Annotated in this window: 59 protein-coding genes and 1 pseudogene (2 of these 60 only partly in view); 18 read left to right on the forward strand and 42 right to left on the reverse strand. The window is 70.9% G+C overall.

The genetic code is table 11. The features are described from left to right. From NR792_RS26600 to NR792_RS26610, 3 genes and pseudogenes are all read left to right on the forward strand, one after another. On the forward strand, window positions 1-567 hold the 3' portion of the coding sequence (locus tag NR792_RS26600) for a DUF5953 family protein (RefSeq protein ID WP_375755499.1). Its footprint begins 189 nt before the window's first position; only the last 567 of its 756 coding nucleotides appear in the window; its start codon lies off the left edge, out of view; the stop codon is at window positions 565-567. 101 nt (window positions 568-668) lie between these two features. Beyond that, window positions 669-1,537: pseudogene (locus NR792_RS26605) on the forward strand (DUF2381 family protein). Continuing rightward, a complete protein-coding gene (locus NR792_RS26610; RefSeq protein WP_375755500.1) occupies window positions 1,534-3,342 on the forward strand; it encodes a serine/threonine protein kinase in 1,809 nt (602 codons plus the stop codon). The pseudogene NR792_RS26605 and the gene NR792_RS26610 overlap by 4 nt, the downstream one beginning before the upstream one ends. A 191-nt stretch (window positions 3,343-3,533) precedes the next feature. Here NR792_RS26610 and NR792_RS26615 read toward each other — a convergent pair whose 3' ends face one another. Further along, entirely contained in the window at window positions 3,534-3,911 is a 378-nt protein-coding gene (locus NR792_RS26615) for a helix-turn-helix domain-containing protein (protein WP_375755501.1), read from the reverse strand. A gap of 231 nt (window positions 3,912-4,142) precedes the next feature. Here NR792_RS26615 and NR792_RS26620 point away from each other — a divergent pair, with 231 nt between their 5' ends. The 3 genes from NR792_RS26620 to NR792_RS26630 all read left to right on the forward strand — a co-directional run bounded on the left by NR792_RS26620 (window position 4,143) and on the right by NR792_RS26630 (window position 7,559). Continuing rightward, the gene (locus NR792_RS26620) at window positions 4,143-5,357 is read left to right on the forward strand and encodes a serine/threonine-protein kinase (protein WP_375755502.1); all 1,215 of its coding nucleotides are present in this window, start codon (window positions 4,143-4,145) and stop codon (window positions 5,355-5,357) included. 115 nt (window positions 5,358-5,472) lie between these two features. Continuing rightward, window positions 5,473-6,804, forward strand: coding sequence for a serine/threonine-protein kinase (locus tag NR792_RS26625; protein WP_375755503.1), 1,332 nt, complete (start codon window positions 5,473-5,475; stop codon window positions 6,802-6,804). A gap of 350 nt (window positions 6,805-7,154) precedes the next feature. Continuing rightward, window positions 7,155-7,559: a hypothetical protein gene (locus NR792_RS26630; RefSeq protein ID WP_375755504.1), complete on the forward strand. Its 405-nt coding sequence runs from the start codon at window positions 7,155-7,157 to the stop codon at window positions 7,557-7,559. Window positions 7,560-7,671: 112 nt separating this feature from the next. Here NR792_RS26630 and NR792_RS26635 read toward each other — a convergent pair whose 3' ends face one another. Then, a complete protein-coding gene (locus tag NR792_RS26635) occupies window positions 7,672-8,094 on the reverse strand; it encodes an STAS/SEC14 domain-containing protein (protein WP_375755505.1) in 423 nt (140 codons plus the stop codon). A 166-nt stretch (window positions 8,095-8,260) separates the two neighbouring features. Here NR792_RS26635 and NR792_RS26640 point away from each other — a divergent pair, with 166 nt between their 5' ends. Next, on the forward strand, window positions 8,261-8,944 hold the full coding sequence (locus NR792_RS26640; RefSeq protein WP_120523879.1) for a hypothetical protein: 684 nt from the start codon (window positions 8,261-8,263) through the stop codon (window positions 8,942-8,944). A gap of 4 nt (window positions 8,945-8,948) precedes the next feature. Here NR792_RS26640 and NR792_RS26645 read toward each other — a convergent pair whose 3' ends face one another. Beyond that, entirely contained in the window at window positions 8,949-9,371 is a 423-nt protein-coding gene (locus tag NR792_RS26645; protein ID WP_375755506.1) for an STAS/SEC14 domain-containing protein, read from the reverse strand. Between the two features lie 389 nt (window positions 9,372-9,760). Between NR792_RS26645 and NR792_RS26650 the strand changes: the two genes are divergently transcribed. The 3 genes from NR792_RS26650 to NR792_RS26660 all read left to right on the forward strand — a co-directional run bounded on the left by NR792_RS26650 (window position 9,761) and on the right by NR792_RS26660 (window position 12,995). Next, a complete protein-coding gene (locus NR792_RS26650) occupies window positions 9,761-10,714 on the forward strand; it encodes an ArsA family ATPase (RefSeq protein ID WP_375761697.1) in 954 nt (317 codons plus the stop codon). Further along, window positions 10,711-11,820 (forward strand): ArsA family ATPase, encoded by a 1,110-nt coding sequence (locus tag NR792_RS26655; protein ID WP_375755507.1) that lies wholly within the window; start codon window positions 10,711-10,713, stop codon window positions 11,818-11,820. Before NR792_RS26650 ends, NR792_RS26655 begins: the two co-directional genes overlap by 4 nt. A gap of 119 nt (window positions 11,821-11,939) precedes the next feature. Then, complete coding sequence (locus NR792_RS26660) at window positions 11,940-12,995, forward strand: CBS domain-containing protein (RefSeq protein WP_375755508.1); 1,056 nt, start codon at window positions 11,940-11,942, stop codon at window positions 12,993-12,995. A 54-nt stretch (window positions 12,996-13,049) separates the two neighbouring features. Here NR792_RS26660 and NR792_RS26665 read toward each other — a convergent pair whose 3' ends face one another. The 4 genes from NR792_RS26665 to NR792_RS26680 form a co-directional block, all read right to left on the reverse strand. Then, window positions 13,050-13,853, reverse strand: coding sequence for a Rieske 2Fe-2S domain-containing protein (locus NR792_RS26665; RefSeq protein WP_375755509.1), 804 nt, complete (start codon window positions 13,851-13,853; stop codon window positions 13,050-13,052). Continuing rightward, window positions 13,850-14,422 carry a YceI family protein gene (locus NR792_RS26670; protein WP_375755510.1) on the reverse strand — a complete coding sequence of 191 codons (573 nt, stop codon included), beginning with the start codon at window positions 14,420-14,422 and terminating at the stop codon, window positions 13,850-13,852. The genes NR792_RS26665 and NR792_RS26670 overlap by 4 nt, the downstream gene beginning before the upstream one ends. A gap of 78 nt (window positions 14,423-14,500) precedes the next feature. Continuing rightward, window positions 14,501-15,310, reverse strand: a complete 810-nt coding sequence (locus NR792_RS26675) for a hypothetical protein (RefSeq protein WP_375755512.1) — start codon at window positions 15,308-15,310, stop codon at window positions 14,501-14,503. A gap of 187 nt (window positions 15,311-15,497) precedes the next feature. After that, window positions 15,498-15,923, reverse strand: a complete 426-nt coding sequence (locus NR792_RS26680) for a nuclear transport factor 2 family protein (RefSeq protein ID WP_375755513.1) — start codon at window positions 15,921-15,923, stop codon at window positions 15,498-15,500. A gap of 255 nt (window positions 15,924-16,178) precedes the next feature. Here NR792_RS26680 and NR792_RS26685 point away from each other — a divergent pair, with 255 nt between their 5' ends. Both NR792_RS26685 and NR792_RS26690 read left to right on the forward strand, forming a co-directional pair. Next, complete coding sequence (locus tag NR792_RS26685; RefSeq protein WP_375755514.1) at window positions 16,179-16,955, forward strand: hypothetical protein; 777 nt, start codon at window positions 16,179-16,181, stop codon at window positions 16,953-16,955. Beyond that, the gene (locus NR792_RS26690; protein WP_375755515.1) at window positions 16,952-17,455 is read left to right on the forward strand and encodes an arsinothricin resistance N-acetyltransferase ArsN1 family A; all 504 of its coding nucleotides are present in this window, start codon (window positions 16,952-16,954) and stop codon (window positions 17,453-17,455) included. The genes NR792_RS26685 and NR792_RS26690 overlap by 4 nt, the downstream gene beginning before the upstream one ends. Here NR792_RS26690 and NR792_RS26695 read toward each other — a convergent pair whose 3' ends face one another. From NR792_RS26695 to NR792_RS26725, 7 genes are all read right to left on the reverse strand, one after another. Then, a complete protein-coding gene (locus NR792_RS26695; protein WP_375755516.1) occupies window positions 17,456-18,931 on the reverse strand; it encodes a hypothetical protein in 1,476 nt (491 codons plus the stop codon). 132 nt (window positions 18,932-19,063) lie between these two features. After that, window positions 19,064-19,630, reverse strand: coding sequence for a hypothetical protein (locus NR792_RS26700; protein ID WP_375755517.1), 567 nt, complete (start codon window positions 19,628-19,630; stop codon window positions 19,064-19,066). Next, window positions 19,627-20,832: an AAA family ATPase gene (locus NR792_RS26705; RefSeq protein WP_375761698.1), complete on the reverse strand. Its 1,206-nt coding sequence runs from the start codon at window positions 20,830-20,832 to the stop codon at window positions 19,627-19,629. Before NR792_RS26705 ends, NR792_RS26700 begins: the two co-directional genes overlap by 4 nt. A gap of 130 nt (window positions 20,833-20,962) precedes the next feature. Further along, window positions 20,963-22,075 carry a LysM peptidoglycan-binding domain-containing protein gene (locus NR792_RS26710; RefSeq protein ID WP_375755518.1) on the reverse strand — a complete coding sequence of 371 codons (1,113 nt, stop codon included), beginning with the start codon at window positions 22,073-22,075 and terminating at the stop codon, window positions 20,963-20,965. Window positions 22,076-22,178: 103 nt separating this feature from the next. After that, window positions 22,179-23,171: a c-type cytochrome gene (locus NR792_RS26715; RefSeq protein WP_375755519.1), complete on the reverse strand. Its 993-nt coding sequence runs from the start codon at window positions 23,169-23,171 to the stop codon at window positions 22,179-22,181. Continuing rightward, window positions 23,168-23,752 (reverse strand): hypothetical protein, encoded by a 585-nt coding sequence (locus NR792_RS26720; protein ID WP_375755520.1) that lies wholly within the window; start codon window positions 23,750-23,752, stop codon window positions 23,168-23,170. Before NR792_RS26720 ends, NR792_RS26715 begins: the two co-directional genes overlap by 4 nt. Window positions 23,753-23,832: 80 nt before the next feature. Then, on the reverse strand, window positions 23,833-24,699 hold the full coding sequence (locus NR792_RS26725; RefSeq protein ID WP_375755521.1) for a hypothetical protein: 867 nt from the start codon (window positions 24,697-24,699) through the stop codon (window positions 23,833-23,835). Window positions 24,700-24,771: 72 nt separating this feature from the next. Between NR792_RS26725 and NR792_RS26730 the strand changes: the two genes are divergently transcribed. Then, window positions 24,772-26,289 carry a glycosyltransferase 87 family protein gene (locus tag NR792_RS26730; protein ID WP_375755522.1) on the forward strand — a complete coding sequence of 506 codons (1,518 nt, stop codon included), beginning with the start codon at window positions 24,772-24,774 and terminating at the stop codon, window positions 26,287-26,289. On the opposite strand, the gene NR792_RS26735 is transcribed toward NR792_RS26730, so the two are convergent. The 3 genes from NR792_RS26735 to NR792_RS26745 are packed head-to-tail and all read right to left on the reverse strand — an operon-like array spanning window position 26,286 to window position 29,250. After that, window positions 26,286-28,019 (reverse strand): cbb3-type cytochrome c oxidase subunit I, encoded by a 1,734-nt coding sequence (locus tag NR792_RS26735; protein WP_375755523.1) that lies wholly within the window; start codon window positions 28,017-28,019, stop codon window positions 26,286-26,288. The two genes, NR792_RS26730 and NR792_RS26735, sit on opposite strands and share 4 nt — an antisense overlap. Next, window positions 28,016-28,852, reverse strand: a complete 837-nt coding sequence (locus NR792_RS26740) for a cytochrome c oxidase subunit II (protein ID WP_375755524.1) — start codon at window positions 28,850-28,852, stop codon at window positions 28,016-28,018. The genes NR792_RS26735 and NR792_RS26740 overlap by 4 nt, the downstream gene beginning before the upstream one ends. Beyond that, window positions 28,852-29,250, reverse strand: coding sequence for a hypothetical protein (locus NR792_RS26745; RefSeq protein ID WP_375755525.1), 399 nt, complete (start codon window positions 29,248-29,250; stop codon window positions 28,852-28,854). Before NR792_RS26745 ends, NR792_RS26740 begins: the two co-directional genes overlap by 1 nt. A gap of 232 nt (window positions 29,251-29,482) precedes the next feature. On the opposite strand from NR792_RS26745, the gene NR792_RS26750 reads away from it, so the two are divergent. Further along, window positions 29,483-30,067: an SCO family protein gene (locus NR792_RS26750; RefSeq protein ID WP_375755526.1), complete on the forward strand. Its 585-nt coding sequence runs from the start codon at window positions 29,483-29,485 to the stop codon at window positions 30,065-30,067. A gap of 252 nt (window positions 30,068-30,319) precedes the next feature. Here the strand turns inward: NR792_RS26750 and NR792_RS26755 are convergent, their stop codons facing one another. The 12 genes from NR792_RS26755 to NR792_RS26810 all read right to left on the reverse strand — a co-directional run bounded on the left by NR792_RS26755 (window position 30,320) and on the right by NR792_RS26810 (window position 40,075). Next, window positions 30,320-30,736: a hypothetical protein gene (locus NR792_RS26755; RefSeq protein ID WP_375755527.1), complete on the reverse strand. Its 417-nt coding sequence runs from the start codon at window positions 30,734-30,736 to the stop codon at window positions 30,320-30,322. A gap of 131 nt (window positions 30,737-30,867) precedes the next feature. Next, the gene (locus NR792_RS26760; protein WP_375755528.1) at window positions 30,868-31,323 is read right to left on the reverse strand and encodes a hypothetical protein; all 456 of its coding nucleotides are present in this window, start codon (window positions 31,321-31,323) and stop codon (window positions 30,868-30,870) included. Between the two features lie 222 nt (window positions 31,324-31,545). Beyond that, window positions 31,546-32,127, reverse strand: a complete 582-nt coding sequence (locus NR792_RS26765; RefSeq protein WP_375755529.1) for a sigma 54-interacting transcriptional regulator — start codon at window positions 32,125-32,127, stop codon at window positions 31,546-31,548. A gap of 140 nt (window positions 32,128-32,267) precedes the next feature. Beyond that, window positions 32,268-33,626, reverse strand: coding sequence for a universal stress protein (locus NR792_RS26770; RefSeq protein ID WP_375755530.1), 1,359 nt, complete (start codon window positions 33,624-33,626; stop codon window positions 32,268-32,270). 150 nt (window positions 33,627-33,776) lie between these two features. After that, window positions 33,777-34,196 carry a type II secretion system protein GspG gene (locus tag NR792_RS26775; RefSeq protein ID WP_375755531.1) on the reverse strand — a complete coding sequence of 140 codons (420 nt, stop codon included), beginning with the start codon at window positions 34,194-34,196 and terminating at the stop codon, window positions 33,777-33,779. 20 nt (window positions 34,197-34,216) lie between these two features. Beyond that, window positions 34,217-35,677, reverse strand: a complete 1,461-nt coding sequence (locus tag NR792_RS26780) for a response regulator (protein ID WP_375755532.1) — start codon at window positions 35,675-35,677, stop codon at window positions 34,217-34,219. Window positions 35,678-35,748: 71 nt separating this feature from the next. After that, on the reverse strand, window positions 35,749-36,879 hold the full coding sequence (locus tag NR792_RS26785; RefSeq protein ID WP_375755533.1) for a hypothetical protein: 1,131 nt from the start codon (window positions 36,877-36,879) through the stop codon (window positions 35,749-35,751). A gap of 13 nt (window positions 36,880-36,892) precedes the next feature. Continuing rightward, on the reverse strand, window positions 36,893-37,453 hold the full coding sequence (locus NR792_RS26790; RefSeq protein WP_375755534.1) for a Uma2 family endonuclease: 561 nt from the start codon (window positions 37,451-37,453) through the stop codon (window positions 36,893-36,895). Between the two features lie 126 nt (window positions 37,454-37,579). Then, window positions 37,580-37,756 carry a hypothetical protein gene (locus NR792_RS26795; protein ID WP_375755535.1) on the reverse strand — a complete coding sequence of 59 codons (177 nt, stop codon included), beginning with the start codon at window positions 37,754-37,756 and terminating at the stop codon, window positions 37,580-37,582. A gap of 122 nt (window positions 37,757-37,878) precedes the next feature. After that, window positions 37,879-38,742, reverse strand: coding sequence for a tryptophan 2,3-dioxygenase (locus tag NR792_RS26800; protein ID WP_375755536.1), 864 nt, complete (start codon window positions 38,740-38,742; stop codon window positions 37,879-37,881). Between the two features lie 130 nt (window positions 38,743-38,872). Then, on the reverse strand, window positions 38,873-39,397 hold the full coding sequence (locus tag NR792_RS26805; protein WP_375755537.1) for a cell wall protein: 525 nt from the start codon (window positions 39,395-39,397) through the stop codon (window positions 38,873-38,875). A 180-nt stretch (window positions 39,398-39,577) separates the two neighbouring features. Next, the gene (locus tag NR792_RS26810) at window positions 39,578-40,075 is read right to left on the reverse strand and encodes a hemerythrin domain-containing protein (RefSeq protein ID WP_375755538.1); all 498 of its coding nucleotides are present in this window, start codon (window positions 40,073-40,075) and stop codon (window positions 39,578-39,580) included. Window positions 40,076-40,261: 186 nt separating this feature from the next. On the opposite strand from NR792_RS26810, the gene NR792_RS26815 reads away from it, so the two are divergent. Genes NR792_RS26815 through NR792_RS26830 form a run of 4 tightly spaced genes read left to right on the forward strand, consistent with a single transcriptional unit; the run spans window position 40,262 to window position 43,309 of the window. Beyond that, the gene (locus NR792_RS26815; RefSeq protein ID WP_375755539.1) at window positions 40,262-40,984 is read left to right on the forward strand and encodes a lysophospholipid acyltransferase family protein; all 723 of its coding nucleotides are present in this window, start codon (window positions 40,262-40,264) and stop codon (window positions 40,982-40,984) included. Continuing rightward, the gene (locus NR792_RS26820; RefSeq protein WP_375755540.1) at window positions 40,977-41,861 is read left to right on the forward strand and encodes an alpha/beta fold hydrolase; all 885 of its coding nucleotides are present in this window, start codon (window positions 40,977-40,979) and stop codon (window positions 41,859-41,861) included. The genes NR792_RS26815 and NR792_RS26820 overlap by 8 nt, the downstream gene beginning before the upstream one ends. A 35-nt stretch (window positions 41,862-41,896) precedes the next feature. Continuing rightward, a complete protein-coding gene (locus NR792_RS26825; RefSeq protein ID WP_375755541.1) occupies window positions 41,897-42,835 on the forward strand; it encodes a proline dehydrogenase family protein in 939 nt (312 codons plus the stop codon). A 3-nt stretch (window positions 42,836-42,838) separates the two neighbouring features. After that, window positions 42,839-43,309: a hypothetical protein gene (locus NR792_RS26830; protein ID WP_375755542.1), complete on the forward strand. Its 471-nt coding sequence runs from the start codon at window positions 42,839-42,841 to the stop codon at window positions 43,307-43,309. Here NR792_RS26830 and NR792_RS26835 read toward each other — a convergent pair whose 3' ends face one another. The 13 genes from NR792_RS26835 to NR792_RS26895 all read right to left on the reverse strand — a co-directional run. Then, window positions 43,310-43,663, reverse strand: a complete 354-nt coding sequence (locus NR792_RS26835) for a cation:proton antiporter (protein WP_375755543.1) — start codon at window positions 43,661-43,663, stop codon at window positions 43,310-43,312. Beyond that, window positions 43,660-43,947 carry a monovalent cation/H+ antiporter complex subunit F gene (locus tag NR792_RS26840; protein ID WP_375755544.1) on the reverse strand — a complete coding sequence of 96 codons (288 nt, stop codon included), beginning with the start codon at window positions 43,945-43,947 and terminating at the stop codon, window positions 43,660-43,662. The genes NR792_RS26835 and NR792_RS26840 overlap by 4 nt, the downstream gene beginning before the upstream one ends. Before the next feature lie 13 nt (window positions 43,948-43,960). Further along, window positions 43,961-44,458: a Na+/H+ antiporter subunit E gene (locus NR792_RS26845; RefSeq protein WP_375755545.1), complete on the reverse strand. Its 498-nt coding sequence runs from the start codon at window positions 44,456-44,458 to the stop codon at window positions 43,961-43,963. Next, complete coding sequence (locus NR792_RS26850) at window positions 44,455-45,822, reverse strand: complex I subunit 5 family protein (RefSeq protein ID WP_375755546.1); 1,368 nt, start codon at window positions 45,820-45,822, stop codon at window positions 44,455-44,457. Before NR792_RS26850 ends, NR792_RS26845 begins: the two co-directional genes overlap by 4 nt. Next, entirely contained in the window at window positions 45,822-46,190 is a 369-nt protein-coding gene (locus NR792_RS26855) for a sodium:proton antiporter (RefSeq protein WP_375755547.1), read from the reverse strand. Before NR792_RS26855 ends, NR792_RS26850 begins: the two co-directional genes overlap by 1 nt. Continuing rightward, entirely contained in the window at window positions 46,187-46,636 is a 450-nt protein-coding gene (locus NR792_RS26860) for an MnhB domain-containing protein (RefSeq protein WP_375755548.1), read from the reverse strand. The genes NR792_RS26855 and NR792_RS26860 overlap by 4 nt, the downstream gene beginning before the upstream one ends. Before the next feature lie 6 nt (window positions 46,637-46,642). After that, window positions 46,643-48,922 carry a hydrogen gas-evolving membrane-bound hydrogenase subunit E gene (gene mbhE / locus NR792_RS26865; RefSeq protein ID WP_375755549.1) on the reverse strand — a complete coding sequence of 760 codons (2,280 nt, stop codon included), beginning with the start codon at window positions 48,920-48,922 and terminating at the stop codon, window positions 46,643-46,645. Window positions 48,923-49,059: 137 nt separating this feature from the next. Then, window positions 49,060-49,671, reverse strand: a complete 612-nt coding sequence (locus NR792_RS26870; RefSeq protein WP_375761699.1) for a DUF4276 family protein — start codon at window positions 49,669-49,671, stop codon at window positions 49,060-49,062. Next, window positions 49,668-50,873 (reverse strand): AAA family ATPase, encoded by a 1,206-nt coding sequence (locus tag NR792_RS26875; RefSeq protein WP_375755550.1) that lies wholly within the window; start codon window positions 50,871-50,873, stop codon window positions 49,668-49,670. Before NR792_RS26875 ends, NR792_RS26870 begins: the two co-directional genes overlap by 4 nt. Window positions 50,874-50,917: 44 nt before the next feature. Continuing rightward, the gene (locus NR792_RS26880) at window positions 50,918-51,799 is read right to left on the reverse strand and encodes an AAA family ATPase (RefSeq protein WP_375755551.1); all 882 of its coding nucleotides are present in this window, start codon (window positions 51,797-51,799) and stop codon (window positions 50,918-50,920) included. A gap of 175 nt (window positions 51,800-51,974) precedes the next feature. After that, window positions 51,975-52,937, reverse strand: a complete 963-nt coding sequence (locus NR792_RS26885; protein ID WP_375755552.1) for a protein kinase — start codon at window positions 52,935-52,937, stop codon at window positions 51,975-51,977. Window positions 52,938-53,055: 118 nt separating this feature from the next. Further along, on the reverse strand, window positions 53,056-53,655 hold the full coding sequence (locus NR792_RS26890) for a hypothetical protein (RefSeq protein ID WP_375755553.1): 600 nt from the start codon (window positions 53,653-53,655) through the stop codon (window positions 53,056-53,058). 286 nt (window positions 53,656-53,941) lie between these two features. After that, window positions 53,942-54,184 carry the final stretch of an SDR family NAD(P)-dependent oxidoreductase gene (locus tag NR792_RS26895; protein WP_375755554.1) on the reverse strand. 756 nt of this gene lie beyond the right edge of the window, so only the last 243 of its 999 coding nucleotides appear in the window; its start codon lies beyond the right edge, outside the window; it ends in the stop codon at window positions 53,942-53,944.

A 54,184-nucleotide genomic window follows, 5' to 3' on the forward strand; every position in this document is an offset into this window, starting at 1 on the left:
GAGGATGGAGGATTCCCGCTCGTGTGCAACGGGGACCAGGGCTTTCCCGTGACGGTCTGGGGAAGGGAAAGATCAGGGCTCTTCAGCCCAGGTGGTCAAGACCTGTTCGAAGTGCACGCGAAGCTGCCATTGGACAAGCCCGTGATCGAATCAGCGGCGGCTGTGCTTGAGGGCGTAGCGGAAGGGGCACGCGCGTTGTGGGGCGAGGCGACGCCAGACGACGCTGCCGTGGACATCGCGTATCAGACCGCCCCCACGCTGGCAGGCCCCCCCTCCCCACGCCGGGGCCTGCCAGCCCTGAGGTGCTTCGAGCACATCCGCGCGCCCGAGATTCCCTATTACCTTGGGTGGCTGAACTACTGGTCGGCTGCCGCCGCGCAGGCCATCGGGTTCCCGGACCCGGCCCGCGACGCCGAGCTGCTCACACGGGCGCGGCGCACGGCATCGGGCGGCTGGGTCGTGCAACTCACCGACGCGCCGCTCGACCTGGACAACCCCGCCCACCTGGACGCGCTCCTACGGGCCTATGAGCGCTTCCCGGAGATCGGCGGACGCGCAGCGCCTTGACCTCAATCAAGGGGCCTGGGACGTGGCTCCGGCTGTAGGAAGGAGCCCCACTGCGCGGACATCCGCGATGGTAGCCTTCCCATCCGGGAGGTCATGCACCATTGCTCCAACCGTTCAGATTGGCCCTCGTGCTCGCGCTCATTTGCGGAGCAGCCGTGAGGGCTGAGCCGGCACCGGGTGCGCGCGTCAGGCGGGAACGTTCCGTCGCCATCGCCAGCACGCCCACCGGCCCGCTTCCCGTTGTCCATGTCGCGGCGGACACGCCGACGGTGTTCCTCTTCTCTTCCCCGATTCAGCGGAAGACCCTCACCTTCGACGAGTCCCGGATTCGCGTGCTGGACGCGGGCGAGCGCTCCGTCATCGTTCAGCCCGTGGCCAACCTCGGTGCGGGCGAGCGTCAGGAGCTCGGGGTCTTCTTCGCTGACAACCGAGCGCCGACACGGGCCGCGTTCGTGCTCGTGACCGACCCGTCCGAAGTGGACTCTCGGATCGACGTGCAACGCCCGGAGCCGCCGGACACGGCCTGCCAGCCCACGACCAAGCCCCGGCGCCGAAGCCGGAAGACTTCGTGCTCCTTGGCTACGTGGACGAGAAGGGGGTCACGACGTCCAGCCGCAAAGGCACGGTCGATGCGGTGCAGGGGTTTATCTTGAACAAGCTCGTCGCCTTTCGGGGCGCGGGGTGGATTCTGGCGGACGTGACGATGGTGAACCGCCCTGACCACCCCGCCTGGACACCACGAGAAGCGATGTTCGTGGGGCGAGTCGGCATGCCCCTGCGGGCGCGGCTCGTAGCGAAGAAGCCGGGAGCAATCCTTCCGGGGGAGGACGGGCGCGTTTTGGCGGTCGTGGAAGTGCCAGAGACGAAAGCCGACCTCGTCTTCACCCTGGAGGTGCGTGGGGAGGAGGGGCGTCGGCTCACGATTCCAGACGTGCGCTTCCTGAAGCCCGCCGCGGAGGACTCCCAATGAGCGCGACGCTGCCCCGCGTTCCGCCCGGTTCGTTGATTGACGGGTGGAAGGTTTCCAAACCACTCGGTGACGGAGGCTTCGCGTTCGTCTTCCTGGGCGAGAAGAACGGCAGCCACCGGGCCATCAAGGTGGCCCAGCATCGGGAGTCCAGCGGTGACCCCAAGCAGACCCATGCCCGGACGCTGCGGGAGTTGACGGCGCTGCTCATGCTGGACCATCCGAACATCGTCCGGCCACAAGGGTATGGACTCGCGGAGAGTGGGAACCTCTACCTCGCGCTCGACTACGTGGACGGCTGGACGCTCGCGGAGTGGGCGGAGCGCAAGCACCCGACCGTTCGCGAAGTCCTCGAGGTCTTCGCGAAGCTCGCGGGTGCGCTGTCGTACATGCACGGCCGGGGCATCCTGCATCGGGACCTGAAGCTGTCCAACGTGCTCATCCGCAAGAGCGACGGCGAGCCCGTCATCATCGACTTCAGTTGCGCGACCTACACCCTCGCCGAAGACCTGACGGACGGGGGCCTGCCTCCGGGGACGGACCGCTATCGCGCGCCCGAGCAGTTCAAGTTCCTGCGCGAGCACAAGGACAAGCACCGGGCTCGCTACGCCTTCCAGGTGGCCGACGAAATCTTCGCGGTCGGCGTCATGCTCCATGAACTGCTGACCGACCCACGCCCGACGGAGTTTCGTCCGCGCTTCGACTTGAACAGCCCTGCCCTCCCACCGCCGCCACCCCGCCTGGCGAATGCGCGGGTGCCAGCGGAGCTGAGCGACCTCGTCGAGAACATCCTGGCCCGAGACCCCAAGAAGCGTCCGGTCGATACCGAGGCGCTGCGCCGCGAGCTGGCGGAGCTCCGGGCCGGGCGCTCCGCCGAGTATGACGTGCCGGTCCATCCGCCCGCTGAACAGCGTCACGGCGGGCCGACACCCGCGGCGCTGGCAATGCCCTCCACGCCGCAATCCCTCAAGCGGCATGTGGCCCTGATGGGACGACCGCTTCGCGCGGGAAGGTGGCTCGCAGGCCTCGTTTGTATCGTCGCGCTCGTCATGGTCGCGGCCCTCTGGCGCTCGTCAGGGAGCGTCCCCGGCGGGCCTGCCGGGTCGCGCGACGCCGCGGCCCCACGCCCTCCTCCCGCCGCCCCCCATTCCGCGCCGCCCAGGACAACCCCTCCTGCTATGACACCTGCTGGCCCTTCGCCCGTGACAGTCCCTGGGCCAGCCATCGCCGCTGCCCCGAAGGAAGGATCCGCCTTGAAGACGCCAGCACCCGAAGCCTCGCCCCCAGGACGTGCGCCCCGAATGCCGAAGAAGTCCGTTGCCGCCGTCGAGTGCGCGTCGTTGTCGCTCATCGCGGCGCTGGCGGCGGGTTGTCCGGGGGCACAGATCCGGCCCGAGGCCTTCACCTGCCCGGCTGGGGCGGAGGAGGCCATGCGGGATCAACTTCACTGGAGGGACAGAGAGTATTTCTCCATCCAACTCGACGACCGCCAATCAGGTTGGGATGAAGTGTGGTTCACCGCTGGCGCGGAGGTGGTGGGGGTGGTCCCCAAAGGCATCTCCAGCGACCGGCAACGTGCAGTCGCCCCCGTGGGGACGCGCTTCTACGGAAAGGCCTACTACCTCTCCGACAAGATGGGGCGTGTGGATGGGCCGGCACTCATCGTCCGGTACGACCGCGTGAAGCTCCCGGGGCAGGAGGAGTATCCCATTTGCGGCGTGGTGGAGAACGAAGCCGTGGCGTTCAAGGACGGCAGGGTGAAGGGATCCAATCGGGGTGCCGTGACCGTGGTGGACCGCTGGCCCTGAGCAGGCCCGGGGCGACGTGTTGGGTAGGGGCTTGATTGCGCGCCCCGCCTCCTCGAACGCGACATGAACGTCCAGGGTCGTCCCGCGACGGCCCATCCCACGGGTGACGTCGCCCACGACGCGTGGGCCTTCGGAGGCCTGCGCGAAGAGCTTGAACGACTGGCGCTCCCGCGGCGCGAGCGCGCCCGGGGTCAGCGCTCCCGCAGCGCGAGCGCGCCCTGGATGATGAGCCCCATGGCCTTCAAGGCCTCTTCATCCAGGGGCCGGAGCGCGCGCACCAGCCGGCGCAGGGTGGGCGGATCCTCCTCGCGGTCCGCGAGCGCCAGCGTGCGCGCCTCCTCTGGAAGCGTGGGCCCGTCCAGCCCCAGGAGGGTGTCCGCGCGGATGCGCAGCACCATGCACAGCCTGCGCAGGGTGGTGGAGCTGGGCAGCACCCGCCCGCGCTCCATGCGGCTGTAGACCTCCATGGCGATGCCCACCTGGCTGGCGACGTCGCCCTGGGTCAGGCCCTGCCGCTCGCGGGCCTCGCGCGCCGCGGTGCCCACCGTGATGGCCAGCTCCTCGTTCATTGCCGCTCACCCACCCCTGGCCGGACCGTGTCTCCCATGAAGTCAGGTGTCCGGCATCCTACCTGACACGGCACCAACACTACCCCAAGGGGCATCCGCCATGCTATGGACCTGAGAGGTCCAATTGGGCCTCTCCCGCATGCATCCTCCCAGCCACGTTCTCCCTCTCCGATTGAACCCCCCACATCCTGAGAAAGCCCGGCCTCCCTCGGGCGAAGGAGGCTTCCCGCAATGAACCTGGAGGGAGGACATCCGCTGCTCCTTCAGCCGCAGGAGGTGGTGGGCAGCTTCCGGCTCTTGAAGCGCCTGGCCACCGGCGGCTACGGCACCGTGTTCCTGGCGGAGACCGGAGGCTTCCACGTGGCGCTGAAGTTCGCGCTCCAGGGGCCGCAGGACTCCGAGGAGGGCTCGCAGGTGGACGCGCGCACCCTCAAGGAGGTGAGCGTGCTGCACCGCATGACCCACCCCAACGTGGTGGCGCTGCGCGGCTACCACCGCTGGCCGCACCCGCGCACGGGCTACCTGTTCCTGGTCATGGACTACGTGGAGGGTCCCACGCTGTCGGACTGGGCGGTGGGGTCGAAGCCCACGGCGCGGCAGGTGGCGCGGCTGTTCGCGGAGCTGGCGCTGACCTTGGACTTCATCCACCGCGCGGGCGTGCGCCACCGCGACATCAAGGGCAGCAACATCATCGTGCGCGCGTCGGACGAGCGGCCGGTGCTGGTGGACTTCGGCTCCAGCGACCACGCCTGCGCCCCGGCCATCACCGACGGCCGGCCCCCGCCGGGCACGCCCAGCTACCGCAGCCCGGAGCTGTTGCGCTACTGGCTGAACAACCCCAAGGGCATGGCCCGCTACGTCTACCAGCCCACGGACGACCTCTATTCGCTGGGGCTCACGCTCTTCCAGGTGCTCACCGGGGACTTCCCCTACCCCCCGGACCTGCCGGCCGCGGCGCTGCTGGGGGGAATCCAGACCATCAAGGGGAGGTCCGCGCGGTCGCTCAACCCGCGGGTGCCCCGCGCCCTCAATGACATCTGCGAGCGGCTGCTCCGCCAGGACGCCAGCCAGCGCTACCAGATGGGCGCGGACCTCTACACCGACCTGAGCGCCGCGCTGGAGCGCGCCCCCGTCAGCTGGGACCGGCCGCTGTTCAACGCGCCGCCGCCCCACGAGGCCGTCACGCAGGAGTCCGACGCGTACTTCGACGGCAACGAGGAGGCCCGCGAGCTGCGCCGCTGGGCCCGCGCCTACGAGCGGCGCGTCCCGGGCGCCCCGCCGCACTCCAGCGCGCCCACGCCTCCCGTGCCGGCGCCGCCCGGACCGTCACCGGGGCTGGCCGCGCCCCTGCCCCCGCCGATGCCCTGGTGGCTGGCCCGGCGGCTGGCGTGGCGGCGGCGGTGGGAGCAGTGGCTGCGGCGTCTGGGATTGCGCCGGGACGAATGAACCCCACGCGTCCTGCGCTCTTCGCACAACCCTGGAGGTTTTCCCCACGACAGGGTTTGTGCTACCTGCGGGGTTGAGCGATTCCCGCTCGACCCCAGAGGTTGAAAGGCAGGACATGAAGACGCCCGATACGACGACGGAGGAGATTCCCGGCGTGCCCCGCCGGCCGCGCGTGCTGTTCACGGTGGGAGGCACGGCCTTCGAGTTCGTGCGCAAGCTGGAGGTGCGCTCCACCGGGGAGCTGCTGATGCTGGCGCGGCGGCGCTACCGGGGCGGGATGGGCGGCCCGGTGGTCATCAAGCGGCTGCGCAACCCGTCCGGCTTCGTGGAGCGCCGCCGGCTGGTGGAGGAGGTGGAGCTGACGTTCCGGCTCAACCACCCGGGCATCGCGAAGGTCTACCACCTGAAGGCGTACCGGGGCGTCCCGCACGTGGTGATGGAGTACGTGGAGGGCCGGTCGCTGGACACGGTGCTCAACCTGGTGGCCATGCGGCGCAAGCCCATGTCACCGGCCTTCGGCGCGTGGGTCGTGTCGGAGGTGGCGGAGGCGCTGCACCACGCGCACACGCTGCGGGATGAGTGGAACCGGCCGCTGGGCATCGTGCACCGGGACGTGAGCCCCCGGAACCTGCGCCTGGGCGTGCATGGCGAGGTGAAGCTCACGAACTTCACCGCCGCCTTCTCCACGCTGCCGGGCCGGGAGATCACCAGCCGCCCGCTGGTGAAGGGGGACGTGGCGTACGCCTCCCCGGAGGCCTTGCGGCGCGAGCCGGTGGACGCGCGAAGCGACCTGTTCTCTCTGGGGCTGGTGCTGCTGGAGGTGCTGACGGGGACGCACCCGCTGGCGCAAGAGGGGGACGTGGCGCTCCCGCCGCCGCCGGACCTGCCGCTGGTGCAGGCCCAGGGCCCCACGTGGATGCCCCTCACGGAGGTGGCGGCGCGCATGGCGCTGGTGGGGCCCGCACAGGTGGAGCAGCTGGCGCGCGACGTGCCGGAGGGGCTTCGCGCGGTGGTGGTGCGGGCGCTGCGGCAGTCCCCGGCGGACCGCTTCGGCACGGCGGCGGAGCTGGCCGCCGCGCTGCGGGAGTGGCTGCGCGACCACGCGCCCGCGTACGGACGGCAGGCCGCGGCGGAGGAGGTGGAGGCGGCGGCGAGGGAGGCCACGGGAAGGCGCAACCAGGCGGAGCTGCTGGAGGGCGGGCTGCACCCGGCGGAGCTGACCGCCGAGGAGGCGGCGATGACGTCCGAGGGCACCGGAGCTCCCGGGGCCACCGGACTGGAAGGCCCGCCGCCGTTCCTCCGGGGCGACGACGTGACGCCGGACCTGAACGACGAGCCCCTGCCCATGCAGGACCTGGTCGAGGACGTGGACGAGCTGGCCGGGCCGGAGGAAGCGGCCCCCGGAGACGACCTCGAGGACGACGACGACGGCCACCAGCCGGTGTGAGCCCGCGCGGGCTCCACCGCGCAAAGCCAGACATCCCCACGGCTTCGTGCCACCCCCCTGGAAGGCGCGACAGCCTTTCAGCCAGACGCCGTCCGCTCCAACCCCGGCTGGAGCCCTCACGCGCGGCATTGCCGCCTTCCTGCGCTCCGCGGCCCGCGCCACCTGCGCGCCATCGGCGATGACGAGGCACCCGCGCTCGCCGGGGGCATCCTCCTCGTGTCGCCCTGACACCGCGCACGGGAGGGCCTTGATGCCTGGCTGCCTGCCCTCCAGGCCCATGCGCGCGCTCCGGGAGCAGGTTGCCGCACATGGGAGGGATGAAGAACCTCGTCCGAGGGAGGTACCTCTTCATGGCCGACAACGATCCGCGCCCCGCAGCCCCGCAGCCCGCCGAGGACTTCTACGGACGTCCGCTGTCACGACAAGGCGGCGAAACCCTCCACGAGGAACCCCAGCGCTCCGGCGCCGGCGAAGAGGACGACGAGCGCAAGCCCCGCCGCGAGCGGACCGAGGCCGATGAGAAGGGCGTCCGCCCCCGCACCGAGGAGGACGAGGACGACACCGACGACCGCGACCGCAACCTCAACACCGCCAGCGGCCTGCACCCGTATGACCCGCGCGAGCGCGCGCCGGGGTCCTCGCTCGACGACATGCCGGACGGCGACGGCCCCCGCAGCGACGCGGGCACCAACCCGGTGTCCGACGTCTACCGCTACGGCCATCCGGACCGCATGCCGCCGGACCTCGAGCGCTGAGCGGCCCCGCCCGCGCACCGGTTGGGATTGAAAACACCACGGGCCAGGACCCGGGCTTTTCGCCCCGTCCTGGCCCTTCGTCACGTCCGGACTCCGCAAGCCCCGGGGGCGCTCAGCCCACGCGGCGCGGGGCGTGATCCAGGCGGTGCGCGTCCACCCAGGCATCCGCCTGCGCCATCGTGTCCACGAACACCGTGTCGAAGCTGGCCGCGTGGCCGGTGAGGAGCATGGCCACGGACATGGCCTTGCCCACCACCCGCTGCGACAGGTCCGAGCCCACGTACACCACCGAGCGCATCCACTCCGCGCGCACGTTGTTGGCCAGGAACTTGCGCGACTCGGCGGGCAGCTCCGACCCCGGCACCTCGGCCACCAGGTAGAACGGCCCGTTCGCCGCCATCTCCTCGTAGACCCGCAGCGCCCACTTCGCGTCCTGCAGCCCCACGACGCCCGTGTACTTCGTGTGCAACACGTCCGGCGCGGTCATCCGGATCCGGTGCGCGCCACACGTCCACTCGCGAATCTGTTGCTCCATGCGGTCCTCCCCCCGGCTACAGGCGCAACCCTACGCCCAACCCCTCCACCCCGGGGAAGTGACTCGACGAGAACCTGCCCTTTCGGACGAGTCCTGGCTGTCCATTGGATGTCAGACCCCCTCTGTACTGTGTACCTATTCCGACAGCCTTCCAGAGGGGGAACTCATGACGGAAACCCGTGAACTGCCTCGTGTTTCGGTGAACAAGCTGGGCGAGTACCTGGTCGCCACGCCCGCCCGCCGCAAGCGCATCATCCACGACCAGAAGCACCCGCCGGAGCCCCAGTACCTGCGCTATCCGGAGGCGTCCCAGGCCATCACGGACTTCCTCTGCCGGGGTCTGGACTTGAACGTGCTGCGGGAGGCCCAGCGCCGGTTCGCCTGCGCGGTGCCGCAGACGGAGTTCGAGGCGCAGCGCATGCAGCTGTGCTCCGAAGCGCTGGAGCGCTTCGCGGACCTGGTGCCCTGGTTGGATTTGGACGACGCCATCATCAGCGCGGTGGGCGCGGAGCCGCCCGTGCTGGAGATGGCCGGCGTGACCATCAGCGTGCGCCCGGAGGTGGTGGTGCAGCGGCTGGACAAGCAGGGCAACCCGCGCGTGGGGCTGATGAAGCTCTACTTCTCCAAGACGCACCCGCTGGACGAGCGGAGCGGCCAGTACATCGGCACGCTGCTCCAGCGCTTCGCGGAGCAGCACCTGTGCCGGCTGGGCCCGGCGGACCACCGGCTGATGACCGTGGTGGACGTGTTCGCGGGTTCGCTGTTCGTCGCGCCGCGCGCGCACATCCGCCGGCTGGGGGACGTGGTGCTCGCGTGCGAGGAGATCGCCGAGCGCTGGGCCGTCCACTGAAGCTTCAGCCCGGGGTGGCGTCCTGACGGCGCCGGTGGGCCTCCAGCCACGCGCGGGCCTGGGCCTCCGAGTCCACGAACTCCGCCTCCAGCTTCGCGTCGCCGGTGAAGTTGAGCGCCACCACCAGCGCGCGCAGCACCTCGCGGTGCGTGCGCTTGGCGCCGAAGAAGACGACGGCGCGGAACCACGTGGGGCGCACGTGTTCAGCCAGGTACTTGCGCGGCGCGACCGACAGCCCCTCGGAGCTGCTCAGGTCCACCACGAGGTACAGGGGCTTGTCCGGGCCCGCCCCCAGCTCGTGGAACACGTCCACCAGCTCCCGCACGTCCGTCTCTGAAAACGAGCCTCGGACCTTCGTCCAGAGGATGTCGGAGGACTCCAGCGAGACACGCTGTGTCCCGAAGACCCACTCCCGCAGCACCGCCATGCCCTCTCCCACGCAGAGGGCCAGAGGGTACCCAAAACCCGGGGGGCGTCACCAGTCCGTGACCCCTCTTTCCAGAGGGTGTCCCCCCGTACAACCCTGGGGGTTCCCCACGAGGACGCGACCTGCGTGTCCTCCCGGGCCGGGTGAGGGCTCGCACGTCGCGTCATGACGCCGTGCGTGGGCGGCATGGCACCCGGGGCACGGGCTTGTGTCACGCCCGGGTCAGCGCGGCGCGGGCGTCCGCCGGGGAGTGAACGGAAAGCCGCTATGCTCGCCAGCGGGCGGCCAGGCGGACGGCCGCTCCTGGGCGCATCTCCGGCCGGTTGTCGGGACGCGCTTCCTTGCTCACTGTGAAGGGTCGCGCCGCTGGCGCGGAGGATGGGAGCGTGGTGCTGGAGTCCTTGTGGAGCAGACGCGCCGTGCTCGTGTCGGGCAAGGGCGGCGTGGGCAAGACGACGCTCTCCGCGGCGCTGGCGGTGGCGGCGGCGCGCGCGGGCCGGCCGGTGCTCCTGGCGGAGCTGTCCCCGGACGAGGGTGGCCCGTCCACGCTCGCGGGGCTCCTGGGCGTGCAGGAGGCCGGGGCCCGCGTGACGGCGGCGGGGGCGAACCTGTCCTTCGTGCGCCTGTCGGCCCAGGAGGGGCACCGGCTGTTCCTGGAGGAGACCCTGCCCGTGAAGTGGCTGGCGGAGGCCGCGCTGCGCTCGCGGGCGCTGCGGCGCTTCCTGGAGGCCGGGCCGGCGCTCAAGGAGATGGGGCTGATGTTCCAGCTGCTGTCGCTGGTGCGCCGCAAGCACCCCGACGGCAGCATGGTGCACCCGCTCACGGTGGTGGACCTGCCCGCCACCGGCCACGCGCTGGCGCTGGCCACGCTGCCCCGGAGCATCCTGTCGCTGATGCCGGGCGGGCCCGTGGGGCGCGCGGTGCGCGAGGGGCTGGACCTCCTGCAGGACCCCGCGCGCACGGGCGTGGTGCTCACCACCCTGCCGGAGCCCCTGCCGGTGAGCGAGACGCTGGCGCTGGTGGACGAGCTGAAGGACGTGGGGCTGCCCCTGTCCGCGGCGGTGCTCAACCGCATGCCGGAGGACCCCTTCACGCCGGAGTCGCGCGCGGCGCTGGAGCGGCTCCTGGAGACGCACGGGCCGCACCGGGGGCAGCGCGCGCTGGAGCGGCTGGAGCGCGCGAGGGAAGCGCGGCAGCGGCTGTCCGCGGGCCTGGGCGTGCCACACTGGGGCATGCCGGAGCTGGCGCTGACGGGCATGGCGCTGGTGGAGCGGTTGGCGGAGCTCTTGGGGTCCACACTCGAAGGGGCCGCGTCCCACCGCGGCCGGGAGGCCACGCCATGAACCTGGACGGCTTGCTGCGCGACAAGCGGATCATCGTGTTGTGCGGCGCGGGCGGCGTGGGCAAGACGACGACGGCGGCGGCGCTGGGCGTGGCCGCGGCCCGCGCGGGGCGCCACGTGCTGGTGCTCACCATCGACCCGGCCCGGCGGCTGGCGGAGGCCATGGGGCTGAAGGAGAACGGCGCGGAGCCCACCTCCGTGCCCCCGGAGCGCCTGTACGCGGACGGCCCGCGCGGCACGGGCCGGCTGGACGTGTGGATGCTGGAGCCGCACGTCGTCTTCGAGCGCATGGTGCGCCGGCTGTCCGCCACGGAGAGCGCCGCGCGCGCCATCCTGGAGCACCGGCTGTACCGCTTCCTGTCGGAGCTGGTGGCGGGCGTGCAGGAGTACGCCGCCGCGGAGGCGCTGGACACCTTCCTCGCGGAGGGCCACTACGACCTCATCCTCCTGGACACCCCGCCCAGCCGCCACGCGCTGGACTTCCTGGAGGCCCCGGGCCGGCTGTCGCGCTTCCTGGACGACCGGGTCATCTCCCTCTTCGGGCCCGACTCCGGCCGCACCGGCCGGCTGTGGCAGGGCGCGCAGGCGCTGGTGGGCCGCGTGCTGGACGGCATCTTCGGCGGCGGCTTCGCGCAGGAGATGCGCTCCTTCGTGGCCGCCTTCGGAGGGCTGTTCGCCGGCATCCGCCTGCACGCGGACCGGCTGCGCGAGCACCTGTCGTCGAAGGACGCGGCGTTCCTGCTCGTCACGTCGCCGGAGGCCGCCGCGCTGCGCGAGGCCACCTTCTTCCAGGAGACGCTCCAGGCGAAGGGGCTGCCCTTCGCGGGCTACGTGCTCAACCGCAGCTGGGCGCGCGAGGACGGCCTGGCCCCCGCCGCCAACCTGAAGCCGCACGCCAGCAACGCCGCGGACACGGACGCCGTCAGCGGGCTGGAGCACCTGGCGGGCGTGGAGGACGCGCGCGCGAAGGCCCACCGCTCGCTGCTGGCCCGGCTGGCCGAAGGGCTGCCCCGGGGCGCGCTGGCCATCGCCGCGCCGGACGCGGGCGCGGACCTGGAGGACTTCCGGGGACTCGTGCACCTGGGCGACGCGCTCACCGTCGCCTGACGCCGGGGGCCTGGAGGCCCTGGAGCGGACGGGCGAGCAGCGCCGCACCTGCACGGCTGGAGCTTTGCGCGTCCGGGCCCGCTTCCCATGTTCGCAAGTCGAGGAGGCTTGCGACGCACATGGGCACCAAGGACTACAGCAACGGAAACGGCAGGCATGACCTGGGGCGCGCGGACATCTCCACGCCTCCCACCGACGCGATGGCCACGCACCGCTCACCGGACGTGGCGCCGCCGGGTTCACGCGAGCGCTCGGAGTCCGACGTGAGCGGCTGGACGCCCGGGCGCGACGAGCCACCCTCCGACCGCCAGGGGCGCTTCCACCGCGCCGCCGCGTGGCGCCTCGCCCGCGTGCGCACGGACGTGGACGACACCGGCATGTGGCGCAAGGACCGCGAGGGCGAGCGCGACGGGGGCACCTCCGGGCCCTACGGCCGCGATGACCGGGACCCGCGCTACGCCAACGGCGCCGGCCCCGTGCGCACCCAGGGCGAGGACACCGTCCAGGAGATGCCCCCGGAGCGCGCCAGCTACCGCGAGTGGGACCGCACCGGCTACGGCGGCCCGGAGCCCCTGCTGCGCGACCGCCCGGCCCGCACCGCTTCACGCGAGGATGCGCGCCTGCGCGAGCGGCTGGCCCCCCAGCGGGAGGAGTCCTTCCCGTTGGATCCGCGGCTGCGGGAGTCCCGCGACGCGTCCGGCGCCTCCCGCCGCCGCTGGCGCCGCGAGCCGCTCACCGCGCGCGACATCATGACCCGCCAGGTGCGCACCGCCCGCCGCGACAGCACGCTGCGCGAGGTGGCGCAGCTCATGCGCGACGAGGACTGCGGCGTGGTGCCCATCGTGGACGCGGAGGGGCGGCTGCTGGGCCTGGTCACGGACCGCGACCTCGCGCTGCGCGCCTTCGCCGGCCAGCGCGCCGTGGACGGCCTGCGCGCGGCGGACGTGATGACGGAGGAGGTGGAGGCGGTGCTGCCGGAGGAGGACCTGCACGGCGTCATCGAGCTGATGGGCCGCAAGCAGGTGCGCCGCATCCCCGTGGTGGAGCCGGACGACCGGCTGGTGGGCATCATCGCGATGGGGGACGTCGCCAGCCGCGCGGACCAGGACGAAGAGCTGCAGGAGGCGCTGGAGCGCATCTCCTCGCGGCGGTCGTTCTGGAGCCGGCTGCGCTGAGCAATCCCAGCGGGGACGGGAGCGCGAAGGGCCTCCCGTCCCGCCATCCGGGGCTCAGGCGATGGTGACGACCACGCTGGACGCGTCCGCCGTGACCGTGAACTTCTTCAGGTCGCTGGTGGCGGGGCCCTGCGTGACGGTGCCCTCCTTGGTGAACGTGGACGCGTGGCAGGGGCAGAGCAGCTCGTCGATGCTCGCCTCGAAGCTCACCTCGCACTGCTGATGCGGGCAGATGGAGTCCACCGCCGAATAGCCGCCGTCCTCCATCTTGAAGACGAAGATGGTCTTGCCGTAGCCGGTGGGCTTGCCGCTCACCATGCCACCCGTGTTCTGGAGGTCCGGGAACTGGGCGAACGTCAGCGTCACCTTGCCGTCCTCCACCGACGGGAAGGCGTCGTCACCGGCCTTGATGTTGATGCTCAGCACCTGCGTGCCCGCGTTGTACGTGGCCACGTACGTCTTGAGCTTCACCGTCGCGGGCGGGTTCGTCACCTCGCCCGTCGTGACGTTGAACTTGGACAGGTGGCAGGGGCACACGGCCTCCTGGCCGTCGAAGCCCATGGGACAGCCCACGTGGGTGCACGTAGCGGACAGCACCGAGTAGGCGTCCGCGGACGGGTGCACCACCAGCAGGTTCTCCTGTCCGGAGCCCCCCGGGAAGCGCAGCGTCACCGCCCCGCCCACCCGGGACAGGTCCGGGTAGCGCTGCACCACCAGCGACACGATGCCGTCGTCGCCCGGCATCTGCACGTCGAGCACCGGCGCGGGGTCGATGTCCGGCGCGCACGCCGGCAGCCCCGCCACCACGGCGCCCGTTCCCAATATCTTCTTGAAGAAGTCGCGGCGCGACGAGCTCACGTGCCCTCCGTGAAGACGAGGTGCGGCTCCAGCACCAGCTCGTCTTCCACCTTCACGAGCAGCAGCGTGGGGCGCTCGATGTTGTAGCCCTCCAGGCTGATCTTGAAGGACCCGTCCGCCGTCACCTGCTTGGCGGAGTCGAACTTCACCGTCATGGGGATCTCCACGTCCTTCGTCACGCCGTGGAAGGTGAGCTTGCCCTTGAGGGTCACCGGCACGGAGGCCGGGAAGGTGGTGGGCGTCTTCACGCCGGTGCCCACGGCCTTGACCTCCACCAGCGGGAACTTCGCGGCCTCCGTCACCTCCAGCATGTGCGTGTCGCGGTTGGAGTTCTGCGAGTCGAAGTCCTTCACCTGCGCGCGCACGGCCACCTGCAGGGTGCCGTCCGGCTTCAGCACGGCCTTGCCCTCGCTGGGGGGCGCCTTGCCGGACACGGTGTGCATCTTGTGGATGAGCTTGTAGGTGAGGGAGCTGGCGTCCTTCTTCACCGAGTACATCTTCGCGTTCTGCGCCGCGGCGGGGAGCGCGAGCAGCAGGGCAGCGGATAGAACGAGTCGTCGAGAAATCACGGCGTCCTCCAGAGGGGATACGTCTTGCCTCCGCACAACGGCCGGCGCGCGGAGACATTCACGGCAGGGGGATGAGGGTCAGAAGGTAAGCGTGACGATGCCCGCGGCGACGCAGCCCAACGTGGCATAGCCCACCACCTGGTGCGCGGTCGCGTACTTCGGCTCCGTGATTTCGCCGTAGCTGTGGGTGGCCAGGATGCCCAGCACCGCCTGGGCAATCATCCCGGCGGTGGCCAGGCTCATGAAGATCTTGTGGAACGTCACCGTGTCCCACTGGAACGCGCGCTCCACCGGATCCGGCGCCAGCAGGCCCAGGGTGCCCACGGTGGCGAACAGCAGCGACGTGCCGATGACGACGCCCCGGTGCCACGCGAGCAGCGTGCGGTCATCCCCGCCGCCCCGGAAGGACTCGTTGAACTGGAGCTGCCCCAGCACGGTGGCCGCGGTGAGGCCGCCCGCCATGGCCAGGCCCAGGCCCTGGTGCAGCTTGAGCATGGTGCGGCGCGTCTCCAGGTCCTTCTGCAGGTCCGGATCCAGCAGGCCCTTGGAGGCCTCCGCCTCCGGCGTGAGCAGGTCGAAGTCCAGGCTCGGCTCCGACGTGGAGCCCTGGGTGGCGGAGGAGTCCGTCGCGCCAGCCGAGCCCGCGGGCTCCTGCGTGGCGGACACGGGCGGCGTCACGTCCGGCGTCACCGGGGGCGCGACGGCGGGGGTGGCCGCGGGCGCGGTCTGCTGCGAGGAGCCAGACACCGGACGGGCGGGCTTGCGCTTCACGGGCTTGCGCTTGGTCGCTGCGACCAGCACGGGGGCATCCGGCGCGAGGGCCGCGCCAGCGGGGGAGGCCGCCAGGAGCAGGACGGCCAGGAGGGGGGCAATGACGCGGGTCATCATGGGGTTCCGAGGGGGGGACAACGCGGCCCGTCGAAAAAGAGCGGGCCAGGTCGTCCCAGGCTACCCCGGCTCACGGTCCCAGTGCACGGAAGTGCACACAGGGTCCGGTGAACCTTGCGATGACGGTGCACCCCGGGGTGGGAGGCGGAGCCACGTCCCCCGGGGGCCACCGGATGTGACGCGGGCGTTACGCGGGCGTCGTCGACGGCACCTCGGTCCGGGGCGCGGTGCCGTGGGCCAGCTCCTGGCCCAGGGCATGCGGGTCGAAGTAGGCGAAGAAGCGGCGGACCCGGTCGCCGTCCCACTCGATGATGGAGACGCCCTCGTAGGCGATGGCGGCCCCGTTCTGCGCGGTGCCCTGCGTCTCCCACTCCAGGGCCACGCGGTCACCGGACTCGATCATGTTGCGAAAGGTGGACTTCACCTGGCCCAGGGTGCCCTTGTACTCGGTCCAGAAGCGGCGGGCGCCATCGACGCCGGAGAAGACGCTGGGCGAAGCGACGTTGCTCACCTGCGCGTCGTCAGTGAAGAGGGCGACCATCGGCTCGATGTCGCCGTGCTCCTCCAGTTTCAGCAGTGCGTCCACGAACCGCTGCGCTCGTTCCATCGGCATCGGGAGTCCTCGTTCGTCGCAAGAGAAGTAAGGGGTGTGCCCGGGAAGGGTGCGCACGCAGGGGGAAGGTGGCCGTCGTCGGGCGGCTGCTCCCTCGTCCTCCGGACGGCGGCACCACCCCCTTGCCCCCGGGTGGCCCGGTCCTGGGAGACATGGGCCCACGGACACTGTCTCCTCATGGCATCCAGGGGCCGGGGGTCGCCCCCTTGCTCGCGGGCTTTCGCCGGAGGATGACTGTCCCCTGTAGGAGCACCCATGTCCCAGGCAGCCCTCCGTTCCGCGCCGTCGCCGTCCACCGTCGACGAGGCGCCCACCGACCTTCCCGCGCCCATCGCGGCGGAGCCGTTCCCGCCGCTGGCGTCGCTGCTGGAGGAGGTGCGCTCACCGGGCCTGGTACGCGCGGACATCGACGCGCTCATCGCGGGCCTGGGACGCCCGCCCTCGCCGGACGAACCGCTGCGGGAGCGGGCGGATCTGCTGCTGGGGCTGCTGGACCCGAACAACGCGGTGGGGGACCACACGGGCTCGGGCGGGGTGAAGGTGCGGCACGCGGCGAAGGAGGCCTTGCTCGCCCTGGGCTATCCCTACGCGCTGGAGCTGCCGCCGGAGCTGCTGGAGCCGAAGCACGCCGGCGGGAGGAAACCGGGGCTGACCGGAGGCGACATCACCCTGGCGGTGGTGAGCCTGCTGTACCAGTCCGGGGCCATCACCCTGGTCGGGGCCCTCCTCGACTCCGTGCCGATGGCGACCGAGGCGACGTTCGGCATCAATGCGCTCTTCTGGCTCTCCACTGTGTTCTCGCTGGTGGGCCACGCCACCCGAACACGGAGCCTGCAGGTCATCGGTTCGATGGTGCTGTGGGCGGCGGCGGTGGGGTGGATCCTGCTCGCGCTCCCGTCTGCCTTGTTCACGAATGGCATCTCGCTGCTCCTCGTCCCGTGGCACCTGGCGCTGTGGACCGCCTACTCCCTGCGCCCGGAGCCAGAGCCGGAGGAGCCGCTGGCGCCGAGCACGCCCGGCCCCACGCCATGACCGCGCCGCCCACCGTCCGGGCCGCCACGCGAGAGGACCGGGCCGCCATCGCGGCCATCTACAACGCGGCCCTCGCCGAGCGCGCCTCCACCTTCGAAACGCGCCCGCGCACGCCCGAGGACTTCGACGCGTGGCTGGGCAAGCGCCATCCGGTGCTGGTGGCGGAGGAGGACGGGCGCGTCATCGCGTACGCCTCCACCAGCGCATACAGCCCGCGCGAGTGCTACGCGGGCATCGCGGACTTCAGCATCTACGTGGCGCCGGAGGCCCGGGGGCGCAACGTGGGCCAGCACCTGATGCAGGCGCTGCTGAAGGAGGCGGAAGGCGCGGGCTTCCACAAGCTCACCTCGCGCGTCTTCGCCACCAACGTGCGCAGCCGCGCGCTGTTGAAGCGGCTGGGGTTCCGGGAGGTGGGCGTGCACGAGAAGCACGCCCCGCTCGACGGCGTGTGGCACGACGTGGTGGTGGTGGAGAAGCTGCTGCCCGCGAACGTGCGGTGATCAGCGCCGCGAGTCCTGGGCCCACTCCTCGCGAGTCCAGCCCTGCCGTTCATAGAGCGCCCGGCGCTCCGAGGGCAGCGCATCCCAGGTGACGCCGGGGTCCAGGTCCCGGGGGCGGCTGAAGAGGCCGGGGATGTCGCCCCGGACGGCCTGGGCGGCGCGCTCGGGGGTGAGGCCGCGCAGGCCGTAGCTCAGCTTGAGGCCTGCGTGGCTCTGGCTGGCCTTGTCGGAGGTTTCGAAGGCGATGCCACCGCCGAACTCCGCCGTGCGAGGGTTGAGGGTCGCGTGGGCGCGGGCATGCGAGCCCGCGCCCAGGGACAGCTCCACCTTGCCCTCCGAGTCACGGCTCACGCTGGCGATGCCCAGGTCCACCTGGAGCTGCGTCTCCGTCTTGCCGTGCGCGTCCGTCATCACTTCGAAGCCCAGGGGCCCGGCCTTCGCGGCGACGCCACCTTGCGTCTGGACGTCGGTGGTGCCGCGAGCGGAGGCATGGGCCTCGCTCTTGAAGTGGAGCAGGTCGTGGGCCGCGCTCACTTCCGCGGAGACGAAGGCTCCGGCGGGCCGCTCGCCGGAGAGGACCTGCGCGCGGGCGGTGACGGCCTCGTAGGCCTGGACGAGCGAGCGCTGAGGACGTCCCAGCCCGGCCTTCCACTCGGCCTCGTAGCGCTCACGCTGGGGGTCGGACCAGGAGAGGCCGAGTGACGTCTCGCGAAGGTCCAGCGCCCGAGGAGGCCCGAGCGCGCGAAGGGCCTGGAGGCTGCCTGCCTGGGCGACGGCATCGCCATAGCGTTGCAGGTACGCGTCATAGGCGACGACGGCGGCGCGGCCCGAATCGGTGGCCTGGGCATTCACCGCGTCCCGCAGGGCCGCGGGCAGCTTCGGATCATTGACGAAGGTCTCCGGCCGTCCGGGCATGCCGAGCGGCCCGGGCGCGCTGCCCGCGCGGAGCGAGAGGACGCCATTCGAAGCGGCCTGTTCGAGGAAGGCCTGACGTGACGGAGCATCCATCCGGGACACGTACGCGGCGAGCAGGCCGTCACGGTCCATGCGCTCCAGCGTGGCGCGGTAGGCCTCACGAGGCACGGAGCCGAGCGCATCGTGCGTGGCCTTCACGTCGCCGCCGGTGAGGAAGGGGTTCGACAGGCTGCGCGTCAGGTGCGAGCGGACCGAGGCATAGACGTCCTCGGGGACGGGAGCGGAAGGGGAACGCAGCCGGCCGCCCATGGCTGCGAGCTCGCGCGCGGACACGGCGGGGCCTTCGGTGTTCGTGGAGGTCCGGGGCGCAGGGGGCGCGGTAGAGGGACCGTCATAGGCACGCAGCTCGTTGAGCGAAGGCGCGGAGGCGCTGCTCTCACTGACGGAGTTCCTGCGGGACGCGGTCGTGCCCACGCGAAGCTCGGGCGCGGGTGCATTGGGTTCAGGAAGCGTGGGGTCGGGGGACAGGGGACTGCTACCGGGCGCATCGATTCGGGACATCAGGCTCGCTCCGAGGAAGGAGGAGCCGGGCCGCAGTGCACCCGGTGCGCCACTGGCAGGTGCCCGGAATCAGGGGCTTTGAGGCAGGGAGGATCCGCCTTTCGGACCGGGGATCCTCTTGCGCGGACGCATTCAGCTGGGAGTGCGATCCAGCCAGGCTCGCAGCCGGTCACGGAGGTCCTTCAGCTCCGGGCAGACCGACAGCAGGGCCTGCCACTGGGTTCCCAGTCCCTGCATCGCACGTTTGCGGCCACTCCCGACCTGCATCAGCCATCCCTGCTGACGCAGGAAGGGGTCCGCATACTGCTCCTTGGGGTCATGGTGCGCGCGGACTTCCGACCATGAAGCACCGAGCGCTTCACGATGAAGTGCGAGCATCCACACCTCGACCTCTTCGATGGCGAGGCAGGCGATGAGCCGGTGCGGATGATCCGCTTCACGGCCCCTTGCTTGATGCGAATTGCCCAACCGATCTCCGTCGCGATCGACCATCAGGAGGAACAGGTTCGCCATCGGGTTCTCCGCGACGATGCTCTCGATCATCTTCTTGTCGAGCGCTTCAGAAGTGCCACGGAGGTGCGGATCCTTGAGGACCTCGATGCGAGCCTTGCGCCCCAGGTCCTCGAAGAGCTTCTCGACGATGGGCTTGAGGATGTACTGGTCGCGCGTGGGGTCCTCGGGAATGACGAGGACTTTCACAATGCGCGCTCCAGCCAGCCCGTGGTGAACAGATGCTCGATGTTGGAGCGCTGCGACACCTCCTCGAAGTGCGGGAGATCACCCAAGCGACGCAGCACGGTGCCCTCCTGTTCTGGAGCACGAGCGCAGAGCACGGTGCTCTTCAATGCTTCAGGAGAGAGCGCCATAAGCACCTGTGGCGAATGCGTGGTCAGGATGACCTGGACCCCACGCTCACGGATGAGCGACTCCAGGAACTCGATGAGCAGGTGAATGCGCTGCGGATGAAGTCCTGTCTCGGGCTCTTCCAGAATCACGAGGCTCCCCTTCCGCACGGTCCGCAATGCAACCAGTGTTCCCAGGAAGCGCAACGTGCCATCCGACAGGCTTCGCGCAGGGGTCCGCGTTCCATCCCGTTCCACGAGGACGAGCATCACGTCCCCGAGTTCGGTTCGACTGAAGTCGAGCCCGACGATCTCCGGGCCGCACAGCTCGGACAGCCAATCGACCCATTCCTGCCGCGTGTCGGGATCACGCTGGCAGAGAGACCAAAGGACTGACGAGATGTTCTCCCCTTCTGCGCCCAGCTCGATGTCCTGCTGAGGGGAGTAGCCGCGCATTCGTGATGGGGCCACCTCCAGGAAGAGGGAGTGCTCCAGCGTTCGAAGCACGGGGCCGACGTACATCTGGTCCAAGCGACTCACTGCGCTTTGAAAGACACTTCTGTGGGCCTCATTGGGGACCGAAACCGTAATCACCTGTTTCCCCGAAGGGCTCTCCTGCGATGCCACCTGGTCCTTCATCTTGAAGAGCGCCAGCACATTGACTGGCACTGCCTCGACAATAATGCGGGGCGGGTCGGACAGGCTCAGCCGCTCCCAGCGAAACGTGGGCTCTCCCCGGACCTCGATGCCCATACCGTGGGTCAGTGGCTCGGATCCCCAAGTCCAGCGAAGCGTCAGTTCCACGAGCGCATTTGCCGAACGCGCAAGGCCCATGCTTCCGCCGCGTAGCGCGGGAGCGATTTCACGCCCCGCCTTACGCTTGCCCTGGAGGGCTTCGGTCAGCGTCCATCCCAGTTCCAGCCGCTGAACCAGCCTCAACGCATCCAGCAGGTTGCTCTTGCCGGAGCCGTTCGCTCCCACGAGCACCGTCAACGGCGCGAGCTTCACTTCCGCGTCCGCGAAGCTCTTGAAGTTCTTGAGGTGGATGGATTCCAGCATCACCACCACCCTACTTCACGCCCCCCGGCGCGCGAACGCTCATCCCCTCCAAGCGTCCTCCAGAAACGACGAAGGACCCCGAGCCCGAAGGCCCAGGGTCCCCAAACCTGTCCGACAGTCGGACAGGTTCTCAGCCCAGCACGTCCTGGGCGCGGCGGTAGTACATCTCGCGGCTCGCGAGGCCGTTGTAGCCGCCGTTGATGCGGCGGGTGACCTCGCGGAAGTTGCCCGCGTCCGCGTAGCTGTTCAGGTTGCGCGACTGCCAGTACCAACCCGCGATGCGGAACGCGACGTCCGGATCCTTCGCACGCTCCGGATGCCCTTCCAGGTCGATGCCCAGTGCCTTGCCCGCCGCTCGGTAGTTCGCGCGGCCCGTGAGCTGGATGGGGCCTCGGCCCTTGTAGCGCTTGCCGTCGCCCGGCTGCGTGTTGCCCAGGTCCTTGCGGCCCTCGTACGCCGCGCCAGAGGCGATCTCCTCCATGTAGCGCAGCTCGCCGCTCTCATGCGCCAGCTGCGCCAGGAACATCTCCTTGCGCCGGGGCGTGTTGATGTTCGCCTCCGCCATCGCCTTGTTCAGGTGCGGCAGGTACTGCTCCGCCTTCGCCTGCGACAGGTTCGGCATGATCCGCCGCAACTGCGCCGCCGTCACCCCACCCTTGCCGCCCGACGTGCCCGGCGTCCCGTCCACGCCTCCCGTGGACGGAGGCGGCTTCGACGTCCCGCCCGTGCCCCCGGTGCGGCCCGGAATCGTGAGCTTCTGCCCGACGTAGATCTTGTTCGGGTTCGCGATGTGGTTCGCCTGCTGCAACGCCCCCACCGTCGTGCCGTACCGGCCCGCGATGCCGCTCAGCGTGTCCCCGCTGCGCACCGTGTACGAGGCGCCCCCGGAGGACGGCGGCTTCGACGTCACCGGCGCCGCACCTCCACCCGCGCCCGGAATCGTGAGCCGCTGGCCCACGTAGATCTTGTTCGGGTTGGCGATGTGGTTCGCCTTCGCCAGCGCCCCCACCGTCGTGCCGTGCCGCCCCGCGATGCCGCTCAGCGTGTCGCCGCTGCGCACCGTGTAGCTGCCCGCCTTCGACGGCGCCGCCTGGAACCCATCCGGCACCGTCAGCCGCTGGCCCACCCGGATGAGGTTCGCGTTCGCGATGCGGTTCGTCTTCTGGAGCGAACCCACCGACGTGTTGAAGCGCTGCGCGAGGCCGCTCAACGTGTCGCCGCTGCGAACGGAATAGGTCGTCACGAATAAAACTCCGGGAAAAGAGGGAATCAGTGCCCGGATTTTCGCGATGGCTGGGAATTAGTTTCCCAGGAAGACCTACTTTTCAGGTTGCTAAATCTATCCGTTATTCCTGTGCCTTCGAGTCACGCAGCCGTTGCTGGAGGTCGCGAGCCACGGAGGTGTCGTGCATCACGACGAGGCTCTGCACGTAGTACGCGAGCGCCCAGAGGTTCTCCTCCGGGATGGCGCCCTTCCACGAAGGCATGGCGGCGCCGCCGACGCCCGCGGCCATGACGCGGTAGAGGTCCTCGCGCTGGGCCTGCGCGGTGTACGGCTGGCCTTCCACGCGCGTGCCCTGGGGCCACACGGTGCGCAGGCGATGGAAGAGGAAGTCGGGCGGCAGCACCTTCGCGAGCTGCGTGGCTTCGCCCTTCACGTCCACGGTGAGCGAGTAGTCCGAATCGCGAGGCAGCGCGGTGTACGGATCCGCGTTCGCCAGGTTCACCTTGCGTCCGGAGACGCTCTCCATCAGCGCGGCGAGCTCCGCACGAGGCAGGTACGCGACGTGGCAGCTGGCGCAGCCCGCGTTGCCCTTGCCGGCCACGTGGTAGACGGTGCGGCCGCGCTCCACGGCCTCGGCTTCACGGCCCTTCCACGGGTCGTCGGACAGGGCGATGGCCGCGCCGGGGGACTCCTGCGTCCAGCGCGGGCTGAAGGTCTTGAGGTACTGCACCACGGCGTCCACGTCCGCCGGGGGCACGTCCCACGCGAACATGGGCGTGCCGTGCAAGCCCCGGCGCAGGGTGCGCTTCAGCGCGTCGTCGGTGGGCAGCTCGCCCGCGGCCACGCCGCCGAACTTGTAGAGGCCCTGGCGGAAGTTGCGCGGCGGGGGACGCATGCCGGAGCCCGCCGGGCCCTGACCGTCGCCCTTCTCGCCGTGACAGGACGCGCAGTAGTGCGTGTAGACGTCGTATCCACGCGACAGCGTCGCGGCCGGGATGACGGTGCCGTCCGCGAGCTTCAGGGGCTCGAAGGTGGGCGTGTCCTTGCGGCACGCGGGAGCAAGCGCCCCCAGCGCGAGCACGGCGAGGATGCGGAGCGAGGAAGTGGGCTTCATGGGAGGTACACCACCGCGAAGAGGACGCCGTACATCACCGTCGAACACCACCAGCCAGGCAGGGCCCGCCGCAGCGGAGCGCGAGCCTCCAGGCCGCGCAGGACGCGGAGCCCCGCGCGAAGCAATCCCACGAGCACGACCGCCAGGTGCGCGGCCTGCACCGCCGACAGGCCATACAGCGCGGAGGCGAAGACGCCGCTGTCGGGGATGCGCAGGTCGCGGTACCAGAACAGCACGTGCAACCACGCCGCCTGCGTCGCGAGGAATCCCGCCCCGGCGCCCAGCACCCCCAGCAGCGGGAGCCGGATCCGACGCGGATCCACGCCACGCCGGAGCACGGCGTGCAGCAGCACGGCCCCGATGACGAGGAGCCCGCCGGCCAGCGCGGGAACGAGGTAGCCGGGACGCGCGGACGCGGGAGGAAAGAAGCCTCGCAGCCGGTAGAAGCCCGCGGTGAAGGCCACCGCGCAGAAGAGCATCGCGGCCGCGGCATGCGCGATGACGACTCCGAACCAGAGGTTCCCTTCGTCGCGCTGGGGGGACGGGGAGGCCAGCGTCCCCGCAGGGTCGTTCGTGCTCACGGGGCAGGACTCTCGCATGCCTGGGCCCGGCGGAAAGCACCAGGAAGCCGGGCGGCCCCCCGTCTCCCGGTCTACGACTCTCAGTCTCGGGCCGCCTGCGCCCTCAGGATCCTCGCGAAGCTCTCACGCTGCCTTGCCCCGGAACGACGCAGGGAGTCCTGCTCGGCAATCCAAAAAGAATCGAGCAGCCTCGAATCCTCACGCACCACCTCGACGAGCGCCTCGATGAAGTTCCGGACGCGCTCTGGCTCCAGTCGTGCGGAGGAGGGCACGGCATTCCAGTCCTGTTCCTCCACGCGCGTGAGCACGTCACCGTCACCGTCATCTTCAAAGGCGACCAGCCGGAACTTGATCGAGAGAGAGCGGTCCGGACACTCCTCGGTTTCCACCCAGTCAATGAACGTGGAGCCTCGTTCCATCGCAGGCAGGCCCTTGAGCCAGTCCTGCAGCGCCTGGGGTGAGAGCTCTTCTCCGGGAAGGGGTGGTTCGATGACAGCCTCTTCAGGCAGGAGGTCGAGCGCCGGCAGGTCGGACGTGCCCGTGGGCGAAAAGCGCACGGAGCTGAGCCGTTTGCCGTCGTCCCCGACATACGTCGAGAACATGTCGAGCCGACGCGCCTCCAGGTCGAAGACGTAGATGTAGGCCACAAGCCCGGTCTCGTCCGGTGCGACCCGAGGCCCGGGGTCCTCCTCGGTGTGGCGTTCGACCGCCGTGGGCCCGGGCTGCGGCATGCAGTTGGTCCAGCCCCAGGGCGCCTCATCGATGAGCTCGCGCACCACGGCCTGCAAATCACCCTTCACCTGCTGCACGCGATTCAGGAGGTGTTGCCCGAGGCCCGTCGGGGAGCCATTCCGGAAGTGTTCGACCCCACGCCAGGGCCGCTCGGAGACGTGCTCGGGGACCCCCGAGCCCGACGTGTACACAGCGATCGCTGCTGGAGTCGACATGGCATGCTCCTCTCGATTCAGGTCGGGTAGCCTGCGCTCTTCCCACATTCCGCTCCTGGCCCGCCAGCACCGATGTCTCCAGCCTCTTCGAGAATCACGCCCCCCGGTTCAGACGTCTGGCCGCTGCTCATCGTGGCGCTGGGGGCCTGGGTGCTGCGCGCGCTCGCGTTCTTCCATCGCGCCGGGCCCATGGGCTACCCCATGGACTACGACGAGGGCGTCTACTTCTCCGCCGCGTCGCTCCTGCTGCGCGGAGACCTGCCCTACCGCGACTTCATCTTCGTCCACCCGCCCGGCGGCCTCCTGCTCTGGGCCCCCGGCGCCGCGCTCACGCTGGGGCTTGATGCGGCCACCGCCTATGGCGTCACGCGCTACGTCGCCGCCGCCGTGGGCGCCCTGTGCGTGTTCCTCGCGGGCCGCGTCGCGTGGCGTGCCTGGGGGCCGCTCGCTGGCTGCGTGGCCGCGCTCGCCTATGCCTCGTATCCGGAGGCCGCCCTCGTCGAACGGGGCACCTTCCTCGAACCCCTGCTCAACGTCCTGTGCCTGGGCTTCGCGAACCTCTGGCTCGCCCCCGGCGCCCACTCCCGAGCACGCCGCATCGGCGCGGGCGTGCTCCTGGGCCTCGCCGTCTCCGTGAAGATTCCCGGTGGGCTGTGGCTCGTTGCCGCGTTGTTCGCCCGTCCAGGAAGGGAGTCCTGGCGTCACGCCCTCCTGCCCGTGCTCGTCGCGTTCGCCACGTTCGCCATCGTCGTGGGCCCGCTGGCCGCGCTCGCCCCTTCCGAGTTCCTCCGCGACGTCATCACCTTCCAGGCCGTGCGCCCCGCGGACGGTGAGCCGGACCGCTGGCTGCGCCTGCGCGACATCTTCCACGAGCGCCGGCTGGGAGAAGTGCTCCTCGCGCTCGTGGGCCTGGGCACCGCGTGCGTGCGCGCCTTCCGCGCTCCCCCGGAGCACCGCCCCGCCGCCCGCTTCTTCGCCTGCGCGTTCCTCCTCAGCGTGGCCCTGTTCCTCGCGTCACGGACCTACTGGAACCAGTACAACGCACACCTCGCCGCGTCGGAGGCCGTGCTCGCGGGCCTGGGCGCTTCCGTGCTCCACGCCTTCAGCGTGCGCTGGGGCCGCGCCGCATCACGGGCCGTGGCCGCACTCGTCCTCGCCGCCGCGTGCCTGCCCGGTGCGTGGCACGTCTTCCAGAGTGGCCAGCAGCAGGCTCCGGACGTCACGGCGCTCGCGAAGTACCTCCGCGCCGACGTGCCCGCGAAGGCGTGTCTCTTCTCCTTCGAGCCCGGCTGGGCGCTCGCGGCGGGCCGGCTCCCCATGGGGGCCACCCCCATCGTGGACAGCTACGCCACCATGCTCCAGGACGCCATGAGCGCCGGCGACCGCTTCGACGACACCGCCGAAGCCCTCTCCGCCCCCGAGGCCCAGCAGGCCCTGCGCGTCATGCTGGACTCCTGCCGCTTCGTCATCCTCGGCTGGCGCGGCACCTGGCAGCTCACGCCGGAGAGCCGGCCCTGGTTCAAGCAGCGCTTCGTCCGCCGCTTCCCCACGGGTGACACCGGCGGCGTGGACCTCTGGGAGCACCGCTAGACGGCGCCCTCCACCCCGGGCACCGGCGGCGCTATCGGCTCCGCGACCGGCTCGCTCGAGGGCAGCGGCTCCGCCTGTCCAATCCAGTCGCGGCCCAGTTGCTCTTGTACTTCCGGTTGCGACAGCGCATGCGGCCCGCGCAGCACCACGCCAGCCGGCCCCACGTCCGTCCACTCCAGCGTGCCCACCCGCCACGGATTCGGATCCGCGGCCCGGCCCCAGCCGAGCGTCCGCACCAGGTTCACCACGAACACCAGCTGCACCGCGCCCAGGGCGAACGCGGCCCAGCTCGTCCACCGGTTCAACGTGAGCAGGTGCGCGAGGAACGTGTACTGGTACGGGTCATAGAGCCGCCGCAGCTGCCCCGCGTAGCCTGCCACCAGCTGGCCCCCGAAGACGGCGATGAACAGCACCGCGCTCAAGAGCACGTGCACCTTCGCCAGCCGCTCATCCAGCGCGCGTCCGTACATGCGCGGGAACCAGAAGTAGAGCCCCGCGAACACCGCGAGGAAGCTGGCCGCGCCCATCGTCAGGTGGAAGTGGCCCACCACCCACATGGTCCCGTGCAGCGGCACGTCCGTCGCCACCGCGCCCAGCGCCAGCCCCGTGATGCCGCCCAGGCCGAAGACAACCATGGTCGCCAGCGCCGCGAGCATCGGCGACGTGAGCCGCACGCTGCCCCGCCACAGCGTCATCAGCCAGTTGAGGAACATCACCTCCGCGGGCAGCGAAATCAGCAGCGTCAGCACCATGAACGTGCGCCCCAGCACCGGCGCCATCCCGCTGGTGAACAGGTGGTGCGCGTACACCGCGCCGCTCAGCGCCGTCACCGCGCCCATGGCCCCCGCAGTGAGCCGGTAGCCGTGCGCGGGCTTGCGGCTGAAGAAGGCCACGAAGTCCCCCACCATGCCCCACGCGGGCAGGATGAGGATGTAGACCTCCGGGTGGCCGAACAGCCAGAACAGGTGCTGGTACACCACCGGGTCGCCGCCCCCGCCCACCGCCGCCGCGCCCGCGATGAAGAACTGCGTGCCCGCCACCCGGTCCAGCAAGAGCAGCCCCGTGGCCGCCGCCAGCACCGGCACGAACAGCACGTTGAGCACCGCGCCGTAGAACAGCCCCCACACCACCAGCGGCAGCCGCCCCCACGTCATCCCCGGCGCCCGGCAGCGCACCACCGTGACGACGAAGTTGAGCCCGTACAGGAACGCGGACACGCCCACGCACAGCACCGCCACCGTCACCAGCGTCTGCCCCAGCCCCGGCGTGAACGCGGGCGTCGCCAGCGGCGGATACGACGTCCACCCCGCGCTCGCGGGCCCCAGCCGCACGACGAACGACACCAGCATCAGCGCGCCGCCCACCGCGTAGGCCCAGAAGCCGAACGGCGACAGCCGGGGGAACGCCATCTGCTTCGACCCGATGGCCAGCGGCAGCACGAAGTGCCCCAGCGCCCCGAAGAGCAGCGGCGTCACCGCGAAGAAGATCATCAAGAGGCCGTGCATCGTGAACACGGCCGTGTACGCGGGCGGCGTCAGCGCGCCCTTCGACTCGGGCAGCGCCCACGCGAGCCCCGGCACCGGCTGCCCCGGCCAGGCCCACTGGAAGCGGATGAGCATGGCCAGCAGGCCGCCCACCAGCAGGAACAGGAACCCGCCCCACAGGTACTGCCGCGCCACGCGCTGAGGGTCCGTCGTCCAGAGCGACTTCAAGAACGCCCCCGCCTTCATGGCGTCCTCCACACCCAGCCCCAGTGGGCCGCCGTGTCATCCGGGTCGTAGGCCTGCACCGCCTTCAAGCTCGCCTCGCGCAGCCACGCCGCGTACGCCTCCGGGGACAGCGCCGTCAGCATGCCGCGCATCCGGTAGTGGCTGGTGCCGCAGTGCTGGTAGCAGGCCGCCTCCCACGCGCCCTCGCGCGCGGCCTGGAACCACGTCTGGTTCACGCGGCCCGGGATGGCGTCCAGCTTCACGCGGAAGGCCGGCAGTGAGAACCCGTGCACCACGTCCGTGGAGACGAGCTGCACCCAGACGGGCACGCCCGCCGGCACGCGCAGGTCGTTCCAGGTGACGACGTCGTCCTTCGTGCCGAACGCGCCGTCGGCGCCCGCGTACCGCGCCTCCCATGACCACTGGTGCGCGTTGATCTGGATGCGCACCGTGCGCGGATCCTCGGTGGGGACCTGGAAGTTCCAGAGCACCTCGCGCAGGTAGCGCTCGGAGCCCAGGAACAGGGTCCCGTCCACCACGCCGAACACGCCCAGGGCCAGCCCCAGCACCCACGCCCTCGAGCGCCGCGTGCCCCCGTCCGGCGCCACCTTCCGGGCGCCCCGGAAGCGCACCACCGCCAGCAACAGCCACCCGAGCATCACCGCCGCCAGCGCGAGGTCGAAGCCGTGGTTCGTGGCCAGCAGCGCGTCGATGCGGTCGCCCGTCGCGCTCGCGTTCTCCGGCGGCGACAGGCTCCACGCGCCTCGCGCGGGCGGCACCGCCAGGGGTGCCTGCGCATCCGGGGGCGCGGCGTCGTTCGCGGACGCGGGGGACAACGCAGGGGACTCCGCCATCACGGGTGCTCCTGTTCCACGGGGGCCGAAGCCCGCTCCTCCCGCCCTGCCCGCCGGGCCGCCCAGAGCCCCACGCCCACCAGCGCGAAGGGCACCAGCATCAGCGCCAGCAGCAGCTCTCCCGCCCCGCCCGGAGACTCCGGCGCCCGGGCCGTGCACGAGGGGCACGCCAGCGCCACCGCTGGCGACAGCGCCCCGAGCAGCCCGAGCCATGGCCCGAGCCCGCACCGGAAACCGAGTCCTGGCCGCGAGCCGAGCCACAGCCCGAGCCGGGGGCCAAACCGCAGCCCGAGTCCGTCCTGGCGCCTGGAGGCCAGGCGCCGCGCCAGCGCCCGGACGCCTCCCCACCCGCCCGGCGAAGCGCGTCCACCCTGGGGCTGGAAGAGGGCATGGGGCATGCCTCCGGGCTAGCACGCACCCAACGTCCCCTCAAGGCGCCCCCCGTGCGTCCCGGAGCGGCCACTCTCCCTCATGCCTCGCATGCGGCCAGCCCCTACCCCGGCGTGCCCGGCGCTTGTGCGCCCCCCGCCGATGCCGTACGTGCCGACCATGTCCGTCGAATCCCCCTCCTCCCCGTCCGCTCCCCGCTCCCGTCCCGTCCGCCGCTCCTGGATCTGGGCAGGCATCGCCGTGGCGTCGCTCGGTTTCATGGGGGCGGCGGGTTACGACCTGGTGAAGGGCCGCTCGCAGCCCCCGCCCAAGCTGGGCGCCCTGCCGGACTTCACCTTCACGCGGCAGGACGGGCAGCCCTTCGGACTGAAGCAGCTCCGCGGCCACCCGTTCATCGCCAACTTCATCTTCACCCGCTGCCCCACCGTCTGCCCCGTCTTCACGCAGAAGATGGCGCGCGTGCAGGAGCACACCGCGAAGCTGGGGACGGACCTCCAGCTGGTGTCCTTCTCCGTGGATCCGGCCTACGACACCCCGGAGCGGCTGACCGAGTACGCGAAGAAGTACCAGGCGGACTTCACCCGCTGGAACTTCCTCACCGGCGACTACGCCACCCTCAAGGACACCATCGTCCAGGGCTTCAAGATCAGCATGGGCCGCGAGCCCGGCGCCGCCGAGGACGACCTGCTCTCCATCTTCCACGGCACCCACTTCGTGCTCGTGGACGGCACCGGGGAGATCCGCGGCTACTACGACAGCGCCGACCCCGAGGCGACCCAGAAGCTGGAGACCGACGCCTTCCGCCTCGCCCGCGAAGAGGGCTGAGCCGCCCCCCTTCCTGATCGCGCCCACACTCCGGGTGCGCCCCGCCGGGTCACACCCCACCCGGCATCCCAGGCCCGGCGCGGCCACCGGAAACACGAAGGGCCGGCGCCCCGCCCATGACGGACGGGGACCGGCCCTGGGCGCTTTCTGGGCTCCGGCGCGGCGGCATGGCCCGCAAAGCCGAAGGGCCAGCCCCACCTCTCGGTGAGCACTGGCCCTCGTGCCTGAGTCACGCCAGCTTCAGCGGGGAGCTCAGTTGATGAGCGCAGCCTGCGCGTGGGCGAACAGGTTCTGCACGTTCTGCTGCGCGGGCTGGGAGGCCAGCGCGCCGACCTTGTCCGCGCCCTGCTTCACGACGCCCGCGATGTCCGCGATGGACTTCACGGTGGGGGCGAACTTGGTCAGCTGGGACAGACCGGCCAGGGGGCCCTTGGAGAGCAGCGCCGCGCCGGAGTCGATGAACTTGTCCACGAACGGCTTGGCCAGCTTGCCCAGGCCGAACGGGAGCTTGTCCAGGAGGCCGCCCGCGATGCCCTTCAGGCCACCGGCCAGGGCGCCCACGGGGTTCTGCACGAAGTTCAGCGCCTTGCCCGCGATGTTCGCGACGCCGCCGGCGACATTGCTGACCGTCTTCGCGATGCTGCTGACAACCTTGCCGATGCCGCCCATGGTGATACCCCCTGCTTAAGTCTGGTTTGGAGAGTGTGTGCCGAAGTGAAGCTGCAAAAGGATTCTCGGAAGGGGGAGGAAAATGTTTCCTCCGAATTTCCGATCTATTTCACGGGGATTCCGGGCGGGCTTCAGCCGCGGGTTCCGCCGCCGCCCTTCTTCATCTGCTCCAGCAGCTCCTGGCGCTTCGCCTCGTCCTGGGGCGCCTTGGGGGCCTCGCCCGTGGGGTTCAGGCTGGGCTTGCCGGCGGCGCCGCCGCCCTTGCCGGCCTCGAACTCCGACTTGGCGAACGGGTTGCCCTGGCCGGGCAGCTCACCCTTGGCGCCCGCCACCAGGAACTCGCCGACCTCCTCCACCGTGTGCACCGGGAAGCCGTTGGCCTTCAGCTCCTCGTCGGACACGACGTTGAGCATGGGCTCCTTGTCCTTGTCCTGCGCGTACTCGAGCACCAGCTCGACGTAGTCCTCCAGCTTCATCCCCACCGCATCCGCGATGCGCTTCGTCTCGGGATCCTTGAGGAGCTCCGCGCGGACGACTTCCACGGGACGGGACAGACCACGCTTCTTGCCAGGGGCTTGCTGGGACATGTGATTTCGCTCCGGTGAGGAGAGGAAAGACGGCGGGGAACAACTCTAGCCCATCTTTCCAGTACTACCCATTCCCCCACCCGGACCGCCCCCGCCTCCCTCGGGGGCGCCTCGCCGGCCGTGACCCGCGCCTCCCCGGACCGGGCCCGGAAAGGCGTCCGGCCTGGCGTCCTGAAGGGGAGGGGTTCACGGCCCGGGGCCCGGGGGCCCCCGGGCGTTCTTTCAGCGGACCGCGTTGCGGGGCGCGCCCTTGCGGGTGGAGGCCGGCGCCTTGCGCTTGGGGAGGATGCGGGTGACGGAGCCCGGGCGGCGGGCGGCGGCGGCGGCGCGCTCCTTCTCCTCGGCGGCCTTCAGCGCCGCGGCGCGCACGGCCAGCTGCTCCGCCTGCTGCGCCCAGCGGCGCTTGAGCGCGTCCCGCAGGCCGTCCGTCTGCAGGTCCACCTGCGCCTGGTTCAGCCGGTAGTGCAGGTCCTCGCGCAGCGTGCCCCGGGTGAGGGCGGCCATCGCGGTGCCGGAGACGCCCACCACCACCTTGGGCCGCTCCTCCTGCATCTGGAGGCAGCGCAGGATGAGGCCCTGGGCGTCCAGCGGCAGCTTCGCCACGTCCGCGATGAACAGCACGCCGTTGGGCTGGCGCAGCGCTCCCGCCAGCTCCTGCGCCTGGCGCACCTCCGTGAGCGGGACGCCGAAGTTGCGCGCGGCTTCCTCCGCCCAGGCCCTGCGCTCGTCCTCGGTGCCTCCGTGGATGATCAACGAGGCACGGTTGGAGACGAGGTCCTCTTCTCGATAACCGCGAAGAGCCACGGGATGCCCTACCCTTCTGGGAAAGCGGGTCCTCCCAAAGTCTAACGCCCCCCCGGGTTGCCTGTTCAATCCCTTACTTGCGGGAAAAAAACAGGGACCCGTTTTATGAGAAGCCAGAGCACTGGACACCTGTTCCCGGGTCAGGCCGAGGGCACCACCATCACGGGCTTGCGGCAGCGCAGCACCAGCTCGCGCGCCACCGCCTCCTCCAGCACGTCCGGGACGACCTCGCGGCGCGCGGAGGTGCCCACGCAGACCAGGTCCACGCCCTCGCGCTCCGTGGCCTGGCAGATGGCGACCGCCACGTCGTCCCCGCTGACGCCCTCCACGCTCCAGTGCACCGCCTGCGCGACGGCGTCCCGGGGCACCTGCGCCCAGAGCCGCTGGAGCACGACGTCCCGCTCCCCTTCGGGCTCTGGCAGCACGCCGAGGACGTCCTTGGGGCCCCGCTCGCGGCCCCGGAGCCGGTGCACGTGCAAGAGGTGCACGCGGCCGCCCGGGCCCACCAGCGAGCACGCCTGCGAGATGGCCTGGACGGACGCGACGGTGAAGTCCACGGGCACCAGGGCGCTCCTGGGCGGCGGGAGGCGGCGCGGCTCGCGCCCCCCGGGCGGGATGCACGCCACGGAGCGCTCCGCGTGGCGCAGCACCCCTTCCGACACGGAGCCGTGCCACAGCCGCTGCACGCCGCCGCGCAGGTGCATGCCCACCACCGTCAGCTCCGCGCTCCGGCCGTGGGCCACGTGCAGCAGGTGGTCCGCCGGGCGGCCATAGCCGGGCTCCAGCACCACCTCCACGCGGCCCTCCCCCTCCAGGTCGCCCAGGCGCTCGCGCACCTCGCGCATCAGCACGCGCTCCACCAGCGGATCCAACCCCTCCATGTTGCGCTCCCGCGCGTCCAGCCGCTCCACGTGCACGGGGGTGTGGATACCCAGCCGCTCGCGCTCCTCCAGCGGCGAGCACACGTACGTGGCCAGCACGTCGCACCCGCCCACGCGCCGCAGCTCCCTCAGGAAGGAGATGGCCGCGTCGGAGGTGGAGGAGCGGGGGTCCACCCCCACCATCACCAGCAGCCGGCGCCGTCCCCGGGCCCAGTCCAGCAGCGCCGTGTCCCGGCGCACCGCCAGCACCGGGGCGCAGCCGTGGCGGGCCAGGCGCTCCGCCAGGGACGTCTTGCGCCAGGGGGACGTGCGCCAGCCCGCCGCGGCCACCACCACCAGCCGGGCGCCGCGGCACTCCTCCTCCCCCAGCAGCGTCTCCACGGAGGCGCCCCGCGACATGCGCGGCTCCACCATGCCCGTGAGCGCCCTCAGGCGCGCGGCCTCCGCGGCCAGCCCGCCCTCCGCCGAGGACAGGGCGTCCGGGGCCTCCGCGTCGGGGACTTCATCGTCCACGCCCAGCAGCAGCAGGGGCTCTCCCAGCCGGCCGGCGAGGGTCGCCGCGACGGTGGCCGCGTGCGCGGCGTCGGCGGACAGGTTCGTTGCGCAGATGATGGCCATGGCGGGGCCCCCCGGGGAGGCAATGCCCGCTGGAGCCTCCCCCGCCGAGAAGGATGCGCACGCCGGCCACGCGGTGGCGGGACGCCCTCCACGCCGGCCTGCCTGCCCCCCAGGGCGGGGCGTCCCGGCGCCCAGGGCCCTGGCGGAGCCCTAGCGCAACAGCTGCTGGTGCCCGTCGTGGTTGGTGTGGTCCTGGTTCTCCCCCGCGCCGCCGCGCTGGTTCTCCCGGCCGAAGGAGGAGAGGAACACGCCCTGCGCGCTGCTCGCGTACTGGTACGGCCGGCCCCAGGGGTCCCGGGGCACGGCGTTGAGGTACCTGGGCACCAGCATGTCGTCCAGGTTGCCCTCCTCCGGCAGCTTCCCCCCGTGGTCGGACTGGTAGCGCTCCAGCGCGCCCAGGATGACGGTGAAGTCGGCGTGGATCTGCTGGGTCTGCTCGGGGTCGCGGCGGCGGAAGGCGGTGAGCACCAGGGCCACGACGAGCGCCAGCCCGAACACCACCGCCACCCAGGGCAGCGGCGAGCGGCGGGACTTGTCGGGGGCGGCGGACGGAGAGGAGGTGGCGGCCATGGCCCGCCCACCCTAGCGCGTCAGAGCGCGCGGTAAAGCGGCACCGGCTGCTGCTTGCCCTTCAAGCGCACCGGCGGCAGGTCCTCGAAGGCGGTCTCATTCGCGTCCACCAGCTCGCGGGTGCGCTCGCCCACCAGGATCTCCCCCGGCCCGGCCAGCGCGCACAGCCGCGCGGCCACGTTCACCGCGTCGCCAATGCAGGTGTACTCGGCCCTCAGCGCGCTGCCGATGTTCCCGGACACCACCACGCCCGAGTTCAGCCCCACGCCCAGTTCCAGCACCAGGGGCCGGCCCTCGCGGCCGTGGGCCACCCACTCGGCCTCCGCGATGGCGCGCAGCTCCGCCACGGCCTCCATCATCATCTTCGCGCACTGGAGGCCCCGGAGCGCGTCATCCGGGCGGCCCACCGGCGCCCCGAAGACGGCCATCAGCCCGTCGCCCAGGAACTTGTCCAGCGTGCCGCCGCAGGTGAGCACCGCGTCCGACAGCCGGCCCAGCACCTGGTTGAGCACCGCCACCACCTGCTCGGGGGGAAGGCTCTCCGCCAGCCCGGTGAAGTTGCGGATGTCCGCGAACAGCACCGTCACCTCGCGCTTCTCGCCGGCGAGCACCGCCGCGTCCGCGCTCTTGAGGATCTCCTCCACCACCGCGTCGGACGTGTAGCGCGCGAACAGCTTGCGCATGCGCTCCGTCTCGCCCGTGCGGCGCACCACGCTCTCGATGCGCGCCGCCAGCTCGTCCATGGACGCGGACTTGTTCACGTAGTCGTCCGCGCCCGCGCGCAGGCCGCGCACGCGCTCCGCCTCGCGGTCGTTCGCGGTGAGCATGATGACGGGGATGGCGCTGCGCGGGCCCTCCTTCAGCCGCCGGCACAGCTCCACGCCGTCCAGCCCCGGCATCTCCAGGTCGCTCAGCACGATGGCCGGCTGCAGCCGCCCCATGCCCTCCAGCGCCTCGTACGGGTCCTGGAAGCAGAGGACCTCGTAGCCCAGCGCCACCAGCCCCTCCTGCACGAACGCGCACGCCAGGGGGCTGTCGTCCACCACCACCACGCGGCGCCGGCCTTCCGTCGCGGGACGCGGCAGGTCCTGCCGGCCCACGATGCGGTTCTGCACGCCCAGGGCTTCGTAGATCTGCTTGTACGTGCAGTGGCCCTGCTCGACGAGGATTTCCCCCAGCCGCCGCCCGTCGCGCCGCTGCCGCGCCAGGGCTTCATCCAGCTGCGCGAGCGTCACGTACTTGAGCCCCACCAGCAGCTCCCCCAGCGGCGGCTGCGCGGGCCCCTTCTCGTGGTTCAGGCCCAGGGCCTCTCCCAGCGCGTCCTGGATCTGCTCGCGCGACACGTAGCCCAGGGAGATGAGCGCTTCGCCCACGCGCTGGCCGGTGAGGGCCTGCAGCGCGAGCGCCTCCTGCACCTGCCCCGGCGTGACGACGCCCAGCTTGAGCAACAGGTCACCGAAGAGGGGATTCGAGGCACTCACGCGGCAACCTCCATTCGCTCACCGTAGCGCAAACCCCGGGCCCCGGCCCAGCCCACCCCAGGGGGCAGGGCTCACCCAGGCTGGAACACCCGGCCAAAGGCGAGGACGATCTCCAGGATGATCAACGCGACGATCATCACCTCCAGGATGTGCGAGCGGTCGATGTCCACCTCGCCCTTGAGCAGGCCATACGTCTGCGCCAGCAGCTGCTGCTTGCGCGTGACGGAGGCCTGCCACGCGGGGATGCGCAGGCGGCGCACGGCGCCCTCGTAGACCTTGGCCAGGTAGAAGTCGCCAATGATTTTCAGGCTGTTCTCCACCCGCTCCACGAACTCGTTGAGGTCCACGAGCGTGCCCAGCGTCTCGCGCGCGAGGCTGCGGTACGGGCTGCGGAACAGCGTGAGCCAGCCGGGCTTGCGCGCCTGCACCTCGTCGTGGATGCGCGCGATGTGCTCGTCCAGCCGCTCGTCGTAGTAGCGGAACTCCAAGAGCTGCGCGTTGGCGATCTCCAAGAGGTCCGGGATGTCGCGCGAGCCGGACGGCTCGTAGACGAACGCGCTGTTCCAGTCCACGACGACCAGGTCGTGCGCGGTGTAGCTGAAGCGCACCTGGGTGACGGCCTCGCGCTCGCGCGGGGCCAGCGGCGCGGTGGTGCTCTCCCCCAACAGCAGCCGCGCGATGTCCGCGCGCTGGAACAGCTCCTCCGCGGAGGGGTTGCCCTGGATGCGCTCGGCGAAGATGACGGTGTAGCTCTCGCTCTGGTCCCAGAGGTGCGGCCCCTGCACGGCGGCGGAGATGGTGCGGCGCACGCCCTCCACCAGCTCTTGCGCCAGGTCGTCCAGGGCCTGGCTGTCATAGAGCTCGTCGGCGACCTGGGTGAGGGCCTCCCAGGTGGTGCCGGGCGTGACGGGGACGCGCAGGATGATGGACGCGGCGCCGTGGTCGAACAGGCGCGCGGTGGCGTCCACCGTGACGGGGCCGCCGCGCAGGGCCAGCGGCCTGCGGCCCAGCTCATAGGCCACGGGCGGGTTGGGCAGCTGGATGTACTGGCTGTTCTCGCGCGACAGCTTCAAGCGGCGCGAGTCCTCCGTCAGCGCCTTGCGCGCGCGCTCCAGGTCGATCTCCTCCGCGATGTCGAACGTGCGGTAGCAGAGGATGTGGGCCTGTTCGAAGAGCAGCGTCACTTCGGCGGGCGCGGACATGGTGCGGGCAAGCCTACTCCGCGATGTCCTCCCACAAGACGCGAAGTTCCAGCGCCAGGGCCTCGAATGGCTCCGCGTGGACGGTCTCCGCGTCCTGATGGGTCCCCACCAGGAGGTAGTGCGAGCCTTCCAGCCGGAAGACCTCCAGCGTGTACTGGAGCGGGTCCACCAACCAGACGTGCCGGACCCCTTCACGGGCGTAGATGGGCAGCTTCCGGAACCGGTCCAGCCGTGACGTGGAGGGGGACAGCACCTCGCACAGCCAATCCGGAACCATCGTGATGCCCACGACGTCGGGCAGCTTGGGCACCCGCTCCCGGAGCCAACCCGCGAGGTCCGGCACCAGGACGTCCTTGCCCAGGTGCAGCTCCGGTTCGAACAGGAAGATCCACCCCCCAGGCCCCCCTCGTCCTCGGCCAAAGGGATTGCGAAGCTCTCCGCCCAGCTCGAATGCCGCGGAGGCATGCGGCGTCGCCGGCCGGGGGCTCGCGTACAGCTCCCCGTTGACGATCTCCCCCACCTTGTTCGGCGGGAGCGCTTCCAGGTCGGCGTAGGTGGCGGGCTTTCGGGTCATCTCTGGGACGAAGAACCTAGCAGGTAGGGACATGCCCGGACACTCTCATGCCCGTCTGACACGTGTACCCCGGCGGCCGGGAGCCCCGGAAGGCCCTCGGCCCTGAGACATTCCAGGATGTTTCACTCAGTCGCCGCCGCCCTCCGGCAGCTTGATGCCAATGCCTCCCGGGCCCGGGCCATTATCTGGCAGATTGCCAATATGCCCGGGGGTGGGAATGGGGCGGTCCCCCGCCTGGCGCTTCTGCTTCTGTTCGTCTTCCGGAAGCTGCGGTTCCTTCCGGGGGCTTTCGTGCTCACCCATGGCGGCTCCTTCGCGCGTTGAGAGGGTTTGACCTCTCCCAAGCTAGGGAGCCCGAGCCCCGGCTGGCACCCCGCTCCTGCCGGCCCGCGAAGCATGCGGGGGCACGAGCGGCACGGGGTATTTCAGGCGCCCCGGGGCTTTGGGGGCGGCGCCAGCGACGTGCGCACGTCCCACAGCTCCGGGAAGAAGCGCAGGTCCAGCGCCTTGCGCAGGAAGCCCACGCCCGACGAGCCGCCCGTGCCCTGCTTGAAGCCGATGATGCGCATCACCGTCATCATGTGCCGGTAGCGCCAGAGCTGGAACCGCTCCTCGGTGTCCACCAGCTTCTCGCACATCTCATACGCATCCCAGTGCTTCTCGGTGTCCGAGTAGATGCGGCGGAACACCTCCATCACCTGGGGGCTCTTCTCATACGGCTGACGCCAGTCGCGCTCCACGTGGCTCTTGGGAATGTCGTGGCCCATGCGCGACAGGTGGCGCAGGAATTCGTCGTAGACGCCCGGCGACTCCAGCAGGCGCTCCAGCTCCGCGTGCACGCCCGGCACGTGCTTGAAGGGCCCCAGCGCGGCCTCGTCCTTGTTGCCCAGCAGGAACTCCAGCGCCCGGTACTGGAAGCTCTGGAAGCCGGACGCGTGGCCCAGCGTGTCGCGGAACTCCAGGTACTCGTTGGGCGTGAGCGTCTCCAGCACGCTCCACTGTTCGAAGAGCATCCGCTGGATTTGGGCGACGCGCGCGAAGATCTTGAACGACGGCTCCAGCCGGTCCGCCTGGATGTACCGGATGCAGGCGGACAGCTCATGGATGAGCAGCTTCATCCACAGCTCGCTCGTCTGATGCTGGACGATGAACAACAACTCGTCGTGATGGGGAGGCTGGGAACGGGGCACCTGCGCGGACAGAAGCCGGTCCAGCTGCAGGTAATCACCATAGGTCGTCCGGCCCGCGAGGTCCGTGACGATTCCAGGCTCCAGGTCGCGTTTGTTCATGGCCCGGGCACTCATGCACACCAACCCCCTCGCGGCGCAAGCACATCCTCCGCGCGGTCAATCCAGCCACGCTCTTCCAGACGGAAGAACGGGTCCACCACCTCTGCCCGGGCCGGGGCAACTGAACTGCTTAAGCGTTCTTCTGAGCGGCTTCCGCGAGCGCCTTGGAGGCGGCGCGGCCACGGGGCAGCTTGATGTCCTCCACGCTGTTGGGCTCCGCGTAGTCAGACCACTGGGAGGGACGGCGGTTGGTCTTCTCCAGCATGCGCAGCTTCTGGTAGTGCGCGGCGCAGTAGCCCTTGGTGCGGCTGGGCTTGCCGCAGCCCTGGATGGCGCACTCGCGGGCGCCGCCCTCCGCCGCCGCCGGCTTGCGGCCCCGGCGCTTGCCACCCGCCGCCGCCGCCGGCGCGCTCACCGCGGCCCGGCCCGCCGGACGACCCACGGGACGACGGCCGGCCTTGCCCGCCGCGGGCGCGTTCGCGCCGAAGAGGGGGCCCACCACCTGGGCCAGGGGCGCCAGCCGCTCGGCCACGCTGCGCAGCGCGTCCAGGTCCGCCGTCCCAGACTCCAGACGAGACACCACGTCACGCAGGGGCTTGAGCTGCACTTCAATCTCGTTGCGAATCATCTCGCGGAACGCCTTGTCAACTGACATTTCGACCAATCCTCGGTTTAAGGGGGGAGCATTGCCTTGGCGTGAACCGGCACGCCGGACTACCAATACCTTCCAGAAAGGCAATTGTCGAAGGAAGCGATAAAAAGTTGTGACGCCACTGCGTATCAGCAGGTGAGAAAGGCCCGGGAAATGGGGCTCTGCGGCGCTTTCAGGCGCTTCTCACGCATCCCAATGCAGGGGTTCCAACAACGCTCCGCGACTGGAGGCGGGGGGGTGCTGCGAGCGTTCCAGCAGTTCCTCGTACGTCAGTGCGAGGTCGTGTCCCAGTTCGTCCAATTCACCCGCATCCAGGGAAACGGACAGGCGTGGGAGCACTCCGTGTTCCGTGGCTTGCACATGCGCCACGACCAGGTCTTCCAGGGTGAAGAGGCGCGCCTGCCAGTCGACGCCGCGAGGCGTCAGCTCCTGCAATTCCTCCATCAGCTCGCGCAGGGTGAGGTGGTCCTCGGCCTCCTCGCGGGCGCGGGTGCGGCCCTCCACGCGCGTCAGCAGCGGCTGGACGCAGCGCTCCTCCAGGCGGGAGTGCAGGCGCAGGAGGCGGGAGAGGGCTTCCTGTTCCTGCGCCAGCTCCTCCCCGTCCGTCTCCGAAGCCAGCCGCGCCAGCAGCGCCTCCAGCTCGCGGTGTTGCTGCAGGAGGATGTCGAATGGGCCGGCCATGCCCTCAAGCATCGGCACGCCCCTGGAGGCAGACAACCGCACCCGTTCCCCACCGGACCACCGGAGTGAAAGGCAGCCTGCTGGCGTGCATGCCCCTTTCATGGTGACGGCGCCGGTGGAGCCCCTGCCCGCCTGCCTGGTGCCAGGGTGCCGGCCCGCGGGGGCGGCTGCATCTTCTGCTCCACCGTGGAAAACCCACTCACCAGCGTCCGACAGACCGTCTTCCGTTTCGCGGAGCGAGGCGCCGCCCTGTCCGCGCGCTACCACCGCGCCCGACTGATGGGGGCTGAACACCTGCCCAGGAATGGCCCCCTGCTGCTCGTGGGCAATCACGGTGTCTGGGGATACGAGACCCCCGCCTTCTTCCACCTCGTGCACCAGGCCACGGGGCGCTATCCGCTGGGGCTCGCGGAGCGGGGGTTCTTCAAGATTCCCCTCGTGCGCACGGTGTTGCCGTGGCTGGGCGGCGTGGAGGGGACGCGGGAGAACGCGCTGCGCTCGCTCCAGGAGGGACAGCTCGTCGTCTGTTATCCGGGCGGCGCGCGGGAGACCTTCAAACGCAGCCAGGGCCGCTACCGCCTGAGATGGGAGCGCGCGCTGGGCTTCGTGCGGCTGGCCATGCAGGCCGGGGTGCCGGTGGTGCCCTTCGCGGGTTTTGGAGTGGATGACACCTTCTTCTGGCCTCCGGACGAGGACCGCTGGTGCGTGCGCCTGGCCGCGGAGGACAAATACCGCATGCCCCTGGTGATGGGATTGGGCCCGCTCCCGCTGCCCGTGCAGCTCACCTTCGCCGTGGGTGAACCCCATGAACCGCCGCCGTCGGGTGCGTCGGAGTCGCGCGTGCGGGCCTTCCGCGACCGCGTGGCCGCCAGCGTCCGGCGCCTGCTCCTGAGGGCCTGTCATGCTTGACGCCGCCGCCACCACCGCCGCTTCGCCTCGCACCCGCGTGCCGCCGCTGGTGCCGGACGTGGAAGACATCCAGCAAGGGTATGAGCAGCTGGAGTGCGAGGAGCGCACCGTCCGGGGCACGCCGGTGCGGCTGTTCACCTTCCCCCACGGCAACAGGGATGTATCGCGCACGGTGGTCTGTCTTCCGGGCCTGGGCGCCAGTGGCCGGTCCTTCGCGCCCATGGAGCCGCTGGCCCAGGCGTGGAACCTCCTGTTGTGGACGCCGCCCCTGAAGACGCCCGCGACGCATACGCCGCTGCAATGGAACCTGTCGGTGCTCAACCACCCGGAGGCGCGGCTGCCGGAGCGCTTCGCGTTGATGGGGTCTTCCTATGGCAGCCTGGTGTCCATCGCGTATGCGTTGGAGCACCCCCAGCGGGTGAAGGCGCTGGTGCTGGTGTCGCCGGTGGCCAGCGTGCGCAAGGTGCGGCGGCTGGCGTTGACGTTGTCCACGCTGGTGCGCGCGCCCCGGCCGCTGGCGTATGTGTTCGCGCCCACGGTGGCCCGCGTGCTGGGCGGCCGGTGGCTGCCGCCGGAGGCGCGCGCGGAGATCGTCCGCGAGGCCCGGCGCCTGTCGTCGCTGGAGCTGATGCGGCGGCTGCGCGACATCCTGGCCGCGGACTTCCTGCACCGGCTGCGGGAGCTGCGCGTGCCCACGCTCATCATCGAGGGCGGACGCGACCTGCTGGTGCCGCCGGAGGCCGCGCGTGACGTGGCGGCGCACGTGCCGGGTGCCCGGCTGGAGTTCCTGGAGGCGGCCAGTCACCTGCCGTACATGAGCCACCCGGAAGCGTTCAACGCGCGCGTGTCCGACTTCCTCTCGCGGCACCCTGACTGAGCAGGCATTATCTCTATCGTCGGGGGAACATCCGTATGACGACCGCCGCCGACCAGCTGTCCCGCTCCGCGCTGTTGTTCCTGTCGCGCCAGTCCAACCTCAAGGACGTGGCCACGCGGCTCAAACCCTTTCGCGAGCTGGCGTCGCGCTTCATCGCGGGGGAGACGCTGGAGGAGGCGGTGGACGCGGTCCGTGCCCTCACGGCGAAGGGACTGACGGCCAGCTTCGACCACCTCAACGAGGCGGTGCGCTCCCCCCAGGAGACGCGCGACGAGGTGCGGCATTACCTGCGGCTGCTGGCGCGCATCGACCAGGTGGGCGTGAAGGCCAACGTGTCGCTGAAGCTCACGCAGTGCGGCCTGTTGTTCGACCGGAACCTGGCGCTGCAGAACGCGCGCGCGGTGGTGGCGGACGCGGCGGCGCGGGACTCCTTCGTGCGCGTGGACATGGAGGAGAGCGCCGTCACGCAGGTGACCCTGGACATCGTGCGGGACCTGCACTCGGAGTTCGGCGAGTCGCACGTGGGGGCGGTGCTCCAGAGCTACCTGCGGCGCACGGAGGAGGACGCGAGGGCCCTGTGCGCCGAGCGCGTCCGCATCCGGCTGTGCAAGGGGGCCTACCTGGAGGGTCCCGACGTGGCCTTCCCGGACAAGAAGGACGTGGACGCGAACTTCGTGCGCTGCATGCGCATCCTGTTGGACAGCGGCGTGTATCACGGCATCGCCACGCATGATGAGCGGATGATTGACGCCACGCTGGAGTACGCCGCGCGCCAGCATCTGCCCAAGGGCGCCTTTGAATTCCAGATGCTGTATGGCATCCGGCGCGACCTGCAGGAGCGGCTGGCGAAGGAAGGCCATCCGGTGCGTGTCTATGTCCCGTATGGGAAGCACTGGTATCCGTATTTCATGCGACGGCTGGCGGAGCGTCCCGCCAACCTGTGGTTCGTGATGCGCAACCTGATGAAGGGATAGGCCATGAGGAACCCCTACGCCGCCGCGTATGTCGCCGGGGCCGTGGGCACCGGTGCCCTGGGAGTGCTGGTCAGCGTGCGCAATGCCTCGCTGGGCCATCCGCCCCCCTACGCCGCGCGCCACATCGCCCGGCAGGTGCTGAGCCGGCTGTTCCGCCGGAGGATGTCGCGGCACGAGGCGGCGCGCTGGGCCTTCGCGCTGCGCGCGGGCTATGGCCCCCTGCTGGGGATGGGCTGGGGGCTGGTGCGGATGCGCATGTCGAAGTGGCCCCTGGTGAGCAGCGGCGTCCTCCTGGGCCTGGGGGTGCTGGCGTTCGAGCGGATGGCCTTCCCCGTCTTCAAGGCGACGGCGCTCGCGAACACCTGGTCGCGCGCGGAGCACGTCTGGCTCTTCGCGCAGACGGCGGTGTTCGGGGTCGTCACCGAGGCGACGATGCGCCAACTGGTAAAGGAGGAAGCGCCCGCGGGCGGGTGATCAACCGCCGGGGGGCTCCGGCGCGCGGTCCTGCTTGCCGCGTCCGCGCCGGGCCTTCTCGTGGGCCTGCTCCGGCCGCCCCTCCGCCAGCCAGGCGATGGCGTGGGCGGAGCTGGGGATGGTGAGCATCAGGAACGCGGCGACGAGCAGCCCCCGGAGCAGCAGCCAGCCCTCCCCCGTCGCCAGCGTGGCGCCGATGATGACCAGCGCTCCGCCGAAGGGGACCGCGCCCGCGGCGTGCACGCGCGTGAGCACCGAGGGCAGGCGGTACATGCCGATGACGGCGCAGGTGATGAGGAGCAGGCCCAGCGCCACCAGGCCGCCGGACACCCACTGCAGGAGGGCGGCCATCATCGGCGGTCCTCCTCGTCGTGGAAGGCGCGGCCGTGGTGCAGGTAGCGGGCGCCGGCCACGGTCTGCACGTAGGAGAGCAGGGCCAGCACCAGGGCCGCGTCCAGGTAGCCGGCCTCGCCGCGCGTGGCGCCGTACAGGCCCAGCACCGCGCAGATGGCCAGGCCCAGGGTGTCCACGGACATGAGCACGTCCGCGGCGGAGCGCTGGCGCGAGGCCAGCAGCACCAGCGCGCCCAGCAGGCCCACCATCCACACGATGGCCAGGGTGAAGAAGGTCTCGTGCATCGCGCCCGCCTCCCTAGGGGAACACCGCGCGCTGGTAGCGCTGGTAGAAGTTGTCCTGCTGCCGGAGCAGCTTTTCCGGATCCGACGCGTCCAGCGCGTGCACGCGCATCACGCGCTTCTCCCAGTCCAGCTCCAGCAGCACCGTGCCCGGGGCCAGGGACATGACCCACGAGGACACCTGCACGCCGCGCGCGGTGCGCTCGCCCATGGGGACGTCCACCACGCCCGCGCGGTCCGTCAGCTCGCGGCGGCCGAAGATGACCGTGAGCACCTGGAAGCAGCTGCGCGCCGCCAGCACGGCCAGCGCCCAGCCGAAGCGCGGCAGGTACAGCACGCGCCGCCACTGCTCGCGCGCGCTCACGCCGGGAGACAGGCCCGCCATGGGGAACAGGCGCATCACGCCCAGGGCCAGCGCCGCGCCCAGCGCGAGGTCCACCGGGTGGAAGCTGCCCACCATCAGCGCGTACAGGAGCGCCAGGGACAGCACGTGCGCGACGGAGCGCAGGCTCATGGCAGCGTCCCCAGTCCCTGGATGGCGTCGCGCCCCGCGCGCAGCAGCGGCTCCGGCCACAGGCCCGCGGCGATGAGCGCCAGCGACAGCGCGTAGACCACCGCGCCCGTGCCCCGGTGCAGGGCGGCGCCCTCCTTGAGCCAGCGCTCGCGCTGGTACGCGCGGAAGAGGGCCAGCAGGGACAGGGTGCTCGCCAGGACCACCAGCCCCGCGAGCAGCGCGTGCCCCTGCTCCAGCGCCGCCCGCAGGAGCCAGGCCTTGGCCCAGAAGCCCGCCGTGGGTGGCACCCCCGCCGTGCTGAAGGCCGCCACCGAGTAGGCCCTCCGTGCCCGCTCCCCTCCCCGGTCCTGCGCGAGGAACAGCGCGGTCTTGTCCACCGACCCCGCCAGCGCCAGCGCCACCGCGGCGCACAGGCCCTCGCGGCCATCCAGCCCCAGCGCCGCGATGATGAGCCCCGCATGCGAGATGGACGCGTACGCCAGCACCTCGCGCGTGTCCCGCCGGGAGAGCGCCAGCACGGTGCCGTAGAGGATGCTCGCCGCGCCCAGGATCTCCAGCAGCGGCCGGGCCTGCGCCAGCACCTGCGGCATCACGTCCACGCCGAAGCGCAGCAGCCCATAGCTGCCGATGTTCGCCAGCGCCCCCGCGAGCAGCGCCGCCACCGTGGGGCCCGCGTCCCGGTACACCGCCGGCGCCCAGAAGTGGAACGGGAAGAACCCCAGCTTCACCCCGAACGCGCAGAGCAGCAGCGTGCCCGGCACCACCAGCGCGAACGGCGGCCCCGCCTGTCCCCACGCGATGATGGACAGCATGTCCAGCGTGCCGGTGGTCAGGTACAGCATCACCACCGCCGTGAGGAACAGCGTGGACCCCATCAGGTTCACCACCACGAAGGTGAACGCGGCGCGCAGGTTCCTCGGCTTCTCTCCGTACGACGCCAGCCCGAAGGCGGACGTCATCGCCAGCTCGAAGAAGACGTAGAAGTTGAAGGCGTCCGACGTGAAGAACACCCCCGTGAGCCCCGCGCCCATGAAGACCACCAGCGCGGGGAAGCTGCGCGACGTGATGCCCCCGGCCACGTGCTCGTACACGAGCGTGCCCAGCAGCACCGCCGTGGACACCAGCGCGAACACGATGGAGAGCTGATCCGCGCGCAGGCGGATGCCCACCCCCACCGGCCAGTCCCCGGAGATGAACTGGGGGGCCTGCGCGCTCCAGGCCTGGGGCAGCAGCCACGCCGTGCACCCCAGCGTCCCCGCGAGCCCCGCGATGGCCAGCCACGCCACCCACGCGCGGCGCCCGTCCAGGAACGCCAGCACCGTGCCCAGCACCCACGGCAGGAGCAGCGGTCCCCAGAGCGGCATCAGTGCCCCTCCCCCTTCTCCGTGGCGTGCAGGCGCTGGAGCTCCGCCTCCACCAGCCGGTCCGTGCGCAGTGAGCCGTGCGCCCGCTGCGTGCGGTGCACCAGCGTGAGCAGCAGCGCGGACACCGCGAAGCCGATGACGATGGCCGTCAGCGCCAGCGACTGGAGCACGGGGTCCGTCACCGGCCAGCCCTTCTGCACGCTCAGCGCCTCGCCCCGCTCCGGGAAGGAGCCCGCGAGGATGAGCAGGACGCTGGAGTTGGTGATGAGCACCGTGCCGCACGCCACGCGCACCAGCTCGCGCTCCAGCACCATGCGCACGCCGCACGCGAACAGCAGGCCCACCGCCAGGGACGCGATGAGGATCATGGCCCGGACTCCTCTTCCGTTTCCGTTCCCGTGCGCAGGGCGAAGCGGTCGATGACGGTGACCACCAGCCCGAAGACGATGAGCATCAGCCCTCCCTCGAAGACGAGCGCGGTGTGCAGGTGCAGCCCTCCCACGCCGATTTCAGGCTGGTCCGGGCGGGGGAAGAGGCTCATGGGCGTGTAGCCCGCGAGCACGGGCACGAACGCCGTGCCCACCACGAGCAGCAACCCCACGCCCGCCAGCGGCGCCGCGTACCGCACCGCCACGAAGCGCCGCGCCTGGTCGCGGCCCGCCGTCACGTACTGCAGCAGCACCGCGAGCCCCGCGAGCGCCCCGGCCGGAAAGCCGCCGCCCACCGACGCGCCGCCCTTCAGCCAGAGCGAGAGCGCGATGATCAACGACGGCCACAGCAGCAGGCGCGACAGCGGTGGGACGAAGGAGATCATGGCTTTTCAGCGCCTCCCTTTCAGGCGCAGGAGGCTGGTGACGCCCAGCAGCGCCGCCACCACGACGGTCATCTCCCCCACGGTGTCCAGGCCACGGAAGTCCGTGAGCACCGCGGCGACGACGTTGGGGGAGTGCGCGGCCTTCGCCAGCTCCACCGTGCGGGCGCCCACGCGGTCGGCCTGGAGATGGGACAGGGCGCTCCAGCTCAGCAGGAAGGCGCTCGCGCCCGCGACCGTGGCGGCCAGCCGGTCGCGGCCACGCGGCTGCTGGGCCTCCTCCTGGGCGCGCTGGAGGCGGTCCCGGGGCAGCAGGGCCAGCAGGCCCGCGAAGAGCAGCGTGAAGGTGGTCTCCACTAGCACGGAGGTGAGGGCCACGTCGGGCGCGGCGGCGAAGGCGAACACCATGGCCAGGCTGAAGCCCACGCAGGAGATGAGCAGCACCAGCCGCAGGTGGCCCTTCGCGCGCAGCGTGGCCAGCGCGGCGGCGGACGCGAACGCCAGCGCCATCACCAGCGTCACGTCCGCCCAACCCACGGTGCCCACCTTGAAGCGGTCGCGCAGCGGCGTCACGCCCAGCACCGTCAGGCCCAGCAGCCCCGTGGGCACCAGCACGGAGGCCACCCGGTCGCGCAGGTCGCGCACCTCCTTCTCGTGCAGCCACGTGGACAGCCGGTCCAGCTGGAGCAGCAGCAGGCGGTAGACCTTCTCCGGTCCGACATGCGACACGCCCGTCAGCACGCGGCCGAGCGCGGGCGCCCACGCGCGGTGCGTGGCGAAGAGCAGCGCGCCCAGGAGCCAGGCCCCCACCGCGAGCAGGTTCTCCGCGCGCGCGTCCAGGTGGTACGCGAGCTCCAGCGTGGAGGGCTCGCCGCGCATCGCCTCCGCGGCGGCGCGGGCGGGTCCGACGAGGAGCCCCGGCAGCACGCCGCCCAGGAGGATGAGCCCCGCGAGCACGACCACGGGCGCCACGAGCAGCCGGGGCGCGGCGGGCACGTCGCGGCGCGGCCCGCCGAAGAGGCCCCACCACAGGCGCAGCGTGTACGCGAGCGTCAGGCCCGCGCCCACGAGCCCGGCCGCCATGAACGCGGGGCCCGCTTTCGCGAGCGCGTGGAAGAACACCTCGTCCTTGAAGAAGCCCGCGGTGAGGGGCAGCGCGGAGAGCCCCGCCGCCGCCACGGCGCTGGCGCCCGCGAGCACGGGGAGCGCTTGGCGCAGGCCGCCGACCTCCGACAGCTTCTTCTTGCCGGTGACCTGGGTGACGGCGCCCGCGGTGAGGAACAGGGCGGCCTTGCACGGGGCGTGGACGGCCACGTAGAGCGGCGCGCCCTCCGAGCCCAGCGCCACCAGCACCAGCGCGTAGCCGTACTGCGCGATGGTGGAGTACGCGAGCACGCGCTTGAACGGATCCGCCACCAGCGCCATCAGGCTGCCCATGCCCATGGACAGGAAGCCGATGGCGAGCAGGCCGTCGCGCACGTGCGTGGCGGGGGCGAACAGCGGGTAGAGGCGCTGGAGGAGGAAGACGCCCGCGGCGACCATCGCCGCCGAGTGCAGGTACGAGGACACGGGCGTGGGCGCGGCCATGGCGCGCGGGAGCCAGAAGTGGAACGGCACCTGCGCGCTCTTGCCCAGCGCGCCCACGGCCAGGCACACCAGCGCGCCGGTGGACGCGGGGCTCTGCGCGGCGCGCTCGATGACGAGCGGCAGGGAGAAGGTGCCGTACTGGAGCCCCAGCGTCATGGCCCCCGCGAAGAAGACGACGGAGGTGGCGCCGGTGAGCACCAGCGACAGGAGCGCGGCGGCGCGCGACTCGGGGTCCTCGCGGTCGAAGCCGATGAGCAGGTACGAGATGATGGTGGTGAGGTCCAGCGCCACGAACAGCAGCAGCAGGTCATCCACGGTGACGAGCAGCACCATGGCGGCCATGAACGCGAGGATGAGCCCCTGGAAGCGCACCTCGTCGCCCGGGGGGCGGCCCTCCTCCTCCAGGTGGTGCGGCATGTACGCGCGCGAGTACAGGACGACGAGCGCGCCCACGCCGAGCGCCATCGCGCCATAGAGGCCGGACAGGCCGTCGCGCGTGAACTCCAGCGACAGGCCCCAGCTGGGGGCCCAGGGCAGCACGAGGCGCGCGGGCCCCTGCGTCCATTCATGGACCAGCGCCCCCAGCGCGGCGAGGGCTCCCGCGGCGCCCATCCACGCCGCCGCGCCCGGACGCCACCGGCCCGCGACGTACGCGAGCGGCGCGCACGCCAGGGCCAGGAGGATGGGCAGGAGGGTGGGCATGGGCGAAGGAGCCCACGTTAGGAGTGGCCCGCCGACGCAGGCACACAACCGTCAGCCCCACGCGCGGAGCGTCACCCCGAGGTCACTCGTGGAGCAGGCGCCGTGCGCTGGTGGACAGCCCGTTCCGCTCCCGGGGCTCAGGTCAGCAGCTTCTCCAGCACGGTGAAGAGCCGCTCGCAGTGCGCTGAACGGGCGCGAACGAGCGCTGGGTCCACCTTCCCCAGCAGGTCCGAGCAGTGATGAATCTTGTGGTACTCGCCCTTCTGCGTCGCCTTCGTCGCGCTCACCAACGCAGGTTCGAGTGCCACCTTTGGGATGGTCTCCACGTTCGTTGCCTTGGGCAAACGACCCACAGCGAAGTTCTTGCCGTAGTACTGCTGGAGCGTACCCAGGTCGGCCATGAGCCATGCCTCGACGGTCTGGACCATCAACTGGCAGGAGTCGTCCGTGGCGCCCCTTGGACGCGGCCATGGATCCCGCGTCGCGAGATGGGCCCAGGGCGGCTTGCTCACAGGGCCCTCTGAATCCACAAGCAGGATGTTGAACGCGGAAGGATGGTCCTTGAGCGCCTGCTTGAAGCCCTTGAACGCGGCGTCACGCGGTCCACACATGACGAATGTCCATCGGATGTTGCGGCTTCGGCCTCGATCAACAAGGTCACCGAAGAACCTGCCGAACCCGATTCGAAGCCGCTCCTTGCCGTAGCGGGTATCTCCTCCGCCCTCGATGTAGAGCCGGATCTCCTTCACCAACGGTTCCCCCCCAACTCGCCCATCCTCCACACCTCCCCCAGCCCGTACTTCTTCAGCCACTCCGAAAGCTTCGCCTTCTCCAGGCGGCGCAGCGTCGTCCCGTTTCCATCCCTTTCGCAGACGACGACGGCTTCCGGAACCTCCGACAACGCGGAAATCAGCGTCTCCGAGTGCGTCGTCACGATGAGCTGCGTGCGGGTGCTCGCCTCCACCAGCAAGCGCCCGATCTCCGGAAGGATGTCCGGATGCAGCCCGAGCTCCGGCTCCTCGATGCAGACCAGTGGCGGAGGCGTTGGATGGCAGAGGAGCGTCAGCAGGCACAGGTACCGCAAGGTGCCATCGGACAAGCGCGTCGCCGGCACGGAGGCGTTCAGGCCTTCCTCCTGAAAAAACACCTGCGCGGTCCCTCCTGAAATGCGGACTGAGTAGTCCATGACACGTGCGTAGAGAAGCTTCAGGTTCTCCAGCAGCAGCTTCTTCTTGCCCCTGGCTTCCAGGTCACTAAGGACCAGACACAGGTTGCTCGCGTCCTCCAGCAAGAAGTCCCCCGGCAGATCCACCCGTTGGGGAAGCCGTGGCGGCGTGTACCGCCCCATGTTCCATTCGCGGTGCAGCGAGAAGCGGCTCAACAGCGAGTTCACGTACGTCAGCTCTGGATACACGTCCGCATCGCGTCGCTGGGAGAGGATGGACTGCACGGAACTGACTGCCTCCCGCTGCAAGACCCGGCGTTGACGCCCTGTCGCGGATCCCGGCTGAGCCTCGACCTTCAAGCGGGCATTGATGGCCGGCTTTCCAGCCTGGTACCGGTAGAAGAAATAGGGCTGGGTCAACTTCTTCTGAGGACGCTCATTTTCAATGAGCTCATCGACCAGTTCCAGGTGCTGGCCCGCGGCCGTGAATGCCAGCTGGTAGCGCAGCGGCATGACGCCCTCCGGGTAGTCCAAAACAACTTCCAGGCTCGCAGTGGGTGGCCCGGACTCTGTTCCTCCCTTCCACACCCATTCCGTGACGCCCCCACCTTCGCGAATGGGCGCAAGGAGATTACCGGGCGTCGCTCGCAGCAGGCCTAGCGCCTCGATGAGGTTGGACTTTCCAGAAGCGTTTGGGCCGATCAGGACGTTGAGCTCCCGAAGGGGGAACGCTTCAGAGTCAGGTCCGAAGGAGAGGAGGTTCTGGAGGCGGATGCTGCGCAGCATCCGGCCACTCTACCTGGGACTGGACAGCGCAGGGCTCGTTCTGTCTACAGCGTGTCCAGCAGCTCCCGGCACTCGCGCCGCCAGTGGAGCGCGGTGGCGGGGACCTGGTGCACGCGCACGGAGCCGTCCGCGGGCTCGCGCGACAAGAGGCGCACCTCTTCCGGACGCACGTGCTCCAGCAGGTCCGGCGAGTGCGTGGCCAGCACCACCTGCACCGGCTGGCCTCCCGTGGACTCGCCGCGCGTCATGGCGCGCAGCAGCTCCAGCACCTCGCGCACCAGGCCCGGGTGCAGGGCGCGCTCCGGCTCGTCCAGCGTGAGCAGCTCCGGCAGCGGCCGCTGGTAGGGCAGCACCAGGAACGCCAGCAGCCACAGCACCCCGTCCGAGACGTGCTCGGGGCCGAACCACACGTCCGGGCTCCAGCGGTCGCGGAAGCGCAGCCGGAAGGAGCGGTCCTCCAGGTCGCGGGACACGTCCACGTCCGACAGCGACGGCACCCGCTTCGCCAGCTCCTGCGAGATGACGTCGCGCGTGGACATGGGCAGCGCCGCGAAGACGCTCGCGAGGTTGCCGCCCTTGCGCTCCAGCCACGTCGCCTTCGCGGACGAGCCCCCCGCGCGCAGCGCCTCCATGCTCAGCGACAGCTGCTGCGTGGAGTGGCCCTGGCCGGGCAGCGTGTCCATCACGCTGAACGGATACTCCACGCGCGTGCGGTCTCCGTGCGCGTACGTCCACTCGATGCGGAGCGGACGCGACTCATCCCGCCGCCAGAAGTCCGAAGGCTCGTACGCGAGCTGGTGCTGGAGTCCCTCCAGCAGGGCGGTCTTGCCGGAGGCCGAGGGCCCCACCAGGACGGTCATTGGCTCCAGGGCGAGCTGCACGCGAAGCAGGCACCGGAAGTGCTCGAAACGGACGGAGGCAATCACGCCCGAAGCCTAGCGGCCTCCCCCCAGGGGCCGTCCATGGCTCCGCCCCGACCCATGTCTCGACGCAGGGTGTCCTCCACACCCTCCAGGCGGCCCGTCCCGCGCGTCTTCGCCGGGAGTGAAACACACCCACTCTCCGCATCGCTGCGAGGTGGCTCCGCTTGCCGCGCCGCGCTCAGGACCGCAGCGCGCGCTCACGCACGGACACGGAGGCCGTCATCACCGACGCCGCGCCCACGTACACGTCCACCGGCGACAGCGGCCCCGCGCCCGGCAACGCCGCCAGCTCGCGCACCACCGCCTCCTGCCCGTGACACGCCATGCCGCGCTCCATGCAGTCGCGCAGCGCCGCCTGGAGCCACGCGGCGGAGTCCGCCTCACGCGGCGCGTCCAGCAGCGCCCCTCGCAGCACGTCCCGCAGCGCGGGCGACACGCCCCCCAGCGCCGCGTCGACCCCCGCGGCATCCTCCGGGACCGCCGCGTTCCCCGCGACCAGCTCCAGCAACACCCGTCCCAGCGCGCGCACGTCCTCCCGCGCTTCCACCGGCGAGCCCACCGCGTCCTCGCGGACCGGCAGCTCCACCACGTCCGGCCGCGACGGCGACGTGAAGCGGCGCAGCAGCGCACGCGCGGGCCGCAGCCCGAAGTCCGTCAGCGTCACCTCGCCCCGGGGCCCCACGCGGATGCGGTGCGAGTGCACGTCCCCGTGCACCACCTGCGCGCCATGCGCGGCCCGCAGCGCGCCCGCGATCTCCGCGCCCACGTGGCACACGAACGCTTCCGACGGCCGCCCTCCGCGCCCCATCACGCGTCTGCGCGCCGTGGCCAGCGAGCAGCCCGGGACGTAGTCCGACACCACCGTCAGCGTGTCGCGCACGTCCACCTGGAAGCCGTGGAGCCTCGCGATGCCCGGGTGCCTCAGCGGCACCGCCTGCGTCAGCGCCTCCTCCAGCGGACGGCGCGTCTCCGGCGCCAGCCCCGACGCCAGGAGGAACGTCTTCACCACCAGGGGGCGCGCTTCGACGGGGCCCTGCTCCAGCGGCCACACCAGGGACACCCACTCGCCCAGCGGGCCCCTCCCCAGCGGATGCAGGGGGGCGAACGCGGGCAGCCGGGAGGCGAACGGAAGCACGGACATGGCACCCTCCAACCCAACACATCCAACCCGGGACGTCAACCAGCGCCGTCCTACGTCCCAGGTCCTGCGGTCCCCGGCACCCGGGCACACGGCCCGGGGTGCCAGGAATGGCCCGAGGCTAGAAGTAGCCGCCGACCGTGGTCGTGATGCCGATGGTCACGTCGTTGCCGGAGAAGTTGCCCTGCTCCGAACCCAGGCTGCCCACGCTCTGGCTGATGAGCGCGCGCACCTGCGGGCCCGCGCCCACGAAGAAGTGCGGCGAGACGTGGAACAGGATGGGGGCGTTGAAATCCAGGACGAAGTTCACGTCGCTGGAGCCCGGCACGTGGGCGAACTGCACGCCGAAGCCCGCCTTGGGCCAGAAGGACACGCGCTCGTTGAGCGGCAGGTGGTAGCCCACGCGGCCCAGCACGCCCAGGCCCACGACGGTGCTGTCACCGAAGCCGAAGGCCACCAGCGCGGACGCGCCCACCGACAGGTTCTGCTGGAGGAAGTAGTCCGCGGACGGCTCCAGCCGGACCAGGAACACTTCCGAGGCGGTGTTGTAGCCCAGGAAGCCGTTGAGCTCCTGGCTGATGACGACCTGGCTCGCCTGGCCGAAGTCGGACGCCTTGCCGGGATCGCTGTTCAGGTTCGGCTCTTCCGCGGCCACCGCCTGCGACGACACCGCGAGACCCGCCACCAGCGCCAGGCCCGTCCACTTGCTGTTTCCACGCATCGAGGTTTCTCCCCACGTTCGCGCCCGGCCGACCCTTCCCGGTGCGCATGCGGGGCCCCTTCTAGCCAAAGCCCGCCGCAACGCGAGGATGTTTTCCCGCCTCCCCCCCACTTCGTTGACACCCCACCATCCGCGCCGCGATCAGGAAAATCCTGATCGCGCCCTCTCTCCACGGGGGATGAGAAAGAGAGAAGCCCGTGTGGCCTCCCCGTCCACGGCGCACCGGACGAACCTGTCCGACTGTCGGACAGGTTTGGAGCACCACGGCCGGCGGGAGGCGCCCGGTTCAGCGCGCCGCGCGCACCAGGCCGCGAGCGCCCAGCACCGCGCCGCCCACCACGCCGCCCGTGAGCGCCGCCAGTCCCAGCGTCGCGGTGATGCGCTTCCACGCGGGCGTCGGCGGCACGCTGCCCCGGGGGCCCACGCCCTCGGCCACGGGGCTGAAGAGGTTGCCCTCGGGCCGGTGCAGCGGCGTGCCCGTCGTCTGCATCCGCGCGCCGAAGCGGGAGAGCACCGCCTTGCCCACCGA

The sequence above is a fragment of the Corallococcus exercitus genome (assembly GCF_042231735.1).
Taxonomy (GTDB): Bacteria; Myxococcota; Myxococcia; order Myxococcales; family Myxococcaceae; genus Corallococcus; species Corallococcus exercitus_B.

Excerpts from the sequence above, each read along its gene's own strand:
- NR792_RS26610 (WP_375755500.1), top strand. The coding sequence starts at position 1,534 with ATGAGCGCGACGCTGCCCCGCGTTCCGCCCGGTTCGTTGATTGACGGG.
- NR792_RS26615 (WP_375755501.1), bottom strand. The coding sequence starts at position 3,911 with ATGAACGAGGAGCTGGCCATCACGGTGGGCACCGCGGCGCGCGAGGCC.
- NR792_RS26620 (WP_375755502.1), top strand. The coding sequence starts at position 4,143 with ATGAACCTGGAGGGAGGACATCCGCTGCTCCTTCAGCCGCAGGAGGTG.
- NR792_RS26625 (WP_375755503.1), top strand. The coding sequence starts at position 5,473 with ATGAAGACGCCCGATACGACGACGGAGGAGATTCCCGGCGTGCCCCGC.
- NR792_RS26630 (WP_375755504.1), top strand. The coding sequence starts at position 7,155 with ATGGCCGACAACGATCCGCGCCCCGCAGCCCCGCAGCCCGCCGAGGAC.
- NR792_RS26635 (WP_375755505.1), bottom strand. The coding sequence starts at position 8,094 with ATGGAGCAACAGATTCGCGAGTGGACGTGTGGCGCGCACCGGATCCGG.
- NR792_RS26640 (WP_120523879.1), top strand. The coding sequence starts at position 8,261 with ATGACGGAAACCCGTGAACTGCCTCGTGTTTCGGTGAACAAGCTGGGC.
- NR792_RS26645 (WP_375755506.1), bottom strand. The coding sequence starts at position 9,371 with ATGGCGGTGCTGCGGGAGTGGGTCTTCGGGACACAGCGTGTCTCGCTG.
- NR792_RS26655 (WP_375755507.1), top strand. The coding sequence starts at position 10,711 with ATGAACCTGGACGGCTTGCTGCGCGACAAGCGGATCATCGTGTTGTGC.
- NR792_RS26660 (WP_375755508.1), top strand. The coding sequence starts at position 11,940 with ATGGGCACCAAGGACTACAGCAACGGAAACGGCAGGCATGACCTGGGG.
- NR792_RS26675 (WP_375755512.1), bottom strand. The coding sequence starts at position 15,310 with ATGATGACCCGCGTCATTGCCCCCCTCCTGGCCGTCCTGCTCCTGGCG.
- NR792_RS26680 (WP_375755513.1), bottom strand. The coding sequence starts at position 15,923 with ATGCCGATGGAACGAGCGCAGCGGTTCGTGGACGCACTGCTGAAACTG.
- NR792_RS26685 (WP_375755514.1), top strand. The coding sequence starts at position 16,179 with ATGTCCCAGGCAGCCCTCCGTTCCGCGCCGTCGCCGTCCACCGTCGAC.
- NR792_RS26690 (WP_375755515.1), top strand. The coding sequence starts at position 16,952 with ATGACCGCGCCGCCCACCGTCCGGGCCGCCACGCGAGAGGACCGGGCC.
- NR792_RS26695 (WP_375755516.1), bottom strand. The coding sequence starts at position 18,931 with ATGTCCCGAATCGATGCGCCCGGTAGCAGTCCCCTGTCCCCCGACCCC.
- NR792_RS26705 (WP_375761698.1), bottom strand. The coding sequence starts at position 20,832 with ATGCTGGAATCCATCCACCTCAAGAACTTCAAGAGCTTCGCGGACGCG.
- NR792_RS26715 (WP_375755519.1), bottom strand. The coding sequence starts at position 23,171 with ATGAAGCCCACTTCCTCGCTCCGCATCCTCGCCGTGCTCGCGCTGGGG.
- NR792_RS26725 (WP_375755521.1), bottom strand. The coding sequence starts at position 24,699 with ATGTCGACTCCAGCAGCGATCGCTGTGTACACGTCGGGCTCGGGGGTC.
- NR792_RS26730 (WP_375755522.1), top strand. The coding sequence starts at position 24,772 with ATGTCTCCAGCCTCTTCGAGAATCACGCCCCCCGGTTCAGACGTCTGG.
- NR792_RS26735 (WP_375755523.1), bottom strand. The coding sequence starts at position 28,019 with ATGAAGGCGGGGGCGTTCTTGAAGTCGCTCTGGACGACGGACCCTCAG.
- NR792_RS26740 (WP_375755524.1), bottom strand. The coding sequence starts at position 28,852 with ATGGCGGAGTCCCCTGCGTTGTCCCCCGCGTCCGCGAACGACGCCGCG.
- NR792_RS26745 (WP_375755525.1), bottom strand. The coding sequence starts at position 29,250 with ATGCCCCATGCCCTCTTCCAGCCCCAGGGTGGACGCGCTTCGCCGGGC.
- NR792_RS26755 (WP_375755527.1), bottom strand. The coding sequence starts at position 30,736 with ATGGGCGGCATCGGCAAGGTTGTCAGCAGCATCGCGAAGACGGTCAGC.
- NR792_RS26760 (WP_375755528.1), bottom strand. The coding sequence starts at position 31,323 with ATGTCCCAGCAAGCCCCTGGCAAGAAGCGTGGTCTGTCCCGTCCCGTG.
- NR792_RS26770 (WP_375755530.1), bottom strand. The coding sequence starts at position 33,626 with ATGGCCATCATCTGCGCAACGAACCTGTCCGCCGACGCCGCGCACGCG.
- NR792_RS26775 (WP_375755531.1), bottom strand. The coding sequence starts at position 34,196 with ATGGCCGCCACCTCCTCTCCGTCCGCCGCCCCCGACAAGTCCCGCCGC.
- NR792_RS26785 (WP_375755533.1), bottom strand. The coding sequence starts at position 36,879 with ATGTCCGCGCCCGCCGAAGTGACGCTGCTCTTCGAACAGGCCCACATC.
- NR792_RS26790 (WP_375755534.1), bottom strand. The coding sequence starts at position 37,453 with ATGACCCGAAAGCCCGCCACCTACGCCGACCTGGAAGCGCTCCCGCCG.
- NR792_RS26795 (WP_375755535.1), bottom strand. The coding sequence starts at position 37,756 with ATGGGTGAGCACGAAAGCCCCCGGAAGGAACCGCAGCTTCCGGAAGAC.
- NR792_RS26800 (WP_375755536.1), bottom strand. The coding sequence starts at position 38,742 with ATGAACAAACGCGACCTGGAGCCTGGAATCGTCACGGACCTCGCGGGC.
- NR792_RS26805 (WP_375755537.1), bottom strand. The coding sequence starts at position 39,397 with ATGTCAGTTGACAAGGCGTTCCGCGAGATGATTCGCAACGAGATTGAA.
- NR792_RS26810 (WP_375755538.1), bottom strand. The coding sequence starts at position 40,075 with ATGGCCGGCCCATTCGACATCCTCCTGCAGCAACACCGCGAGCTGGAG.
- NR792_RS26820 (WP_375755540.1), top strand. The coding sequence starts at position 40,977 with ATGCTTGACGCCGCCGCCACCACCGCCGCTTCGCCTCGCACCCGCGTG.
- NR792_RS26825 (WP_375755541.1), top strand. The coding sequence starts at position 41,897 with ATGACGACCGCCGCCGACCAGCTGTCCCGCTCCGCGCTGTTGTTCCTG.
- NR792_RS26830 (WP_375755542.1), top strand. The coding sequence starts at position 42,839 with ATGAGGAACCCCTACGCCGCCGCGTATGTCGCCGGGGCCGTGGGCACC.
- NR792_RS26835 (WP_375755543.1), bottom strand. The coding sequence starts at position 43,663 with ATGATGGCCGCCCTCCTGCAGTGGGTGTCCGGCGGCCTGGTGGCGCTG.
- NR792_RS26840 (WP_375755544.1), bottom strand. The coding sequence starts at position 43,947 with ATGCACGAGACCTTCTTCACCCTGGCCATCGTGTGGATGGTGGGCCTG.
- NR792_RS26845 (WP_375755545.1), bottom strand. The coding sequence starts at position 44,458 with ATGAGCCTGCGCTCCGTCGCGCACGTGCTGTCCCTGGCGCTCCTGTAC.
- NR792_RS26850 (WP_375755546.1), bottom strand. The coding sequence starts at position 45,822 with ATGCCGCTCTGGGGACCGCTGCTCCTGCCGTGGGTGCTGGGCACGGTG.
- NR792_RS26855 (WP_375755547.1), bottom strand. The coding sequence starts at position 46,190 with ATGATCCTCATCGCGTCCCTGGCGGTGGGCCTGCTGTTCGCGTGCGGC.
- NR792_RS26860 (WP_375755548.1), bottom strand. The coding sequence starts at position 46,636 with ATGATCTCCTTCGTCCCACCGCTGTCGCGCCTGCTGCTGTGGCCGTCG.
- mbhE (WP_375755549.1), bottom strand. The coding sequence starts at position 48,922 with ATGCCCACCCTCCTGCCCATCCTCCTGGCCCTGGCGTGCGCGCCGCTC.
- NR792_RS26875 (WP_375755550.1), bottom strand. The coding sequence starts at position 50,873 with ATGCTGCGCAGCATCCGCCTCCAGAACCTCCTCTCCTTCGGACCTGAC.
- NR792_RS26885 (WP_375755552.1), bottom strand. The coding sequence starts at position 52,937 with ATGTCCGTGCTTCCGTTCGCCTCCCGGCTGCCCGCGTTCGCCCCCCTG.
- NR792_RS26890 (WP_375755553.1), bottom strand. The coding sequence starts at position 53,655 with ATGCGTGGAAACAGCAAGTGGACGGGCCTGGCGCTGGTGGCGGGTCTC.